This is a genomic window from Paenibacillus sp. S02, assembly GCF_019454065.1.
Classification (GTDB): domain Bacteria; phylum Bacillota; class Bacilli; order Paenibacillales; family Paenibacillaceae; genus Paenibacillus; species Paenibacillus polymyxa_B.
Window position 1 is genome coordinate 3,990,887 of the sequence record NZ_CP073682.1, and the last position, 57,671, is coordinate 4,048,557.

Consider the following 57,671-nt stretch of genomic DNA (forward strand, 5'->3'; position numbering starts at 1 on the left):
ATACCTAGCAAGAGACCGACAATTATCGACACGATTATGGCAACAAAACCTAGTTTGAGGGAAACCGTAAAAGTTTGTCCGATAATGTCAGTTACACTTTGATTCAGCTTTTTCATAGAAATACCAAAATCACCTGAAGCAATATCACCTAAGTATTTAAAATATTGGACATATACAGGCTTATCCAGCCCATATTGCTCCATTAACCGGGCTTGAATCTCAGGAGAAGTCGCTTTTTCACTCATGAAGGGGTTACCCGGAATTGCTTTCATGAGAAAAAACGTCGCAGAGATCAGAATGAACAAAGATAGCAGCATATAGAAAAATTTACTGATCAAATAACGCGTCATTGCCCGTTTACACCCCCCATAAATTTTTTTCGACACCATTCGATTTTATCGAAATAGAATTGGACTGTCCAATCTACTTATTTGCATGGTTACATGATGATGGAAAAGACCATGACACACAAAAAAAACGGGATATATATGGTTCTATCCACATATATATCCCGAAGTAACTATCAAACTTCAGAATCGAGCTTCAGTTACTGTGTAATATACGCTCTTGTGAAATCAACTGCTCCACTAAAGTCAAGCCCAATGTCTTTTACATTCGGTTTCGTTAAAGAAACATTTGAGTAGTAGTAGATCGGAAGCATTACCATATCATCTTGAACCAGAATTTTCTCCGCTTTCGCAAAATCTTCCATGCGTTTTGCTGGATCAGTTTCTTTCTTAGCTGCTTCAATCAAAGCATCATATGCTGGGTTAGCATAACCTGCATTGTTGTTGCCATTGCCTGTTGTCCACATATCCAGGAATGTCATTGGATCATTATAGTCAGCAGACCATCCACCACGAGCGATTTGGAAATTCAGCTTGTTACGTGTTTGGATAAATACGCCCCACTCTTGGTTTTGAGTTTTGATGTCAACACCAAGGTTTTTCTTCCACATATCAGCAACTGCCAAAGCAATCTTTTGGTGACTCTCGCTGGAGTTATACAGCAATGTTACCGGAGGAAGTGTAGTTACGCCTTCTTCCTTCATACCTTCTTGAAGCAATTTTTTCGCTTCAGTGAAGTCTTCTTTGAAGTAATCATCTTTATTCTCAGTACGGAATTCTTGAGATACTCCTTTGATACCTGGAGGTACAAAGCCGTATGCAGGAATTTGACCGCCCAATGTTACTCTTTCAACGATTGGTTGGCGTTCAATAGCCATCGCAAACGCTTTACGGATTTTAACATTGTTAAATGGTTTTTCAGTTACATTAAACAGATAGTAGTACGTACTTGCAATCCCTTTTGCCTTAAATTCGTTAGGCAGTTCTTTTTTCACAGCCGGAATTTGGTCGGTAGGAATTTCACCGTTTGGCATACCTGCGTAATCGAGTTGTCCACTTCTATAAGAAGCCAACTCTGTTGCACCACTATTTACAAGGGACATCGTAATTTTGTTCAGCTTGATATCATCTTTACCCCAATAGTTTTCACTTTTGGTTACTTCGATCTTTTGACCGCTGTCCCAAGTCGTTAATGTGTAAGGTCCGTTAGTGATCATGCTATCTTTCTTAACAGCCCACTTATCATTACCTTTAACGGAAGGATTTACAGGGTAAAAAGTGTAGAAAGAAGTCAATCCCAAGAAGTAAGGAGTTGGGTGCTCCAGCTCTACTTGCAATGTATGGTCGTCAACAGCTTTAACACCTACATCTTTAAAGTCTGTAACTTTAGTGCCTTTAAAAGATTTCGAAGTGCTCAGGTTGTAACCCTCAGCATTTTTGATATAGTACAATTGGTAAGCATATGGAGGTGCAGGAGCCGTGGAAGGATCCAATACCCGTTGCCAAGCAAATACGAAGTCACTTGCTTTGACAGGGTCGCCATTACTCCATTTTGCAGTATCACGAAGCTTGAACGTATAGGTTTTGCCGTCATCGGAAATTTTCCAAGATTCAGCTACGCCAGGGATTTCTTTGCCGTCAGGACCCATACGTACGAGACCTTCATACAAAGTTTTCAGAACCGTGTTAGTTTGACTATCCTGAGCTTGTGCCGGATCGAAGGTTGGCGGCTCGGAAGCAAGGTTAATGCGCAAAATTTGCTTGTCGGCCGAAGCCGGCGTAGTCGAGGTGTTTTCTTGTGCGCCCTTACCATTATCGTTCTTGCTGGAGCCACAACCTGCGAGCAGTGCACCAACTGCAAGAATGAGTGTCAAAAGGACTAAAAAGCTTTTCCTTTTCATCTAGCGTTTTCCCCCTAGTTCTAAAGTGGTATATGTTTATAGATTATACAACCAGCGGTCAAAAAAATCTACATTACATTTCTTCAAATTGAGCTTTTTTTTCAAAAAAACATGATTAATTCATATTTTTTCACCTTTTCATGTCACCTTATATCACATGATGTTGAATATATTCTTAAATATACCAACAACAGTCAACAAAATATACGCCAATGTCATCGCCATAAAAGTTAATCTCCAGACCGCTCTACATAATCTTTTACCATCAACCTTCCCTTTTATTCGATTTTGAGCTCCTCCAATTAAACCCAAGGCCAGTAATAGGAGCAGTAGAATCAAATAAAAACCGAATCGAGATGTAAAAATGACGTTAAAGAGTGCTGCGACGGAAAATATCAGAAAAAACGTGGTAATATCCATAGAAGTAAGTAACGATTTCTTTTTTTCCATTTTAAGAATGTAGCGACAAACCGCAAACACGATCAAAAACGGAAAAAAGGGAAGAATACTGAAAGTGATAATAGTACCTTGTATAAGACTCAACTGATCACCCCTCTTTTAGCCGCATGCCTTCAATTAATTGCCACAATACCTCATGAGTTGGTGCAGTAACTCCAGCCCGATCTGCCATCTGCACCAGTTGTCCGTTAATCGAAGCAACTTCCGTCATGGACTGTGCAAGTACATCAGCTAGCATGGACGAGTGATTTTCTGCCGTTGCCCGGCATACATTCATAATTTGCTCCCACCATGCGTTTTCCCAGTGGATACCATGAGCTTCATACACTTGAATGCCTTCATCGTACAGCCTGCGCATCATATGTATTCGAATAGGGTCCGAAAGCAGCTCGCCATTACGAACTCGCCATACCGCCGTCAGCGGATTGATTACAGCATTGATCAACAACTTGCGATACATACCGTTCTCGATTTCTTTCGACAAGCAGGCGTCAAATCCTGCTGCAAGCAGCCGATTTAGCACATATTGATTAAAATTATTGTTCTTCGCCTCCTCCCTTTCCTCCGAACTACCAATTTCAGTAACACCCGATCCTGCATGTACAATAGATGCTACTCCCTGCCTCTTGGCTCCTTCAGTCGTCACAGCAGGGTATACCACAGCTTTAGGCCAAGCCTGTCTAATGCGTTCTATATGGCCGATTCCATTCTGCAAGCAAACAATTCCTGTATCTCTATCCATTTGAGCTGCAGGCTGGATCTGTTCTAATACTTCCTCAATCGCCCCCTGTTTGGTCATAAGCATTATCCATCGTGCTGGAGCCTGTGAATTTAAGCGTTGCCAATCTGCCAATGGCGCTACCTTCAATTTATCCCCGGACACATGTACTGCCGTCTGTCCCTCCTTATCAAACACAGTAATCCCTTCACGAGCAATGACGCGTGCCTGCTCAAGTGTACGCGTCCACAGCCTTACCTTTGTACCCGAAGCAGACAACCTCCCGGCAAACAACAATCCCAGCGAACCCGCTCCAATAATATCAATCACCTTTGTATCGTCTCGCTTCCATCTTTTTTTCTACTATATCATATGCACTCTAAAGAAATACAAAAAACGCCAACTACGGCAAAGCGCTAGTTGACGTTTTATTTCAATATTGCAGAAGTAATCTTGTTACTCAATGCGCTCCAGATTCCCATTGGCGTCCATTTTGAATCTGGATTTAAGCTCTTCCTCATCTTCAGTGATTAAAGCCAAGCGCCGAGCCCGGTCCATAATCTGAATCAGAGCTTTATAATCATCATTCACAACACGATAGTCGGTTTGTACATCATTCACTTCTTTGGACAGCCGGTCATTAATGGAGCGAAGCTGATTCAATTCTTCTTCCTTTTCCCGTAAATCTTTCTCCAACATCTTAATCTGCCGATTCGTTTCCTGGACGGATCCCTTCCATTGGCGCAAGAAGCGAATTACTGCATCAATAGATAATGTATCCTCACTCGCACCATCCGTTCTGTATCCACCTTCGACTGTATCAAGCGAGGCAAAAGCCGCAACCTGTGATACACCCACCGGGTTCTGCTTACGGATATAACTGCGCTTCTGGCGCTGTGCTTTGGCAATACTAATCGCTTCATCGTAACGTTTGCGCACGCAGCTGTTCCAACGAAAACCGCATGCTGCAGAGGTTCTTCCTATTTTTTGCCCAACCTCCTCAAACGCAGCGAGCTGCGTTCCACCTTCACGGATATGCCGCAATGTCACCTCCGCCAATATCAAGTCATCTTCCACACTCCATGCATCTTGTCTTATTGCAGTCATGCCTCTAGCCCTCCTAACAACATCCTGAAATAACCGTCTTCATGAACCGATCTTGCCGGTATTTGAATAGGGTATAAAAGCTGTTTATTCATTCCTATGCCTCTCGTAGAGTTCATAGAATCTATTTGATACTAAATTGTATTTCCATTTCTGCAAGAACTCATACGTGAACGTAAACAGTTTCGGGTTTCAAGCATGCTCAGACTGCTGTACAATAAAATGAATGGTTAAAGAAACAGAAAGGATCATATACATTACCATTAGTTTTTTTCGGGAATACATAAAAGGGGAAACCAAATGAACAAACGAATAAAAATCACAATCAGCACCCTGCTGACCACCATTATGTTGCTAACTTTCATATATGTACGTCCTACCCTGGCCGCTCCCTCCCATGAAGAAAGTCAGATTTTACAAGATAGCCTGTCGATTGTAGAGATAGACCATGAAATTGAGCGAATCAGTCAGGAGCAGCATACCCTTTTGCAGCGTCAGCAGGAACTGCGTAGTAATCTCACCGTTCAGCAAGAGCAAATGACCATACAACGGAAGCGTGCAGGTTCTGTGCTGCGATCTTATTATATGGGGGAAAGGGACAAGCTGTTGAGTGTGGTGCTAGGGGCGAAAAGTATAAGGCAGCTTCTCTCTCTGTACGATTACTACTTATTATTGATTAGTCACGATCAGGATGTGCTTCAAGAATACGAATCCAATTATCAATCTATGCGAAAAACAGAACAACAAGTCACCCAAGCCTCAATGGAATTGGAGACAGTCAAAACAAACTTACTGGCACAACGTAAACGCATTGTCCTGCTTCAGTCGCGTGTAAATGACGGCGTTAACGCCAGTAATGACCCGGATACCCTACGCAAGCTAATTGGCGAAATGACAGCTTATTGGGAGAATGTAGGTGTCTACGAGGTAAATAAGCACTTTAAAGCATTAGCTCAAGCTATGCAGGATTTACCGCAATTCATTCAACAACAACAAGGTGCCATGGTTACAAATGGAAAAGTCATTACGATAAGCATTCGTGAAGAGGACTTTAACCGTTTTTTAAAGTCAGAAAATGAATTGTTTAATCACTTCAACTTTACATTTGCGCAGGATCGAATTGTGGTAGAAGGCCAGCAGGGAACGATGAAATTAAGGGTAGCAGGTCACTACACGGTAGAGAATGAACCGAAAAATGCAATTTTATTTCATGTGGATCGATTGGTATTTAATGGTCTGGAACTACCTGATACGACCCGCAACAAGCTGGAAAAGGATTTTGATCTGGGTTTCTACCCACAGCAGCTTATTTCCTATGTCAGAGCCAAAGAAGTACGCACTTTAGCAGGAATGCTTGAAGTTAAGCTCGAATTAAACTTTAAGTAAGATTTTGCTCACCTTTCATTGTTCTGAATTTTTACGTGTACAAAACAAGAGACCCCGGGATATTGATATGATCCCCTCATAGTAGACAGAAAAGAGCAAGCCGACTAATCTGTCTATTATGGAGGGGATTTTTCTATGGGAGTAATAAGAAAAACTTACGATGTGAGCTTCAAGAAAAAGACAGTGGATCTGTACCTCAACAAGGGAATTGGATATAAAAACGTGGCACGAGAAATGGAGATTGACGCTTCGCTGGTTCGCCGATGGGTGAGACACTTCAAAGCCGAGGGAATGAAAGGTCTAGAGGAAAAACGAGGCAAAGCAAAAGGGCCTGGCATCGGCAGACCTCGAACACGCCCCGAAGATCCGGAGGTCAAGCTGAAACGCCTTGAAGCAGAAAATGAAATGCTAAAAAAGCTCTTGCAGATGTGAAAGGAGGAATGGAGGCTGTACCCAAGAGTAAAAAGTTTGCGGTGATCCAAGAATTGCTTAGTAAGGGACATAGCATCGTACTACTATGTGAACTGGCCGGAGTATCCAAAAGCGGCTTTTATAAATGGATAAAGCGAAAGATGTTCGTTTCACAAAAACAGCGGGAAGATGAAACCATGAAGCTAAAAATCATGGCTTGTTACGAGAAATTGAAAGGAATATACGGCTACCGCAGGGTGAAGGTTTGGTTGAATCGAATCTATGGCATACATATAAATCATAAGCGTGTACGGAGACTTATGGGTGAACTAGGAATCAAGGCGATCATTCGTAGGAAGAGACCTTACTACGGCAAGAAAGAAGCCTATGTCATTTCTGGCAATCATCTAAACCGGGAATTTAAGGCCGACCAGTTGAATCAAAAGTGGGTAACAGACATCACTTACCTCATATTCAATGGACAGAGGCTCTACCTTTCCGCGATTCAGGATCTTTTTAACAACGAAATTGTTGCCTACCAGATCAGCCGCAGAAACGATTTGAGCCTGGTGTTGGATACAGTGAAAAAGGCAAGGAAGCGACAGGATGCGCGAGGTGTTCTACTGCATAGCGACCAAGGATTTCAATATACCTCTCGCCAATATACCAACCTGCTCAAGCGATACGGAATACAGGCCAGCATGTCCCGAAAAGGGAACTGCTGGGACAATGCATGTATAGAAAACTTCTTCAGTCATTTTAAAACCGAGTGTTTCTATCTCCACGCCTTCCATTCAGCTCAACAGGTGGAGCATGCTGTTCAAAAGTATATCCATTTCTACAACCATGAACGCTTTCAAGAGAAACTAAACAACCTGACTCCTTATGAATACAGGACTCAGGCTGCTTAATTATTGCTTTTTGATAGCTGTCTACTTGACAGGGTTCACTTCATATTTCCGAGGTCTTTATTATTGTAATAACGGTAGGGATTTTATAGTAGATCGGCTGCCAACTGCGCGAGCTTGGAGCGTTCTCCTTTTTCCAACATAATATGCCCGCTAATCCCTTCTTGCTTAAACCGCTCCACCACATAGGTTAGACCGTTACTGGCTGCATCCAGATAAGGGTGATCAATCTGCTCCGGATCTCCCATCAAAATGATCTTGCTCCCCTCACCCACCCGGGACACAATCGTTTTGATCTCATGTCGGGATAAGTTTTGCGCCTCATCAACTATAATAAATTGCCCAGGTATCGAACGCCCGCGAATATAAGTAAGTGCCTCCACCTGAATACTGCCCAAGCCCATTAAAATTTTGTCGATATCACCTGATTTTTTGGCATCAAACAGATACTCTAGATTGTCGTAGATTGGTTGCATCCACGGGCGAAGCTTTTCATCCTTTTCTCCCGGTAAATAACCAATATCCTTACCCATAGGAACAACAGGCCGAGCAATCAGCAGTTTCTTGTAGCGATGTTCATCCTCTACCTTAAGCAAACCTGCCGCCAGCGCCAGTAGCGTTTTGCCCGTACCCGCTTTTCCTGTAATGGTCACGAGGGGGATATCGTCATTAAGCAAAAGCTCCAATGCCATCCGCTGTTGAGCATTACGCGCGCTGATTCCCCACACCGATTCGTTACTTAAGTACAGCGGCTCTAATCGCTCTGCCTCCTGATTCACTTTCAGCAAAGCTGATTTTCCAGTTCCCATTTCATCTTTCAGAATAACAAATTCATGCGGATACAGCGTATAAGGTAGTTCCAGTGGCTTGATTGGTAAAAAACGGTTAGAGTAAAATTCATCTATGATGGACGGGTGCACCTGTATTGCCGAGTATCCGGGATATAGCTCACTTAGATCGCCTGTTCTATCGGATAGGTAGTCTTCGGTCAGCAGTCCCAATACATCTGCCTTGATCCTGACCAGCACGTCTTTACTGACCAAAACGACCGAACGTGGTTCAGGCTGCTCCTGCTCTTCCAGATGATAATTCAAGGCGACCGCCAAAATCCGGTTATCGTTCGAAACCTCCCCGAACATCTCCTGAACTTTCAAAAAGCTTCGGTGGTTTAATTCAACCTTAAGCCTCCCACCTTGGGGAAGTGGAACTCCACTGTGCAGATGACCTACTTCTCTCAACCCGTCCAACAATCGCGATACATTGCGGGCATTCCGTCCAATCTCATCCGCGTTGCGTTTTTTGGAGTCGATTTCTTCCAGAACAACAGCTGGAATGACAACTTCATGTTCTTTGAAGGTAAAAATGGCTTTCGGATCATGCAGCAGCACATTCGTATCCAGCACAAAAATTTTCTTCATTAAATCCCCTCCAAAGCGGCGTGGACAATCTCGTGTTTCATACCTATACCTATTCACCGGGTACCCAATACTTGCTGATTCCCTGAAAAAAGAACCCCAAAGCAGCATAAAGCAACGAAAAGTTGTAGTGAAGATAGCCTCTGAGCCTGTACATTTTTAAAATTAGACACAAAAGGCCCAGTGATTGCTCACTGGACCTAGAATGGGTTCACTATAACTTTAGACATACCTCAACCCCCTTATGTTATATAAGAGCTTTACTCGCTGCGAGTATAACATAATAGGAGAGAAAGATACATACTCAGGAATTGGAAGAAGCTGCAGTATTGTCGCTTGCTTTTTTAGCTAATTCCTCTTGTAGCGCTTGTTTGGCCAAATCGAGCTGTTGCTCATCAATGTACACATACGGGCTACGCCACGTTCCCGCCACCGGATTGTATTTCACATTTTGCTTGGAAATATTCCAATAGGTTTGTACGATATTTTTCATTTGCTGTGACTCGATATCTGTCATCATATTCTTATCAACCGATTTAATAATTGCGCTAAACTTGGTCAAAGCGTTAAAGGATTGCATTTGGTCAATTAGGGAATGAAGCACCTGATTTTGTCGACGATTGCGATCAAAATCGTCAGATTCAGCTGTTCTTGGACGACAATTCGATTTGCGGTAGCGAACAAAATCAAGAGCCTGATCACCGTTCAAATGCTTGGCTCCAGCTGTCAGATTAATATCGGTTCCATCTGCACGGTCACGATAACACATGTTTTTATCAACCGTCACATCTACGCCACCCAAATTATCTACTACATCTCTAAAGCCCTGGAAGTTAATAACCGTCACATAATCGATATCAATGTTTAAATATTTGCCGATCATCTTCTTCATTTGTTCTTCAGCAACTTCACCAGATTCTTTCTCTCTAGCCTTAAACACCGGATAATACTCATTCAACTTGCGTGGTTTATATCCATCCATTTCTAGACGCGTATCGCGCGGTAAGGACACGATGGTAGACGATTTGGTATTGGGGTTTAATGTAGCTACCATAATAACGTCTGACAAATAAGTCGGATGATCAGGGCGGTAATCGGTTCCTAGCAATAAGATAGTCAAAGGCTTAGCTTCAGCCAATTGTGTTTTGGGTACTTCCTTGTTGATCCCCGTATCCAAAACTTCCTCTACCTGATTGTAAAGATAGTAGGTATAACCACCTGCTGCCAAAATACCTATAATGAGCAGAAACAAGACAAACTTCATAAACGATCTGAAAAAGCTTTTTTTCTTTTTCGTTTTTTTCGGTTTGGCGGATTTTTTCCCGCTTTGTGTCCGGGGAGGCAATCCGTTCGAAAGATTACTCATGCTTCAACACCTTTTCCTGCGTTTTGAGAAATATCGCTTTCTCCAAGTTTACAATCCTAAAACACATACAGCGGCGCATCCCGTTCCCGGGCGTCGCCGCTGTGGCCAAAGACCAATCCAATTAATCAATTACGTATTTGCTTGTGCTGTTTTACGTTGTTTCTCCGCACGCTCGCGTTCACCTTTGTTCAAGATCTTTTTACGCAAACGGATGGCATTAGGTGTAATTTCGCAATACTCATCATCATTCAAATATTCGAGCGCCTGCTCCAGAGAGAAGATAACAGGTGTTTTCAGTTTAACTGTATCGTCTTTTGTTGCTGAACGAACGTTTGTCAATTGTTTTTCTTTACAAATGTTAACGACGATGTCGTTATCACGTGTGTGCTCCCCAACGATCATGCCTTCATAGATTTCAGTACCTGGCTCCAGGAACAAAATACCGCGATCTTCTACGCCCAGCATACCATAAAATGTAGAGCTGCCGTTTTCCGTTGACACGAGAACACCCTGATGACGTCCACCTACTTGACCGCCAACAAATGGTCCATAGCTGTCAAACGCATGGTTCATTACGCCGTAACCACGAGTCAAAGTCAGGAAGTTTGTAGTGTAACCGATCAGACCACGTGCAGGGATCAGGAATTCCAAGCGAACCTGTCCGGTGCCGTTATTAATCATGTTAACCATTTCGGCTTTACGGGAGCCCAAACTTTCCATAACCGCGCCCATGCTTTCTTCCGGAATATCAATGAGGAGACGTTCGATTGGCTCCATTTTCTTACCATCAATTTCCTTGACGATAACTTCCGGTTTGGACACTTGCAGTTCGTAACCTTCACGACGCATGTTTTCAATCAGGATACCCAGATGCAACTCACCACGTCCAGATACAATAAAGGCGTCAGGGCTATCTGTTTCATCAACACGTAAGCTGACATCCGTTTCGAGTTCTTTCAGAAGACGCTCACGCAATTTACGGGATGTTACCCACTTACCATCGCGACCTGCGAATGGGCTGTTGTTAACCAGGAAGGTCATTTGCAGCGTTGGCTCATCAATCTTCAGTACAGGCAATGCTTCAGGATGATTTGGATCGGCAATGGTTTCACCGATGTTGATATCTTTAATTCCCGCAATCGCCACAATGTCACCAGCGCCCGCTTGGTCAGTTTCAATACGTTTCAGACCTTGGAAGCCGAACAGCTTCTCAATACGCGCTGATTTACTGCTACCATCACGCTGCATAACTGTGACTGCTTGCCCCTGCTTGATGATACCGCGGTTTACACGACCTACTGCAATTCGGCCAAGGTATTCGTTATAGTCCATCAGTGTTACGAGGAATTGAAGAGGCTCATCTACTTTCTCAGTTGGAGCCGGAATGTGCTCTACAACTGTTTCGTACAATGCTTGCATGTTGTCGTCTTGCTTTTCAGCATCCATGCTGGATGTTCCGTTCAGCGCCGAAGCGTACACAACAGGGAATTCCAATTGCTCATCATTCGCACCCAGCTCAATGAACAGATCCAATACTTCGTCAATGACTTCTGCCGGACGAGCTGCCGGACGGTCAATTTTGTTCACTACAACGATAGGCGTCAGATTTTGTTCCAGCGCTTTACGCAGTACGAATTTCGTTTGCGGCATGCAACCTTCGTAAGCATCAACGACGAGCAAAACACCGTCAACCATTTTCATAATCCGTTCCACTTCGCCACCAAAGTCGGCGTGTCCCGGTGTATCTACAATGTTAATCAGGTAATCTTTGTAAGTGATTGCTGTATTTTTAGCCAAAATCGTAATACCGCGTTCACGCTCCAGATCGTTGGAGTCCATGGCGCGCTCCTGAACAGCCTCGTGTTCTCTAAATGTTCCGGACTGTTGAAGCAGCTTGTCGACAAGCGTCGTTTTTCCGTGGTCGACGTGGGCAATAATCGCAATATTGCGAATGTTTTCTCTTGCATGCATGGTTTGTATCCATATCCTTTCCGTATATCAAAATAGTGTCTCTATCCTGAAGCAGTGCTGATTCAAGGCTAACAATCGTTCTTTAGGCCCACTCCCTGCCAGCCTTCTATATGTTTCAGGCTTTGTACAGACAGCTTCTCTCTCCGATTCGCGTGAAAACCTTAAAATAAGCGTCAGAAATCATTCCGACGCTCTTATCATATCCATTATATTATAGTTGAAATATGTCATAAAGCAAGACATTATTGCCTGTTCCGTAATTTACCGCCATAAAATCTCACAGCTTGTCGTTTTACCTTTTGCGTTCGCCACGGTTGTTTAAGACCAACCAGATTCCAGCTCCGATCAGTAAAACTGCAATAACATATATGATGCCCGTTTTTAGCAGGGTAATGACCAATAAAAACACCGATATCAAGCCCAATATCACGCCCCCTATATAAACATTACGAGAAAGCGAAATATCATTAATGGCGTACTCCCATAATCCAATCGCCACACCTAGAAGTAGCAAAGGCCATAAATAGGCCATTAAATGCCAGCCCCAAATATTGCAGAGCAAAAATAAGAAGCCATAAACCGACAAAATCCCTGCCGGCAGCAACATAAAGGGTGAAACTTTACGCTTCATGTACATTGCATGAAGTACGATTCCAGGTATTAAAAACAGCAAAGGCCAAAAGTTTCGTCCCAAGAAGGAGAACGTCCCCAGTTTCCCCAACAAAATAATCAGTCCTACGGCAACAATGCCCACTCCGACCATACGCTCTTTTCCGGAATTCATCGTGGTCTCCTTTGTTTGCTGAATTTGTTTTTAGGTCTCTTAATGTGATTGTTTTTAAGTATATTTTAGCCGATGTTTTCCAAAAAAACCACGTTCAAATATGGCGAGCTCGTAACTGACGATATATTCCTACAATGACAACTGCTGCGGCCAAGAGTCCCGGTAACCATACATGTATAAGCTCTCCCGTACCTGCTAACCATACACCCAATCGGGGATCACGCAGTAGCATTTCTCCTGCCGTAAAAGCCAGGATTGCAGATCCGAGCAAAACAAGTACAGGGAACCGGTGAAGCCAGATCGCAATCACGTTGCTGCCCCAGACGACAATTGGAATGCTAATCGCAATACCAATGACAATAATGGCGATATCCCCATCTGCTAGGGCTGCAATAGCTAATACGTTATCTAGACTCATCACAAAGTCCGCTACCAGAATCACCTGTATAGCCTTCCATATGGTTGTTTCTGCTCTGACTCCCACATGATCCTCATTCTCATAAAGCAGCTTAAACGCAATCCATAACAGAAGTAGACCGCCTGCCGCCTGAATAAAGGGTATGCCCAGCAAAATGACGGCTACAAAAGTCAAAACACAGCGCAGGAGGACTGCACCGACTGCCCCCCACCATATAGCTTGACTCCGCTGCCTTGCAGGCAAGTTTTTGCTCGCCATGGCTATAACAACTGCATTATCACCGCTTAATACCAAATTAATCATTAATATTTTCAACAGCAAAATGATATGCTCCATGTGTACAAACACCCCCATCCTACTTGTATGCGAAATAGGACGAGGCTATGCTTATAAGCCTTGTCAAATAAGTCATCATTTATTAAAAATTGATGTCAAATTTGTTGAGTAAAGACCTTGAAATCAATAACAAACAGCAATATAATGAATCGTATTTCCGAAAAACGGGTATTAAAATAAACAACATACAATGATTTTAGGATGTTTAATCAGGGAGATGAGAACGATTGATATGTCCGGACTTCAGTTCTTTTGGCTACTGCTTAATGTGATATTTATTGACCTTCTGCTCGCAGGAGATAATGCGATTGTAATTGGACTTGCCGCCAGAAAGCTGCCTCCTGCCACGCAAAAAAAAGCGATACTGTACGGTACCGGTGGTGCCCTGCTCATTCGCATAGCAGCCACCATTGTGGTACTCTGGTTGCTTCAAGTACCGTGGTTGTTACTCATCGGGGGTGTCATGTTAGTCTGGATCGCGTATAAGTTACTCGTAGACCAGGAGGACCATACCGAAGTCAAAGCGGGAACAACGTTATGGGGTGCTATACGCACGATTGTTGTAGCCGATGCGGCTATGGGTCTGGACAACGTGATTGCTGTTGCTGGCGCGGCCCAGCAGCATTTGCTACTTGTAGTGCTGGGACTGTTAATCAGCGTACCGATCGTTGTATGGGGAAGCACTCTTTTTATCAAGTTAATCAATAAATTCCCTTGGATTATCTATTTAGGATCGGCTGTGCTTGGTTATACAGCCTCTAATATGATTACTGAAGAACGTAAGCTGGAACCCTATTTTACCAAGCATCCTGCGCTGCGTATCTTGTTTATTGCCGCAGTTATGGCTGGTATTTTGCTCACAGGATATCTTCAAAATCGCAGAGCAGTATCCAGTCGAGAAAAAGCCGTCTAAAATGATTCAAAAACTGTTTTAACTAAAATAAAAAGGCAGACCCAAATTAGCTGATGGGTCTGCCTTTTTAAATTAAAACCAATCTTCCTGTATAACTTCCTCTTTACGCCCCTCTATAGCTCCACCTGCCTCCAGGACAAGCGTCTCCGTTGCAGCCACAGCCTGTTCAATCAAGGCATTTAAATCCCGAATAGAGGCTTCAATCTTTTGAACAACCCACAAATTCGGATTGGTGGTTGGGGATTTGGGAACAAACAATGTGCAGCAATCCTCATATGGAAGGATGGATAGATCGTAGGTGCCAATTTGCTTTGCGATTTCCGTGATCTCCTGCTTATCCATCATTACGAGAGGTCGCAGCAATGGTAATTCTGTCGAACGGCCAATCACATTCATGCTGGATAACGTTTGACTAGCGACTTGCCCCAGGCTGTCGCCCGTCACGAGTGCCAGTGCTCCTTCACGCTCAGCCAGCATCGTTGCAATTCGTAACATAGACCGCCTCATTAGCGTAATAATCAGATTATCCTGTCCTGTGCGCGTAAAGGCCGTCTGCACCTCTGTAAATGGCACAAGGTGGATTTTAATCCGACCCGCATAGCCTGCTAAGACCCTTGCCAATTCAATGACCTTTTCTTTCGCACGCTCACTTGTAAACGGATAGCTATAAAAATGCACACATTCAATTTCCAATCCTCTACGCATGGAAGACCACCCTGCTACCGGGCTGTCAATTCCACCAGACAGCAGCAGCATAGCTTTACCGTTCGTTCCTAACGGAAAGCCCCCTACAGCCATAATAACATCGCTGAATATATAGGCCGCCTGCTCTCTAACCTCCACACGTAACTCAATATCTGGTTGATGCACATCGACCCTCAAAGCTTGAAACTCTCGCAAAATAGGAGAACCAATTAAATGGTTCATCTCTTGTGAAGAATGAGCAAATTCCTTCCACACTCTGCGGGCATTTACCTTGAAAGTCGTTCCCTCGGCCACATTCAGCTCACGCATCAAAGCTACAGCGGTCTCAATTATAGCACCCAGCTCGACAGGAGCCATTTTGACAGGACTTATTGTCGTGATGCCAAACACTTTTTGTAACACTTGAATGATCTGTTCATAAGGCTCTCCTCCGAGAACCACATAAATCCGTCCAAATTCCTTCCGCAATGAAGCACCGGGAAACGGTTTGAGCAGCAGCTTCACGTGATTCAGTACTGCCTTTTCAAAACGAGTCCGATTCTTCCCTTTTAATGTAAATTCACCAAAGCGAAGTAACAGCATATCATAGTGCATTTTAACGTTTCCACCTTTCAAGGGATTCCAGCTTGGCTACAGCCTGTCGCAGTGCAAGTATAAGCTCATCGATATCCTGTACCGTATGTTCATCACCGAAGCTGATACGAATGCCGCCAGACGCTTCCGCCTCATTGCATCCCATCGCCAGCAGCACCCGGCTGGGTTCAGCCAATTTCGAAGAGCACGCCGATTTGGTGGATACTACCACACCCAATTGCTCCAGCGTATGCAGCATTACCTCGGCCTTCATGCCCGGATACGAAAAGTGGACAATATGCGGCGCTTCTTCCCCGCTGTTCAGCCGCAGTTGACGGATTGTCTTCACTTCTGAGACCACCCGTTCTCTCCACTCGGTCATACGGCGTGCTGTCTCTACTTGCCGTTCGCCCGCCAACCGTACCGCCTTAGACATACCGACTAGCAGCGGTACATTTTCCGTACCTGCACGAAAACCCTGCTCCTGAGAGCCGCCACTATGCAGTGGGAAAAGCTCCACACCTGCCCGAACGAATAGTAGTCCAGCACCTTTGGGTCCACGCAGCTTATGCGCAGAGAGGCTGTACAGATCAGCCTGCCAGCCCCGGATATCAACCGGTAGCTTTCCAAACCCCTGTACACCGTCAATATGAAATAGCACACGGGGGAACTGTTTCTTGAGCGCAGCTCCGATATCATGCAACGGTTGCACCCTTCCCGTCTCATTATTGACATGCATAATACTGACTAAAATCGTATCTTTACGGACAGCGGCACAAACCTGTTCGGCGCTCACATGCCCTTCCGCATCGACAGGTAAAAATGTAACCTCAAAGCCCAGATTTGTCAGTTGTCTGCAAGCTTCGTACACAGACGGGTGCTCTGTCGATACAGTAACAATGTGCTTGCCTCTGGTCTGATACTGCAAAGCTGCTCCCTTAATAGCAAGATTGTTGCTTTCCGTTGCTCCAGATGTGAAGACAATCTCTGATGGATACACTCCCAAAGCCGCAGCACATACTTCGCGCGAACGCTTAAGCAACTTATCCGCGTCCTCTCCATACCGATGCATCGAAGATGGATTCCCATAGTGGCGTCTCATGACCTCGGCAACTGTTGTAATCACCTCTTCAAAAGGTGGAGTTGTCGCGGCATAATCAAAATATTTCATTGCACTCCCCTTTTCCGCCCTATAACTACTGCAACAAAAAAAGACCAAAACAGGGAAAGGCCGCTACATTATAGCGACACCCTTTCCCCATATTGATCCTGTCTGCGGACCTAATCTAATTGAAATTACGCACTTTTTTTCGTTATAAGCTATAGGGCTTAGATCGTATATTTTTCACGTGCATTTTGAATTTTGGTAATATATCTTTGCGTTTCCAGCGGAAGCTTGTCCAGTACAGCCATTAACTGTTCATCACTATTTACACCAAGCCGCTGCACCCGCCCGGGACCTGCATTATATGCAGCCAGCGCCATATTTTCTTGTCCGTTAAACCGTTTAATCTGGTAAGACAAATAACGAACACCTGCATCAATATTTTGAACAGGATCATATGGGTCACTGACTCCCAGACCTTGAGCCGTAGCATCCATAAGCTGCATAAGCCCTTTGGCTCCAGCCGAAGAAGTGACCGACGGATTAAATGAAGATTCCGTATCAATAACTGCTTTAATCAACGCTACTGGAATTCCGTATTTCTGACTAGCCTCGTTAATCAAATCATCATATGCTGTAGGTGTTGTGGGTCCGTCTGTTGCTGTACTGGAAGGAGCGGGATACAGTGACGAAGCCGTTCCCCTCGAAGGTCCCAATTGAAGCCATAGCAAACCGTTTTCGTCTCTGGTAACATCACTTGAATTTTCTCGAGTCACAGCACCATCTGTTTCCAACTGACCTACTTGTTCCAGTAATCCAGAAAAAGCGTCCGTTGTACCCGTCTGGGTTGTAGCACTCATATTATTTAACAGCTGCATGTCTAACATGGACTTGGACACGCGCGGATCAATTTGCATGTGGTGTTCCCAACTTTCTATAGTTGTTATATCCCAAATAGCTTGTCATTACTGCTATGATACAACTTTTTACTATGTACTTCCATACCTTTTAATGAAAAAAAGCTCCGTTTCTGTCGAAAAGACAGCGGAGCTTTATAGATCAGCTTTAATGTAATTATATCACTAAGATGATTTTTCTCGGATATACAAAAGTAAACTGAGCTTTTTCCTCCAGTAGGGTCAACGAACGAACGGGATAAAAGCAAAATAACTCAATGTCGCCAGCGCCCCAAGACCAATCGACCAAATGCCGGTCATTTTGCTGCCATTCACATAAGCAAAAAAACCTAAAACTGCAGCTATAGGCCCCAGCACAATTGACCACATAAACAATGAAGCAATTCCTGCAGCCAGACCAATATAGCCAGAAATACGACCACTATTGTTTATAACCTGCTCTTCACCCTTGACCTCATGTCGAGTCACAACTGGGCCGGGAGCAACCTCTGCTGCATATTCTTCACGATCATTACGGCGCTTGGCAGATCGTTCATGAATGTGACGGGGGTAATCTACACGTTTGCGGCTAACATGCTCTTCGTTCTGATGCTTGTCGTTTTCATGATCTTCCATAATAAACTGCACCTCCAAATGCGAAATGAATCGCGTAATAAAATTCACACGGACTTCGGCTTAAAAGTGTGGCAACAAGTTGCGGCTGATGTGGCAGCCTTATCACGTTCTTCTGAACTGAAGCTTTCCCCCGCATATTCTTCTTTAAATTTCTTTCCGGCATGACCATCAACTTCAATCATGATCAAATCTGCCTTGCACAAGTTGTTTTCTCCCCAATAATGGCAATTGGCTACGCTACACTTAACGATTGGCTTGGCCTCTTGGCTCATGATCATCACCTCGGATTCATTGTCCCCCCGCTCCCCTGCACCTATGCGTTCATGGTATATGGCAGTTGGTGACATACGAAAAAAGCCGCTTCCTTCACTTCCTCCAAAATGGCAGGAAGCAAGTAGAAAACGGCTTGCTTGTCTTGTTTTAGTTTTTGATTAGAAATGATCTTCCCCGTTGAATGCTTTAGGCATGAGTACGTCGAGTCTGCATCCGGCGCTGAGTCAAATAGTCACTTTCATAATAAGTCAGATCATCACGCAATTCTTCAAAATTTTTCGTAATGTCCATGATCACTTCGCGAGCGGCTGGCACTGGCGTTTTACGGAAGCGAATAGCATCTTGTCCCGTATACGCATAGCGTCCATCCTCTGCGTAAGATTCATTTTTGGGATAAAAAAAGCTGTTCACGCAGTCATGGTAAACGTTATACAATGCCTTTTCCGCAAAATCGACGTCAAAATTGGCACGGCGTAAAGCCACACCCAGCTTTTCATAAGATACTTCGGAAAAAACAAGGACATGACGGAGATCCGACAAAAAGCCTTTGTAAAAAAGTACGGACTCCTCATTGCCATCTGCAGCCAGTTGCGGCAGAGCATGCTCATTGAGGAAGGTTTCCACCCGTTTCACGGCAGTTTTCAGTCTCTCCTGCGCCGACTCACATAATTTTTGTACGTTGACTGCTGACATCAAGGCAGCTCCCCCTTATTTGTTGCTTGTTCATCAATTTGGTTACCCGAAAATAGTCCCTTCTAACCGAAAGAGCTGTAATTTTCAGTATTTATCCTACCACAAATGAGCATTGAAAGGTATAAAAACATGCCAACCTCCTCACGCTAAACCATAAATTTATGAATACTCAAGGAGGACGGTCCCATGTCTCGGCGAAAATGGTTAAAACCCCTGCTCGGAGCAGCTGCTGGGGTGCTTCTCATCACACTGATGCTGCCTTCCCGTGATCATCGCCCTACACCGCAACCCGAATATACGGCCAAGATGGTGCCACAGCAAGAGAAGCAGCTCAAAAAAGGAATGTTGGCTTTGGACCTGTCCGCTACGGATACCCTCACACGCATGGATGCAAGGCAGGATATTCAATACGTGATGCGGGAGCTTGATGGTAAAACTGCTGATCAGAAAAGACAGTTTACCCGCACGCTACAGCAATCGCACAGTCATCTTCATACGTTACTGTGGATTCACACACGCGACGGGAACACGAGCACCTATACGGGCAGCAAAGCACAAACTCGTCTGCTCAGTCATCCTCAAATCAAAAGCAGCTTGGCTGCGGCTCGCCATTCCGTCATGCAAAATAAATCCTACGAATCTGCTGCATTTCAGGCTGAAGGCGGTAAATTTTTTGTCATGGCAGAACCATCGGCTGACGGAACATGCGGCGTTGCTGCCCTGGTCAGTCAGCAAGTATTGCGTGACGTGGAGAAGCATCAGCGGAAGAATTTGCGTTTGATTCCCTATCCAAAAGAAGGCAGTTACAAAATCGAATCCGTACATCCCGACACATTGCACGATATAACTGTCAAGACGGGCCACGACAACGAAAATGCAAGCCATTATTTCGAAAACGAAATTGTCGTTCGCTTCCGTCACAATCCTGATTCACGACAACTGGAGGAAATTGCAGCAGATTTACACTGTGCGCCAGGCCGCAAGCTTGGTTATACCTATGTATTTCATTCGGATAAGATGAACTTCAAGGAACTAAAGCAATATTTTTCAAGAAAGTGGAACCCGCTTTATACTGAGCCTCACTATATGTATCTAACCAATGAGAAAACACCTATCAAAGCGGACAGCTCTATTCCCAATGATTTGCTCTTTTCCCGCTATCAATGGAATCTGCCGGCTACTGAAACCAACCGGGGTTGGAAATTAAGCAAAGGCAGCAAGGACGTAATTGTCGCTGTCGTAGATACGGGAGTAGATTTGGATCACCCCGACCTAAAAGGTCAAATCCTTTCAGGTCATAACGTGGTAAACCCGTCTGAAAAACCTTATGATGACGTCGGTCACGGAACGCACGTCGCTGGCATCATTTCTGCCCTCGTGAATAATGGTGAGGGGGTCGCTGGCATGACATGGTACAACAAAGTCATGCCGATTAAGGTTCTTGACCAATCCGGCTCCGGTACGACTTACTCCGTTGCAGAAGGTATTATATGGGCAGCTGACCATGGGGCCAAGGTCATCAATTTGAGTCTGGGCAATTACGCACAAGCTGAATTTTTGCATGATGCGATCAAATACGCCTATGATAAAGATGTCGTATTAGTTGCAGCTACAGGTAATGACAATACGGAACGACCTGGCTATCCAGCAGCGTATCCTGAAGTATTTGCCGTTTCCGCTACAGATTCTTCTATGCACCGTGCATCCTTTTCTAACTATGGAGATTATGTAGACGTCATGGCTCCAGGTGCAAGTATTGCCAGCACGTACCCAGGGAATCAATATGCTGCACTGTCGGGTACTTCAATGGCCAGTCCCCATGTATCAGCGCTTGCTGCCCTGATTCGATCCATTAACCCCGATCTGACCAACAAAGAGGTTATGGATTTAATGAGAAGTAGCGTAATTGACTTGGGCACACCCGGGCATGACAAATATTTCGGATATGGTCAAATTGACGTGTATAAAGCGTTGAAAGCAGCACAACGTCCATATGTTCCTTTGCAATTCTATCCACAGCATTTAAGTGACAAGTTAAAATCAATATTAAAGAAACTGGAAACGTAAGATTCCTTATTGGAAAAAAGCAGCCATGTTGCTCCATGGCTGCTTTTTTGGGCTTTATTAACGCTTGGAACTGCTGCGAACAGGACGCTTGCCATGGCTGCGAGTATGACAGCAAGGTTCTCCAGGGTCCTTTATACTCACCGGAAATACGTGATGAGGTACAGGTACAATGTGCGTCTGATTAACAATTTCAATCGGATGAACCACAGGCACGACTTGTGGGAAAAATTGATGATTTACAAATTGGATCGGCGGGCACACGATCGGGTCGTAAGGGCAATGACTCATAATGTGCAACTCCTTTCGGTGAATTAGTACAGCATATTAAGAAGGCGGGTGCTGTGCTTGGATGTTTACCCCCTAATACAAATATCCCTTATAAAATAGGCTTCCGTTCAACAATGACCGAATGATCAAGCAGTTCGCCCAACAAACGGCACAGTTTGTGAAGACCTGTTTTAAGTGTTTCCTTGTCCGCATACGAAAAAGAAATACGGATATGATTACTGTCCATACCACCTGCATAGCATACTGCACCAGGTAAAAAGGAAACTCCTTCTCGGTCAGCCAGCCGCTCCAATTCTGGAATATCAACATTAGGTGGAAGCTTAATCCACACATTTAAGCCGCCTTCGGGAGCATACCAGCTGACCTCTGGCGGAGCATAGCGCTGGAGCGTATGCAATGCGACTGTCAACCGATCCCGCATTTGTTCCCGCAACCAAACAAGATGCTGATCCAGTCGATTCTTGATAAAGGGCAGTAGCGCTTTTTGCGTTAATAGAGGGCTCCCCAAATCCGTAGTAGACTTGGCAGCCACCAAACGATCCATTACACTGCCAGTGGCCGCTACACAAGCTATACGGCAGCCGGGAGCAACGGTTTTGCTAAAGCTTTTGATATATATCACATGCCCGGACTGATCATGCGCCTTGATAGAGAGTGGCGGCTTTGTTTTATAATATAGGTCGGAAAATGGATCATCCTCAACAATGAGGCAATGATAACTTTGAGCTAGATCCAGTAATTGTGTGCGTCTGGCCATCGTTAAAGTTACTCCGGTAGGATTATGAAAGGTGGGTATCGTGTAGATCAGTTTTGGGGGATGAGTGTCACAGAGACGCGTGAGGATATCGATCCGCATGCCCTGCTCATCCATCGGAATCATAATTACTTTGGCACCACGACTGGTAAACACATCAATGGCCCCCGTATATGTAGGAGCCTCCATGTAGACAACATCACCAGAACCAACAAAGGTACGTGCCACCAAGTCAATGCCCTGTTGGGCACCACTGGTCACGAGCAGCTGTTCTGCCACTGTGCATATACCGCGTTCGTTCAGGTGATCTGCAAACACTTCCCTCAGCGCTAAATCACCTTCAAAAGTCCCGTATGCTGCCATTGCATCGGGATTTCCAGAGGATAGACGTTGAGTATCAGCGATGATTTCGCGTGTAGGAAGAAGCTCCGGTTGAATTGCTGCTATATGAAAAGAATAAGGAAACTGTCTGCTATGGTTAAAGTTTCTCCATAACTGTGCGCGCGGCAAATAATCGATCAGCGACATTTGCCATGACAAATCCTGTGCTCCCTCACGTTGAACAGCTACTGAAGGCTCCGCTACATAGCAACCTTTTCCCTGTGTACAGATAACCAAATGAATAGACTCCAACTCAGCATACGCCTTGCTTACAGTTACGGGACTCACCGCAAGCAGACTGGACAGATGACGGACAGAAGGAAGCTTTGTACCCTGAGGCAGCAATCCAGACTGGATGCGATCTGCTAATGTTTTAGCAATCTGTAAATATAATTTGACACTGCTATTGCGGCTGAGATCAATATGCATCGGAACCGTCCCCTCCAAAAATCAACTGTTACATTTAGACGTTTACTGTTATACTTCATTATCGATATAATACAACAAATTTCATAGTACAGTATAGAACACAGGAGATGATTGGATTGGAACACAAATTTTCGGGTATGGCTCGTACTCAGGGCTCGTCCATGGTAAGGGACATTTTAAAGCTGACACAGGGAACAGATGTGTTATCTCTGGCAGGTGGCCTTCCGGCCGATGCCTTTTTCCCCATCGAAGCTGTTGCTAAAGCCTATGAGCGGGTATTTCGTCTCGGCGGTACTACCGCTCTTCAATACGGCCTAACCGAGGGCTACATTCCTCTACGGGAACGTCTTGCAGCAATCATGTCATCCCAAGGCATCTCCGTCACCAGAGATAATATCATCATGACGACGGGCTCACAGCAGACCATTGATCTGGTTTCGCGTGTGTTGCTCGATCCGCAGGATACTGTATTGGTGGAGTCCCCTACTTATTTGGCAGCTCTTCAGGTATTTAATTCCTATGGTGCCAACATTGTAAGTGTAGATACAGACTCTAACGGTATGCAATTAGAAGATCTTGAAGCCAAGATCAAAAAACATCAGCCTAAATTCGTGTATGTCATCCCCACCTTCTCCAACCCAGCAGGAAGTGTTTGGAGTATGGAGCGCAGAACAGGCGTTGTTGAACTATGCCGTAAATACGGCACTTTGATTTTTGAAGATGATCCTTACGGACGTCTTAAATTTGACGAAAACCTTAACTTTCCATCCCTTTTCTCAATTGATCAACAACTAGGTGGAGACGGTCATGTGATGTACACTTCTACATTCTCAAAAACCGTTGCTCCTGGTGTTCGCTCTGGATGGCTGGTAGCTAATCAAGCAATTGTCGTTAAAGTCGCCAATGCCAAACAATCTGCCGATCTGCACTCCAGCAGTATTGATCAACGTGCTTTGAATGAGTTATTGGACTTTTTTGACTTGGACGGACATATTCGTACCGTGTCCGCTGAGTACCATTCTCGTATGCTACGTCTCACGTCGCTGATGAAAGAACGTCAATGGGAAGGAATCACCTGGAATGATGCACTTGGCGGTATGTTTATGTGGGTTACCCTACCCGAGGGCTTCCGTTCTGATCGGTTGCTGCAACTCGCAATTCAGGAAGGAGTCGCATTTGTCCCCGGACAAGTCTTCTATGCTGACCTAAGTGGCAGCAACCATATGCGAATCAACTTCACGCATACCGATCCTTCCCTGCTTCCTAAAGCGGTTGACCGATTGGATCGAGCACTGAAGATGTACACAGAGGAAAGTGTGGTAAAAAGCGTGCGATGATGGAGTTGGCAGGATATGTACGTGAGCCGCTTCACGAATCATTTGATTTTACGATCGCTGTTACCCCCTGATTCGTTTGGAATTTGAATAGTATGGTGGAATTTGGGACAAAGGTGCAGGCCTCGCTTCTACAGATTCAAATGCGTTGCTACGCTAACTACGTGCCTCATCCTCGAACGGTTTTACGGTAGAGGAAGTAAAAATTAAAATGAAAGCCCCCAGTAATTATGAAGTGAACCCTGTCAAGTAGACAGCTATCAAAAAGCAATAATTAAGCAGCCTGAGTCCTGTATTCATAAGGAGTCAGGTTGTTTAGTTTCTCTTGAAAGCGTTCATGGTTGTAGAAATGGATATACTTTTGAACAGCATGCTCCACCTGTTGAGCTGAATGGAAGGCGTGGAGATAGAAACACTCGGTTTTAAAATGACTGAAGAAGTTTTCTATACATGCATTGTCCCAGCAGTTCCCTTTTCGGGACATGCTGGCCTGTATTCCGTATCGCTTGAGCAGGTTGGTATATTGGCGAGAGGTATATTGAAATCCTTGGTCGCTATGCAGTAGAACACCTCGCGCATCCTGTCGCTTCCTTGCCTTTTTCACTGTATCCAACACCAGGCTCAAATCGTTTCTGCGGCTGATCTGGTAGGCAACAATTTCGTTGTTAAAAAGATCCTGAATCGCGGAAAGGTAGAGCCTCTGTCCATTGAATATGAGGTAAGTGATGTCTGTTACCCACTTTTGATTCAACTGGTCGGCCTTAAATTCCCGGTTTAGATGATTGCCAGAAATGACATAGGCTTCTTTCTTGCCGTAGTAAGGTCTCTTCCTACGAATGATCGCCTTGATTCCTAGTTCACCCATAAGTCTCCGTACACGCTTATGATTTATATGTATGCCATAGATTCGATTCAACCAAACCTTCACCCTGCGGTAGCCGTATATTCCTTTCAATTTCTCGTAACAAGCCATGATTTTTAGCTTCATGGTTTCATCTTCCCGCTGTTTTTGTGAAACGAACATCTTTCGCTTTATCCATTTATAAAAGCCGCTTTTGGATACTCCGGCCAGTTCACATAGTAGTACGATGCTATGTCCCTTACTAAGCAATTCTTGGATCACCGCAAACTTTTTACTCTTGGGTACAGCCTCCATTCCTCCTTTCACATCTGCAAGAGCTTTTTTAGCATTTCATTTTCTGCTTCAAGGCGTTTCAGCTTGACCTCCGGATCTTCGGGGCGTGTTCGAGGTCTGCCGATGCCAGGCCCTTTTGCTTTGCCTCGTTTTTCCTCTAGACCTTTCATTCCCTCGGCTTTGAAGTGTCTCACCCATCGGCGAACCAGCGAAGCGTCAATCTCCATTTCTCGTGCCACGTTTTTATATCCAATTCCCTTGTTGAGGTACAGATCCACTGTCTTTTTCTTGAAGCTCACATCGTAAGTTTTTCTTATTACTCCCATAGAAAAATCCCCTCCATAATAGACAGATTAGTCGGCTTGCTCTTTTCTGTCTACTATGAGGGGATCATATCAATTATGCTGGGGGCTTCATTCTAAGAAGGCACTATTTCTGCGTAAATACGGTATGTTAAAAAGGGTGTGCCATGATTCCCGTTGGAATATGACACACCCTTTTTAATTCAATAAATACATTTGGATTAAAAGCTTTCATGCAAACAGGTCATTTACAAAAGTTAAATTTATACATTTTAAGGTGTTGCAGTGGGGAAAGTTTTCCGTAAGCCGGGTTCTGTGCTATTCGTGGTACAGACGGGAACTACCCTCCCACTACAAGCGACAATCATCTATCTAGGCCGAACATTGCTATCCAGCTCCAGCGACCAACCTAGACACGCCTCGGGCTAAGGCTGCTTCGCGAAGAAGCTGTGTCCCATTAGGTCTTGCTCCAGATGGGGTTTACCAGGAACGAAGTCACCAGCGTTCCTCGGGGTCTCTTACACCTCGGTTCCATCCTTGCCTGTGCCGCAAGCGGCCATCGGCGGTCCATTTCTGTGGCACTATCCTTCAACTCGCGCTGACTGGACGTTATCCAGCATCCTGCCCTATGGAGCCCGGACTTTCCTCTCGTGGCTCACGCCACCAGCGATTGTCTGTCAAACTTTCCGAACAACATTACATAGTATACAGGGAACGCGCGCATGATACAACCCTGAAAATATTGTAAAACGTATAGATCTCTGTTTACTTGCTCAAATAAAACGGATGCACCTTTCTCTGCAATGAATCATCCGCCACATAATAAGCAGACCTTCCCACGTATAGCGGGATAGAAAGCTTACTAAAATTAGGAACGTCCTCATCTAGGAACAGTTCATCATCTCGGTAGGTCTTCTGTATTTCACCGACGATCCAATCATGATCTCCATAGGTATGAATATCCACGACTTTACACTCATAAGCAAGATAAGCCTCCAGCAATATAGGCACATTGACTGAAATTCCATCCTCATATGCAATGCCAAACTGCTGAAACTTATCTACATCTTTACCACTAAAGGTACCTACAGCCTGAATCCATTCCGATCTGTGTGCAGGCAGAAACTGAATACCAAAGCCTCCGCTTTTCTCGATCAGACCGTGAGAATATGTTTCCTTCCTCAGTGAAATGCCATACATGCCCGGTGATGATCCGATATAGGTATGCCAGCCTGAGGCCATTACATTATTTTCCCCCTCATAGCGGGAAGTAACAACAGCGACCATGCCTGGATAGGCATGAATTGCAGAATCAGCTATCAGCGTCCGCATAGAACCTCTCCCTACGAAAAAAAATAATAGAGCATCTTCATGTTCTCATAGATGTTGAGATTTTACAAAAATTGAAAAGGCTCGGTTTCTACCTGAGATACATGTACTTCCGTTGAATAACGACCTTCTGCCAAGCGTTTGCGCATCCATTCTGCGGTTTTAGGCTTCATAATCTTTTCAGCGTTATGTCCAGGGTCAATAATAGCAATCCCCGCCATAAGGGCATCCTGAGCCGTGTGATAGTCAATATCCCCCGTGACTAATACGTCAGCTCCCTTAAAGAGCGACTTGTTCACATAACGGCTGCCAGAGCCCCCAAGCACGGCTGCCTTTTTGATCGTACGATCTAAGTCGCCCACCACACGTACATGCTCGACGTTGAGACCGTTTTTTACAACATCGACAAACTCCCGTAACGTGCAGGTTTCCTTGAGCTTGCCGACCCGCCCCAAACCAAAGCTACGGCCTTGCAAATCCATATGGTACAGGTCATAAGCCACCTCTTCATAAGGATGAGCCTTCAGCATCGCTTGAACAACTTTATTGCGTACACCCTGCGGTAAAATGGTCTCAATACGAACCTCTTCACTACGTTCCATTTTACCCTGCTCACCCAAAAACGGCTGTGTGCCTTCACCCGGTACAAAAGTTCCGTAGCCATCAATGTTAAAGCTGCAATGGCTGTAGTTGCCGATATGTCCAGCTCCCGCCCCCAATACGGCATCCAGTACCCGTTGATGATGTGTTTTGGGTACGAAAACGACAAGCTTGAATAATTGCTCGGTGTGAACATCCTCCAGCGTACCTTCACTTTGAATACCCAGAGCTTCCGCCATCCAGTCATTCATGCCGTCCTCAGCCGTATCCAGATTCGTATGACTGATGTAGACAGCAATATCATTCTTGATCAGCTTTTCATACAATCTGCCAGCAGGCTGATCCGTATTCAAAGCTTTAAGTGGGCGGAATATAATCGCATGATGCGCAATAATGAGGTCAGCTTTTATGCGGATTGCCTCTTCGACAACCTCATCATTAACATCCAGGGCTACTAATATGTTTTTGATTTCCTTTTGCAGACTACCCAGCTGAAGCCCGATTCTATCGTCCGGAACTGCCAAGTATTTCGGAGCCAGCTGCTCCATATAGCTAATTACTGTCTGTCCTTTGGCAAACATGCAAGTACCTCCTCTAGCTGTTCAATTTGCTTGCGCAATTGCTCCCGCTTATGCTGTGCGGACTCCTGATCTGATCGTGCCACTTGTGCCAGCACATCCTCAAGCTTGCGAATCTCCAATTTCCATTTATAAAAAAAGATTTTATTCGGTGCTTTGACCAATAGCGGTCCGAGTTGCATTAACAAATCCTGTGTCAGTACCAGCGGACTATTGGGAAGTTTCCATGGTTGATACAGCTCATCCTGTTTCAGTGGGCTTACCGAATCAGGTACGGCCGTCAGAATCTCATATATTTTCCCGTCTTCTTCCATAATATGTTCACTTGTAAGTACCCATTGATGTTCGATGAGCCAACGGCGTAAGATATCCTCGCCTACGTTAGGCTGTAGAACAAGTTGTTTCACTGAAACAAGCTTGTCTTTCCCTTGCTCTAAAATGGAGGCGATCAAGGCACCACCCATGCCGGCTATCGTAATAACATCAACCTCATTGGCCTTAATTACAGCCAAGCCATCTCCTTTTCTAACCGCAATGCGATCAGTAAGACCTGCTTCGGCCACCTGCTTTTGAGCCGCACGCAACGGACCATCGTTGACCTCACCCGCCACGGCTTGCGGTACTCTGCCACTACGCACTGCAGCCACAGGGAGTAGTCCATGATCCGAGCCAATATCCGCAAGTCTGCTCCCGGCAGGAATTTGTTCCATAATATATTGTAATCGTTGAGAAAGTTTCATGACGTCACCCACGTAATCCATTTTTTTCGAGTCCAAAATAAAATTCCTACAACAAATGCCAACTTCAGTATGCTGTAAAACACCACATCATCCGCCGCTTGATGGCGCAGGATAATCGTGTCTGCTTCAGCCATGAATGCTAGTGTCATGCCTATAGCGAAATAAACCAAAGCGAGACGCGGAAAGCGGTGATGTACCCACCAGCTTAGCCAGATCAACAATACTGCGTGCAAAATCCAAAATGCCTCAAGCATCACTAAAGTTGCTGTAGGCCAGTAGCGGCCTATAAGGACCGCGTACACTAAAAGCAGTCCAGCAAGACCACAGTAATGAAGTAAGCTGATTCGCAAAGTTAAACCCACAAGACACCATACCACACCGCATAGGCCTACGAGCAAAAGAAACCAAACCTTAGCTTCACCTTGATGGAGCTGAATGATCCATACACCCGAACCCAGCATTATCGCACTGCCTAAAGTGCTCAACATCGCACTCATACTCTTTTCGGAAGACCGCCAAAATGCGGCCACTCCATAGCAAATCGCAGTAACTGCACTTGCCGAGAATATTTGCATTGCCAACGGAAAAGCGGTAAAATAAAAACCGATCAAACAAATGCAGGAAATAATGACAAAACCAAGAAGCCAAGCGATCCCATGCCCGTGTCTAAGATATGTAAGCAGCCCGGTGTTGTTACGGTTCTGGCTCTGCGACGGATCTTCGTCCTCCCGATACAGGTTAGACAAAAAATCGCAATATTGCTCAGGGAGCAGCCGACTTCGCCGCCAATGCTCAATTTCATGTAACAGTATTGCCCGTTTTTTCTCCTGGTCCAAGCTTCTTCCCCTCCACCAAGGCTGCCGTGAGATAAAAAAAGACCTCCTGCGCGCTTCAAGCCGCAGAAGGTCCGCAATGTTACGCTTCTATTCGAGGAAATCCTTCAGTCGCTTACTGCGGCTTGGATGGCGCAACTTACGCAGCGCTTTGGCCTCAATCTGACGAATACGTTCACGTGTAACACCGAACACTTTACCCACTTCTTCAAGGGTTCTGGTTCTTCCGTCGTCCAAACCAAAGCGGAGACGCAAAACATTCTCTTCCCGTTCGGTTAACGTATCCAGTACATCCTCGAGCTGTTCCTTCAGAAGTTCATAGGCAGCCGCATCTGCAGGCGCCAATGCTTCTTGATCCTCAATGAAATCCCCCAGATGTGAGTCATCCTCTTCACCAATTGGTGTTTCCAATGAAACCGGTTCTTGGGCAATTTTCATAATTTCCCGTACTTTTTCCACGCTCAGCTCCATCTCGGCAGCCACTTCCTCCGGCGTAGGTTCGCGCCCCAGCTCTTGCAACAGTTGACGCGATACGCGAATTAGCTTGTTGATCGTTTCCACCATGTGCACCGGAATACGGATCGTTCTCGCCTGATCGGCTATTGCGCGCGTAATGGCCTGACGAATCCACCAGGTTGCATACGTACTGAATTTAAAGCCTTTTTCGTAATCAAATTTTTCTACTGCCTTAATCAAACCCATATTACCTTCCTGAATCAGATCCAGGAAAAGCATTCCGCGACCAACATAACGTTTGGCAATACTTACAACCAGACGCAAGTTCGCTTCTGCCAACCGACGCTTGGCTTCTTCATCGCCGTTATTGATCCGTTTGGCAAGCTCCACCTCATCATCAGCAGAAAGCAACGGTACACGACCGATTTCCTTCAAGTACATCCGGACCGGGTCATTAATTTTAATACCGGGAGGCAGGCTCAGATCGTCATCGAAATTAAAATCATCCCCATCATTGTTTTCCGGGTCGTCATTTTGACGCAATCTGGTAACTTCTTCGTCGTTGTCATTCACAACCTCAATCCCCAAGTCACCCAGTTGCTCATAAAACTCATCCATTTGCTCGGGGTCCTGATCAAACGGCGACAGTTTTTCCATGATATCTTTGTAGTTCAGAGAAGAACTTTTTTTACCCAACTCAATCAGTTGATCTTTGACCTGATCCAGTGTTAGTTCCGTCTCCAGTTCAGTATGCTGATCATTCGCCATCTTTCGACTCCCTCCTCCCTAGAAACATCCGACCTCTGTGTGTTCATTGTCTCTCTAGGGCTATAATCTCACTTGCAATTTGTGCTGCGCGCAAAAAGTCACCCAAGCGCTCAGCGGCTCTCATTTCTTCCCTTTTCAAATCCAGTTGCTCCTGCAATGGAAATTTTCGCACCTGATGAATATAATCATCCAAAATGTGCGGTGCCCATACGCCTGGAGCATCCATCATCATGATCGAACTTACGTTCTTCTCCAGCCGGTCGTCTTGCAAAGATGAAATAAAACGGCTTGTATCCGGTAACTTCCCTTGCGCGTAATAGGCATATAGATAAGCAGCAATTGCTGCATGATCCTCAATATTAAAGGCGTCGCCCAGATGCTTTTCTACATACTCTGCAGCTTCTAAATCCTGCATCATCCAGTGAAGCAGCCTGCGCTCAGCCACATGGTAAGCCGGCAACAGATTAGGTGTGGAGACCTGCCCTTTTTTATGCCTACCATTATTCCACCCATTTTCGTTATTATCCCCAAAGTTCTGTTTTTTTTGCAGGGATTGACGGAGTAAATTGCATTCTTGCTTCAAGGTTTCAAAATCCACCTTGACTTCGGCTGATACTTCGCGCAGATACACTTCCCGCTCGGTCGGGGATGACAGAGGTGCAATGACATTTAATGCTTCGCGGGAATACGCGATTCTTCCTTCTTCCTCTTGCAGTATATGGTTTTTTTTCAGATATATAAGCTTAAATTTCACCGTTGAAACAGCACTTTCGATAATTTGGCGCTGGAATCGTTCGCCGCCGTATTGCCGGATAAAATCATCCGGGTCCATACCGTCACTGACCAGCGCTACTTTCACGTGAAGCCCCGCATTTTCCAACAGCGGAAAATTTTTAAGCGCAGCAGCTTGTCCTGCCCGGTCACCATCATAACAAATAATGACCTCGTCGCACAGTCCTTTTAACATCGTAGCATGGTGCTCCGTTAGAGCAGTGCCCATGGCGGCCACCCCATTTTGTACGCCAGCTTCCCATGCCGAGATGACATCACCGTAGCCTTCAAAAAGAACACTCTGGCGGAGCTTGCGAATTGAGGTTTTAGCATGATGAAGATTGTACAGCGTTCGGCTCTTGTTGAATAGCTTGGTCTCCGGTGAATTCAAATACTTCGGCTGTCCCTCACCAAGTATACGGCCTGCAAAGGCAATAACTTTTCCGTTGCGATTCCAAATGGGAAACATGATGCGATCTCTGAATCGATCCACATATCCATCACCCTCATGCCGGGGAGAAATAAGCCCTCCCTTTTCCATCTCCACGGGATCAAAAGAACGCTTCTCCAGAAACTGAACGATCGTATCCCATCGGTTGGGTGCATAGCCAATTTGAAATTGATCAATGATCTTGTCACTGAATCCCCGTGAACGCAAGTATTCCATCGCTGGTTTGCCGTGCTCCGTATTTTTAAGCAAAAAATGGTACATCTTAGAAGTTAACTCATACGCTTGCAACAGCCTGTCCAACTCAGGATGCTGATGCGATGAATCACGTCCCTGCCATTCGCCGAGCGGGATATGACTTTCTTCTGCCATTGTCCTGACAGCTTCGGGAAAGGATAGTCCTTCGATTTCCATCATAAATTTGATGGCATTGCCTCCCGCGCCGCAGCCGTAGCAGTAAAAAATCTGACGATCCGGTGTCACGGTGAATGAAGGGGTTTTTTCGGAATGAAAAGGACAGAGGCCTTTCATATACTTCCCCTGCTTGGTCAAATGCACGTACTTGCTTACCGTATCTACAATATCATGATGTTGTAAAACCGACTCAATGATATCGTCCGGTATGTTACCTTGTCCGGCACTCATATTAACCACCTACATCTCTTTAGCACGTAAATATAATTCGATACCGTTACTCATTCTCCTGCAAGCGAAGTAAAAGTTTTGTCAGTTTATGTTGAAAAACTTCACGATCCTCTAATGTAAACGGTTTAGGACCTTTTCCATAACGTCCTTTTTTCCGTTCTTTGGCAGAAGTATGGCGTCGGTCAAGCATGAAATCTATCGAATCGTTTCGATACATAGCTCCGCGAAAAGACATCACTTCACAACCTTTTGCCAAGGCAAGTGCAGCAAGACCATAATCATTGGTGGTTACAATATCGCCGCGGCGGATATGATTGGCAATATAGAGATCGGCACTTTGGTCGCTTCGGTCTACTTTAACGATGCTTACGCCTTTGCTGCCCTGAATGAGATGATCATATGAAGATACCATAATAACCTCAATATGAAAACGGGAAGCTATCTCCGCAATTTCACTTTTAACAGGACAAGCGTCACCGTCAACAACGATCCGCACATCCAGTAAAGTTCCGGTTCCCTCCATGAGCATCCCCCATCTCCATCCGCATTCGAGTAAAATACGGAACGGCTGCAAGATTACTCTTACACCGTTCCGTATATTTATACCCATTTTTTCAAGTTGTTCATACTACCACAACTGACGTTTAAACTACAAGCTTGGAAAAATCGGCAAAACGCTTCAGTTCTGAGTCAATAACAGCCAGCAATGCCAAACGATTATTACGAACAGCATCATCCTCAGCCATAACCATAACGGAATCAAAGAACGCCGTCACCGCAGGGGTAATGGATGAAGCAAGCGCTAACGCCCGTGTCGCATCACCTTCCTGTAAAGCTACGCTATAAGATTCATAAGCGCTATACCATGCTTCGTAAAGCGTTTTTTCGCCTTGCTCCGTAAACTCACTCGTATTAACTGACTTATGAACTGCTTTAGCAGCCAAATTACCTACACGATTAAAGGATTCAACTGTTGCTTTGAATACCTCACCTGTTTGTACGGCAGTCATTAACGCAGTTCCGCGGTTAACAACGGAAGCGACGTCGTCATATCCAGCTGCAAGTACAGCATCCACAACGTCATAACGAAGTGTCTCAGACAATAGCTTCTTCACGCGTAATCCGAAAAACTCATGTAATTCTTTACGTATTTCATCCGCGGAACGTTTCATATTTCCAAGGTTGCCGTGCACCTCAAGCGCGATATTGAACACATCAGACAACGTAGCCGAAAGCTTACGATCCAACAATATCTGCACAATACCTGCTGCCTGGCGACGAAGCGCGTAAGGGTCCTGTGAACCTGTTGGAATAATACCGATAGAGAAACAGCCTGTAATGGTATCTATCTTGTCTGCGATACTTACAATCGCTCCAGCATTCGTTGAAGGAACCGTTTCTCCTGCATAACGAGGCTGGTAATGCTCAAACACCGCTCTTGCCACTTCTTCCTTCTCTCCAGCCTTACGAGCATAATCCTCACCCATTACACCTTGCAGTTCCGGGAACTCATATACCATTTGTGTTACCAGGTCAAATTTACAAATATCCGCTGCTCGACTAACCGACTCCTGTGTATCTGGAGAAACGCGAAGCTTCTCTGCCAGAGCATCAGCAATACGGCGAATCCGGCGCACTTTGTCTCCAACCGTTCCCAGCTCTTCGTGGAAAACGATACTTTCCAATTTGGAGAGTGCATCCTTAATTTCCAGCTTCTGATCTTCCTCATAAAAGAATTTGGCATCAGAAAGCCGCGCACGCAATACTTTTTCATTCCCTTTAGCAATGACTTCCAGTGATTGACTTCCTCCGTTACGTACCGTAACAAAGTATGGCAATAGCTCTCCTGTGCGATCCAGCACTGGGAAATAGCGTTGATGTTCACGCATGGAAGTAATGAGTACATCCTTCGGAATGTTCAGGAACGCAGGATCAAAACCTCCGAACAGTACTGTTGGGGTTTCCACCAAATACAGCACTTCTTCCAGCAAATCATCCTTGACCGCAATCGTCCAATCTTTTTCGGCAGCCAGCGCTTCAATCTGCTTCACAATAAGCGATTGACGTTCCTCAATGTCCACAATGACATGCTGCTTGCGAAGCACTTCAACATAGTCAACTGGACTTCCTACTACGGCATCCTGTCCCAAGAAACGATGCCCTCTTGTCACATTTCCTGACTGCACGCCGGCAATCTCCAAATTAACAATATCGCTACCAAACAAGGCAATCAACCAGCGGATCGGACGAACAAATTTAAAGTCATAACTTGCCCAGCGCATGAATTTAGGGAATGTCATGGCATGTAAAATGTGCAATAAACCTTCGGACAGTACATCCGCTGTTGGTACACCTATGCTGCTCTTAGTTGCGTAAATATATTCCACGCCTCCAAGCTCCTTGAACGTGAACTGTTCAGGATCAACACCTTGGCTGCGAGCAAAGCCCAGTGCGGCCTTGCTCCAGTTACCAGCTTCGTCGAGTGCGATTTTGCGGGAAGGACCTTTAACTTCTTCGTTAATATCTTCTTGCTTCTCCGCTACTTCCTTGACAACTACCGCCAAACGGCGAGGTGTAGCATAAGCCTCTACAGCACCATAAGCAATACGCGAACTGTCAAGCCACGCCGTCATACGCTGCTTCAACTGCTGAATTGCATTCGGGATAAAACGTGCAGGGACTTCTTCCAACCCGATCTCAAACAATAAATCCTTAGACATTTGCCGCACCTCCTTTCTTCAACAGCGGGAAGCCCAGCTTCTCGCGCTCCTCCAGATAGGTCGCAGCCACCTGACGCGCCAAATTACGCACTCGTATAATAAACCCCGTCCGTTCCGTCACACTGATCGCTCCGCGAGCGTCCAGCAAGTTGAACGCATGAGAACATTTCAGCACATAATCATAGGCTGGAAATACAAGATGCTGCGCCATCGCTTTATTTGCCTCTTCTTCGTACATATTAAAAAGAGTAAAGAGCATTTTGACGTCAGATACTTCGAACGTATACTTAGAATGCTCAAATTCAGGCTGGTGGAAGACATCACCGTACGTGATTCCATTGACCCACTCCAAATCGAACACATTCTCCTTGTCCTGGATGTAGGAAGCAAGCCGCTCCATACCGTACGTGATTTCTACCGCAACCGGACTGGCATCAATACCGCCCACTTGCTGGAAATAGGTGAATTGGGTAATTTCCATACCGTCCAGCCATACTTCCCAACCTAAGCCCCACGCTCCCAGCGTTGGTGCTTCCCAGTTATCTTCAACGAAACGAATATCATGCTCCAGAGGGTTAATGCCCAAACGGCTCAAACTCTCCAAATACAATTCCTGAATGTTATCTGGTGAAGGCTTCAAAACTACTTGAAACTGATGATGCTGATACAGGCGATTCGGGTTCTCACCATAACGTCCGTCTGACGGACGACGAGAAGGCTCAACATAAGCTACGTTCCACGGCTCAGGTCCGATCGAACGTAAATACGTCATCGGGTTCATCGTGCCTGCCCCTTTTTCCGTGTCATACGGCTGTACAATAATACAGTTGTGTTCAGCCCAAAATTGTTGCAGCGTTAAAATCATCTGCTGAAAATTCATTGGTACACACTCCCTTTCCAATTCCCTCAAATGTTGGTGATTTCTTCTCATTATGCTCGTATGTACAGGGCTATTTTATCCCAAAAGCCTTGCTAGAGACAGCAAAAAGCCCCCGCCTCTACGCCTGTACAGACGTAGGGACGAGAGCTGACTCCCGCGGTTCCACCCTACTTGATTGCGATCCTACATCACCAATCAGATCGTAATCCTCTTTTCCGTGTCCATTCAGACGCTCCCGAGTGCCTTGTTCACGAAGAATTCCCACTGGGCTTACACCGTCCCCAACTCGCTAATTACAGAGAATACATCCCGCTACTTTCTCGTTCAATGCATCTGCTCCCGAAGGAGATATATAGTAGGATATTACACGTTTTCAGCAATACAGTCAAGACAATAGGGCGTTTCACATATCGTACTTGTCAAGCTGATCCAAGAAATTGCGGGATTTCAGCTTGACCTCCAACTGCATATCCATGAACTGACGCATGACATGTTTGATCTCCAGCTTTGTGGAGTCCTTTACGTCAATGTTGCCGAGCCGATTCAAATCCATTCTGGCGAACAAGCGCAGCAACTTCAATGTACGTGGAGTCACGCTCAATGCAGCTGGATCATAATGCTTGCAGCTCCGACACAAAACTCCGCCCAGCCTCGGACTGACAAACATATCTTCATCAGCACATTGTTGACCACTTGAAATACATGCATCAAGCTGAGGAGCATATCCGGCCGCCTGCAATATTTTAAATTCATAAATACTCATGACGATCAGCGGATCTTTGCCACTCTCCAGCGCCTCCAAACATGCTTTAAGCTGCTTAAACCAGAACGCGCCTGTTTCCTCATCCTGTAACACCCGATCGAGTAATTCACAAGCATAAGAAGCGTAAGCAGCTTTAGTAATATCCTCGCGTAATGTATGGTGGGATTGGATAATTTCACCGGCATTCAACGTGCCTAAGCCTGTGTTTCGAAAAAAAACGAATTCACCGTACGTAAACGGCTGCGTTAAAGCAGCGTGACGGCTTTTGGACTTTTTTGCACCTCTGACCAGCACGCCTGCTTTGCCTCCGCTTTCGGTGCAAAGCGTAATAATTTTGTTCCCCTCACCGTAATCCATGCTGCGGATGACGATTCCTTCCACCCTGTAAAGCATGCCTCTTCCCCCAAACATTCGCGAAGAAGCCAGTGGCTTGTACTATTCACGGGCTTCTTCATGCTCGTCCGACTCTCCCTCATCCGTGTCTTGCTCCCTTGTCACGGCGCTCTCCCGATATAACAGATACGCACCGACATCTCCAGTCATCGCAAAATACTTCCACGAAAAATCTCGCAATCGTATTCATCCTTTCTTCGGAAATGACGTTTGCATCTCAAAAATAGGATGATGCGAAGAGGGGAGAAGTATGCGATGAAATAAATGGATTGCTTTAAAAAAGGCTGCTATATGTAGATTGGAATGCCGCTTCGCAAATGATTTGATCTTACGATCGCTGTTACCCCCGAATTTATTTGAATGTAAAACATACATAAGGGTTAAATTCGGGGGTAAAGGCGAACGCTATCGCTTCTTCAGATTCAAATCCTTCGCTCCGCTACATCGTGCATACAAGGCCTTTTTAAAACACACCTATTTCATCGCTGGAAGAAAAGGATAAAAAGAGCAAGAAGTTAAGCGCCGCACATACGCGGCGCTTTAAATGATCAGGAGACTATTACTATCTCAGCCAAGAGATCGGGACGGCTTTTTTTATGGTGCTTACTACAACTATACATATTTATTTAATATCAATTTTTTTAGCCTCAATAAACCTTGAACTAAAGTGACCTAGAATCGAGTTCTATTTTTAAGCGTCGCGATGGAAGCCAAGGTCACGAAGGACGCGTTCCTGGTTGCGCCAGTCTTTTTTGACCTTAACCCAAAGTTCCAGGAAAATCTTGGAGCCTAGCAGGTTTTGGATATCCTGGCGTGCCTGTTTGCCCACTTCTTTGAGCATGGCTCCCTGTTTGCCGATAATGATCCCCTTCTGGGAGTCACGCTCTACAAAAATAACAGCCATAATATGCACTACCCCATTATCCTGCACTTTCATGTCTTCAATCATAACCGCAATAGAATGGGGTACTTCCTCACGTGTCATATGCAGAATTTTTTCCCGAACCAGTTCGGAAATGACAAACTGTTCTGGATGGTCGGTAATTTGATCATCCGGATAATATTGCGGACCTTCTGGCAAGTATTTTTGCACCTGCTCCAGCAGGGTGTTTACATTGTTGCCCATTTTGGCCGAGATCGGTATGATTTCTGCAAAGTCGTATAACTTGCGATACTGCTCAATCAGGGGCAACAACGCTTCCGGCTCAATGCGATCAATTTTATTCAGCACCAAGATAACTGGCGTTTTTACTTGTTTAAGCTGTTCCGCAATAAAACGGTCGCCACCGCCTAGACCCTCAGCAGCGTCAATAAGAAAAAGTACCGCTTCTACTTCACCCAACGTATTAAAAGCAGTCTGATTCATGTAATCGCCTAATTTTGACTGGCGCTTATGAATCCCGGGTGTATCCAAAAATACAATTTGTGTGTCCTCTGTAGTAAATACGCCGTGAATTTTGTTGCGTGTAGTTTGTGGCTTGTCTGACATAATGGCGATCTTCTGTCCAATGACGTGGTTCATCAGTGTTGATTTTCCGACATTGGGTCTGCCAACAATTGCGACAAAGCCTGATTTAAAGTGTTTCTTAGCCATTTCATTTCCTCCAGCGCGATTAAGCACCTATTTTATTTTGGTTTTTCCATTAAAACAGCGAACTAACTAACGTTAACATAGGCCTATAAAACACAAATATACCAATAATTACAGCAAAAACCGCTGCCAGGAGCACGGCTCCGGCGGCGGTGTCTTTAGCCGCTTTGGCCAGCGGATGAATATCAGGTGAGATGAGATCCACCGCTGCTTCAACAGCGGTGTTGAACAGTTCGGCTACAATGACTATAGCGATAGCCACGCAGACGAATAACCAGTCGAGCCGGGAGATGTGCAGAGTTAAGCCTGCTACAATGACAAGGAGCGCCACGGCCACATGTATCCGCATATTTACTTGCGTACGCAGAGCATACATCACGCCTTCTGCCGCATAGCGAAAGGTCATTCTCCAAGGCTGACGTCTCATTACCTTGTCAACCCCGCTTGAGCCAGTACAGCTTCCTGTTTGCCCATCATTTCAGCTTCACTCACATCATCCTGATGATCATAGCCTAACAGATGCAGAAAGCCGTGAACAAACAAAAAACCGATTTCACGCTCAATCGAATGTCCGTATTCTTCACTCTGAGCTTGCGCTGTCTGTACAGAGATTATAATATCCCCCAGAACATCCGGTACATCATTCAATGAATTTTCTTCATTCGGTTCGTAAATAATTTCAAGCTCTTCATCCAGTGTCTCCTTCATAGCAAAAGACAACACGTCGGTGGGACGATCAATTCCCCGATAGTCCCTGTTCAACTCATGAATTTGCTCATCATTAACGAAGGTAAGGGCTACCTCACCGTCTGTGACTCCTTCCACTTTGCCCGCCCCCTCTAATAAGGTGTTCAGCAGCGTAATCAAGGATTCGTTAATTACCATATCGTTTTGTTCATTATTCCAAGCTAATTGAAGGCCCATGCCAACCGCTCCTTTTAATTCTAGTGCTCTAACCGTGCTTCATGCACAAGTTATATTAAGCTTTTCCGTTTTCAGACTTGGGCCTTTCCTCTGGATACTCAATACGGGAATGGAAAATCCCCATTACTGTTTCCTTGAGGGTTTGAGCCACGATATCAAGCTCCCGCATGGTCAGCTCGCAGTCGTTAAATTGGTGATCATCAAGACGGCTCTTAATAATTTTCTCAATCATGGATTCTACCTGTTCCACCGTCGGCTTCCGCAAGGAACGAACTGCTGCCTCCACGCTATCAGCAATTCCCACCACAGCCGACTCTTTAGATTGAGCCTTCGGTCCCGGATAACGAAAATCATCCTCCGTGAAGTCAGGCTCCACCCCCCGCTCTTCAGCCTCACGCAACGCCTTGTGATAAAAATAGTGTAAGAATGTCGTTCCGTGGTGCTGCTCGGCAATATCGCGAATTGGCTTGGGTAGCTTGTAATCCAATTGCATTTCCACCCCGTCACGAGCATGGGCGATAATGATGGATTTGCTCAGCTTGGGCTCTATTGTATCATGTGGATTTTCCAACCCATTTTGATTTTCAATGAAGTACGAAGGCCTCTTGGTTTTACCAATATCATGATAATACGAACCAACCCGGCACAACAAGCCGTTTGCTCCTATAGCCTCCGCTGCGGCCTCTGACAAATTGCCCACCATTACACTATGATGATACGTTCCCGGCGTCTCCGTAAGCAGCTTGCGGAGCAAGGGATGGTTGGGATTCGACAGCTCAACAAGCTTCAGTGCCGACAAGATACCAAAGGTAGACTCAAAAAATGGCATTAACCCAATAACAAGTATTGCTGTTATCAGACCGCCTGCAAAAGCAAAAGCTACCCCATAGAGCGTCGTCGTTTGAGTCCAATTCCCTTGGTCAATCAGTGCCAGAGAAAAAACAGACAGGGCCCCGAACAGGCATACCATGATCGCCCCTTTGAACAGTGTTGAACGCTGGCTGGCTCGATGGGTAGAGAAAATCGCTGCCAGACAGACCACAAGAGCAAAAAACCCAAAATTAAAGTCAAAAATTTGTCCCTGACGGACATTCAAAATAACACTTGCCAATATACTGAATATAACGGCACATACGAAAGCCAACGACATATCAAGCAACAGCGTTACGAGCATAGCTCCAAGCGCGATAGGCGCCAGATAGCCGAGATAGGAACGTTCACTGTTCTGCAGTATGGAAATTAACATCATTGCTCCCACTGTAATCACAAAGATTAATACTAGCATGAGCAACTGCGCATTATTATACTTGAAGTTTCGTGTTCGTGATTGGAATTGACGAATATACATAAACAGGCCCAATGCCAGCATCATAGACAACATCAGTAGTCCAAATTGTGGCCAATAATTGATTTTATCCTTGAGCAATTCATTTTCATCAAGCAGTGTGTAGATTTCCTGGGTAATAATCTCACCCTTCTTGACGAGTACTTCACCCTGTTTAATGTAAACTGTCGGTGTATCTTCACGAGCCTGTACCTTGGCGTCCTTCGTAGCTGTATCATCATAAAACTTGTTGGCGGTAATCACAAGCCTTGCAAGTTCCTGAACAACCTCCCGTGAAGTACGCTTAGTAAGCGAGCTTGTACTAACCCGCTCCGCTACCTTCGCTCGGGCTGTCTGGGCATCCGTAATTTGATCATTCATCAACCCTGTCACAATCTCACGGGCGACAGGCCGCATTTCAGCAATATCCTCAGATGTAAGGCGCGGAATTTTAATGAATGTCTCCTCTGGAATTCGGTACGTTTGCTCTTTCGTTTTTTCCAGCACTTCATCCAGCAACTTATCTGGGTAGGCATCCGCATTACGGCTGTTATTCACAAAATTTTGCACAAATTCCCGTGCACGTTGCGGAATCTCATCCTTATAAATCGAAATCTTATCTGCTCTGGAAACCTGATCATCCTGATTGAGCCGTTCAATTCGATCCAAAATACCAGTAATCAGGTTATCGTTGCGAACTGGCACAATGGTATACATGGGCTGCACACGTTCAGCTGATTCCTCTTGAGCCTTCAAGGTCGCCTTACTGTTAGGAAGCTGCATCGGGGCGACAATTTCCTTTTCACTCGGTTGATTTACCCGAATGTCATAACGCTCGGGAAGCAGCTTGGACGCAAAGCCTACATAAAAAAGAACCACCAAAAATAAAAACAGAAGATAGCGTGTCGCCACGCTATACTTCCATCCATTCATTCTATGCTGGAACGTTTTCCCTTTAGATAATTCCTTCGAGGTCATCTAAAACAATCCCTCTCCATCATCTTTTTCAAGGCAGCTACACTGCTCATTTTATACTTTTTCTGATCGTACACACCATACTCGTGATTGAATGGCTATCCATGATTTTCGGCAATACGGTCATAAGCAACAATGATTTTTTGAACTAGGGAATGACGGACAACATCCTCTTCTGCAAACTGGACAAAGCCTATTTCTTCAATCCCTTGTAAAATCGCATTCGCTTCAATCAGACCGGATTTTTTGCCACGAGGCAAATCAATTTGCGTAACATCGCCAGTAATGACCATTTTGGAGCCGAAACCAAGTCGAGTCAAAAACATTTTCATTTGCTCGGGTGTGGTGTTTTGCGCTTCGTCCAAAATAATAAATGAATCATCCAGCGTACGTCCCCGCATATAAGCCAAAGGAGCAATTTCTATTAACCCGCGCTCCAGTGCCTTTGCAGTCTGCTCTGGGCCCATCACATCGTATAGGGCATCATACAATGGGCGTAAATACGGATCAACCTTTTCCTGCAAATCCCCTGGTAAAAAACCTAAATTCTCCCCTGCTTCGACCGCAGGACGAGTCAGTACAATGCGCTTGACTGAACCTTCCTTCAGGGCAGCTACAGCCAGCACTACAGCCAGATAGGTTTTACCCGTACCCGCCGGGCCAATTCCAAATACAATATCGCGTTTCTTAATCGTGGTTACATAGTGCTTTTGTCCAATCGTTTTGACGCGAATCGGTTTCCCCCGGAACGTCGTCGTAATTTCACCCTTGAACAAATCGAGCAGCTGATCAGCGCGCAAATCTTTTGCCAATTCAATCGCATAATGGACGTCCCTTTCGGTCAGTATATACCCATTGCGAATTAACTGGAGTAATACATCGAACAATTGTTCGAGCACTTCCACCTCGTGAGCATTACCAAAAACATTAACTTCTGCCTCACGAGATGCTATTTTTGCTGGAATAGCGGCTTCGATTAATTTTAAAAAGGAATCCTGCGGGCCAAATAACGCCTGTCCTTCTCCCGCATTGTTCAATGCAATTTGTATGCTGCGTTGTTGTTCTGCCAAATAGCCTCATTCTCCTTGGTTATGAACTAACGGAAGTTCTTCCGCAATATCCTGCTCCACTTCAAAAAGCACTTTCATATAAACTTTACCATTCTCTCTCTTCTCATGCAAAATTTTTTGGCTCATTATTTTCGTTCCTTTGCCGTATTTAGCTAAAATATCAGCTCGCGCACCTTCTATTCCCGACATTTTCGCTTCTGCTTCCGTAAGCTTCTGCTCTTGTATCTTTGTCTCCCTCACACTTTCGGTCATCCAACCCATCGGAAGTTTGTAGGAACGCCATGTTAGCGGATCATGTTCAACTGTTGTTTTATGTGTAGAATAAGGTATTTTCCCATATCCCCACAATTGTATCGCACGGTTGCCTAACACCAGATACAAGCGGTCGTGACTGGTACCTGTATACGTGCTGCTGCGTTGCACCGTGGGACTGCTAATTTCGTATTCATGCCATACAAGACCCTTAACCTCTCCTTTGGCTACGACCTGCTGCTGATTCTCCTCATCTCCAAGCGTTCCCGAGATGAGAATGGCTCCTTTTTTGACACGCGTATTTTTATGCACGACAGGACGACCCTGCTCGGCAAAAATTTCAGTGACTACCGCATCTGCCTTACTGATGATATGACGTGGGCTGTAGAGCGGCGCAGGGGCAGGCTGTGAAGCTTCAACAACCTGAATCGTTACCAAAGTACCCTGCTTTTCCACACCGATCCAGGATGCCTCTGGAAGCTTCTGCATGAGCGCTCGGGAAAGCTTGTCTTGACTGGGAAGACGAAAGCTCCATTGAAACGGATACAGCCCCTCCTGTCGGGCGGCTTTGAGAACGGATTCCGTCGAGAGCTTATCATTCCCCTTCACTTCAATGTCCCAGATAAGCGAAGACATCAGCAGGAGACCTATCCAGAACAAAGCCAATCCAGCCATAAAAAATTTACGTTTGGCAAGTCGTATAACAGTAAAGGGAAGCCCTTGCCGCTTCAGAACATGCATTTTACAGCCTGTCCTTCTCAAAAGCGGGCGTAGGAGGAAGACGTGCGGCAGCAGAAGGTTCATTTCTGCATGTCTAGTACCCATCGGCCGCACGTTCCAAACAGGTATATGGTGATCGGTGAGTAAATTAATGAAAGCTTCCACACTTTCGCCCTTGACAGCAAGGGTAACCGTGCCACGCAGCATTGCTAAAGCAGGATGTTTCACGTGCCTTCCTCCGTTCCTTCCATTTGGATATCTGTTATATGTCCCTCCACACTTACCTGCTCTGGCAGAATAGACGTAATGACTAAATCATGGCCGGACACCCTCAGCATGCCTTTCTCAAGTGCAAGTACGAGCTGATTCGGTGTGAAATCCACCACGCCCCGGTGATTCTCCACATAAAGCTGGCGGCTGCCGATGAGGGTTAACCGCGGCAGGTCAAATAGAATGTCCTGCGGAAGCTCCAGCGTCTCGCTGGCCCACTTTCGCAGTTTGCGGCTCATCCGGCTCATACGGCGAAATCTCCTTTCCTGTCATCAAAACATTTGTTATCCAACGGCTAATCGTTGTTTTGATGACAGCACGCTGCTATTTTTTCATCTTCTGTTATTGCCATTCGGTACCGATAGATGTTTCATGGCAGCTATGCTGCTGGCTTTTCATCTTATATTCTTATTATCAGTGAACGCCATTACACCAGCGCCACAGATATCTGTACTGTACATTTTATGATCCAGTCCCCGCATTTATGAGGCTAAACTTACAATTCGCAGCAGCTGCTATATTGCAGAGGAAAAAGATGTGTCCTTTTAAAATTCAAACAAAAAAGACAACCTCGTTTTCATATCGAAAACAAGGTTGTCTTTTTTTGATTTTCATTAGACGACACGGTTATTTTTCGTTATCTCGATTCAAAAGAGAGTTTTTTCTAGAGTATAAGAAGTAAACAGCCATACCAATGACAAGCCAAATAATAAAGCGAATAAATGTCTGACCATTCAAATTAAGAATGAGCACCCCACATGAAACGATAGCCAGGATCGGAATATACGGAACTCCAGGACATCGGAAGGCCCTTGGCAAGTCAGGTTGTGTTTTTCTCATAACGATGACGGCGACCGAAATCAGAATAAATGCTGACAAGGTTCCAATGTTCACCAAACTAGCTAACTCATCTAGCGGGATCAGCCCACCCATTAATGCAGATAAAGTACCAAAAAACAACGTGTTAATGTAGGGCGTTTTATATTTTGAATGAACCTTGGATAATATCTTGGGGACTAAACCGTCACGTGACATAGCAAACATAATGCGCGTTTGACCATAGAGCATTACCAGCATGACCGTTGTCATCCCTAAGATAGCTCCTATATCTACAATGCCTGCAACCCAGTTCTGGCCCGCAACCTGCAATACCAATGACACTGGATGAGAGATACCTTCAAATTGCATAAACGGTACTATACCAGTCATAATCGCGCTAACAATGACATACAAAAACGTACAAATAACGAGTGAGAAAATGATCCCTCGTGGTAAATCACGAGCGGGATTTTTGGTTTCTTCAGCCGCTGATGAAACAGCATCAAAACCAATAAAAGCAAAAAACACAAGAGCTGCGGCTCCAAATACCCCACTGAACCCAAACGGCATAAATGGTGTCCAATTATCTGGCTTCACATATTTAAAAGCAACGATGATAAATAATAAAATAACAATAATCTTTACAATTACCATGAAGTTGTTTATCCGTTTTGATTCTTTTATCCCAAAATAAAGCAAGAACGTGATACCCATCAAAATTAAAAAAGCTGGGAGATTAAAATAAGTAGTTTGGTCTTTTAAAGTCCCCGGTGCGGCAGTGAATTCAAGCGGAATGTGAAGGCCAATTCCATTCAAAAAAGATACAAAGTAACCCGACCAACCTGCGGAAACGGCGCTGGCTGCCAGCATGTATTCCAAAATTAAATCCCATCCAATAATAAAGGCCAATAGTTCCCCCATCGTAGCATATGTAAAAGTGTAAACAGAACCGGATACTGGAACGGTGGATGCAAACTCCGCATAAGCCAATGCTGCGAATAAACAGGCGAGTCCCGCAATCACAAAAGAAAGTACCAAGCCTGGACCAGCCGTAACTGCTCCCGTACCTGTCAACACAAAAATCCCCGTTCCGATAATGGCTCCAATCCCAAGCATCGTTAAATCAAACGCACCCAGTTCCCTTTTGAGTGCTTTTTCCCCCCGCGTAGCGGCAATCAACTGATCAATGCTCTTCTTTCTGAACAAGCTATTTCCCATCCATCCCATCCTCCTAAAAATTATTTTTCCATTTTAATAATCTTGTTTTATCACCTCGATATAAATCAAATTTTAGCTAAATTTGGAGTAAATTTCATAAGTATCTATCATTGAGAACATTATATATAAAAAAGAAAAAATGAAAACTGCTTTCGGAAAGCTCCATTCATATTGTTACATTTGATCATTTTTCACGAATATATTTTCATAAATGAGACTCTAAATTAGACAAAATGCCACCATTTTAGATGACAACAAATGTGAGAAACCTAGGGCGCACAAGGGATTATCACATTCGTTGTCAGGTAATTAGAGCATTTGTCGTTAATTCATTTTTTATTCTGAGCATGCTTATGTATTCCTAAAGCTCACAAAAAAAAGATCCACCACAGCCAAAGCTGTGACGGATCCACTATCATTTTAACGTCTTCCTCCACCCATATAGCGCTTGGAACGCGGAGGACCTAATATTTCTGCCCAAATCACACCTCTGCGCAGATCAGCCGTATCCACCGTATTACGATCTTGCGAAGCTATCTCTGGCGCATCTGTAATTTCCCCTGACTCCCTCGCGTTGGATATACGATCGAGACGGGCTAAAACCAACCTGCGTTCTTCTTCCATAGCACGGATCCGATCCTCTAGAGTCGAACCGTTATCTAATGAATCCCGGTCAATCCATCCTTCTGTTTCCGACCGATCGCCCACTTCTTCTATACGACGAGCTTCCATAACCGCCCGTCGTTCATTAGGAAATTGACGTTGCAACTCCCCAGCAACATCCTGCTGACGCTGCTCTTGCCCACGTTCCGTTGTGAAGGGTCTGGATGACGTCGAGGGTCCGCGGGAACCATGATCACCACCAAAGGTAGGCATACCTTTTCGCGGCGGAGATTTCCGCCCTGTACCTTGGATGCTTTTCCCCAAAAAGGACACCAAAGCAAAGCCAATCACGATCAGGATATACAAATGTTCAAAGATCCAGCTGATAAAGTTCATTACTCACCACCTAGCTGCCGTAATTCATCGGCTATGTCCCGTCATTAATCCCGGTTCTTATTGTCATTCCCCAAGTTCTCATTCGGTTTGCCTAAGGAGCCACGCATTTGCGTATCCGCCTCAATATTTTTCAAATTCATATAGTCCATGACGCCAAGTTTCCCGCCACGCAATGCTTCAGCCATTGCCAGCGGCACTTCGGATTCGGATTCCACCACGCGTGCTCTCATTTCTACGACACGTGCCTTCATTTCCTGCTCCTGCGCTACAGCCATCGCACGCCGCTCTTCTGCTTTTGCCTGCGCAATACGTTTGTCGGCTTCCGCCTGCTCTGTTTGCAGAAAAGCACCGATATTTTTACCTACATCAACGTCCGCAATATCAATGGACAGGATTTCAAATGCTGTCCCGGCATCCAAACCTTTGGACAATACAGTTCTCGAAATTGAATCCGGATTCTCCAGCACGTCCTTATGCGAATTACTGGAACCTACGGTTGTAACGATACCTTCACCGACCCGTGCAATAATCGTTTCTTCTCCGGCACCCCCGACGAGTCGATCAATGTTGGCACGCACGGTAACACGAGCTTTAACCTTCACTTCGATACCATCCTTGGCGACCGCTGCAACAGTAGGTGTCTCAATAACACGCGGATTAACGCTCATTTGGACCGCTTGCAGAACATCCCGTCCCGCAAGGTCAATCGCAGCCGCACGTTCAAATTCAAGCGGAATGTTAGCACGCTGGGCAGCAATCAACGCATTGATCACTCGGTCTACATTCCCTCCTGCGAGAAAATGGCTTTCCAGCTGGTTGATGTTCAAGCCCAGACCCGCCTTGGTTGCCTTAATGAGCGGATTGACAATTCGGCTTGGCGTGACGCGCCGTAACCGCATAGCTACCAGCGTAATGATGCCAATACGCACACCCGAAGCCAATGCTGAAATCCACAGCATCACCGGGAAGAAACTGAAAAATACGCTCAATACAATAATCACTACAACGGCAATCAGCAAAACGCTGACAATACCCGATTCGAACACTCGCATCATCCTCCATTAATCTAATTCTTTGTTGTTTACTTGTTTAGACGCTAATGTCTGCCTTGACCACAATTCGCCCACCTTCTACTTTGGATACTATAATCGGCATATCTGTAGCAATAAACTCGCCGTTCGTTACAACATCGACTCGCTCATCAGCGATCAGCACCGTTCCGGCTGGACGAAGTGGTGTCAGACTGACACCCCGTTGACCTAATAACATTTCCCGGTTCACAACTGAAGAAAAGCCTTGTTCAGCCGTTAAACTTTCTTTAAGTATAAAACGGTTCCATATCCCTCGGTCCTTGAATACAACCGCGATAATCGCCACAACAGCAACCGCAGCTGCAAAGGCAATGCCCAAAGATATAAACGCATGCTGCATGTTGTATGCTGCCCGAACAACTCCGGCGACAAGACTGACTGAACCCAAAATGCCCAAAATACCAAAGCTTGGGATGAACATTTCAAGTATAAGCAGAGCCAGACCGATAATAAATAACAACCACGTCTCCGAACCTGCAAAACCAGCGATATAATTGCCGAAAAAATACAAACCAAATCCGAGTATGCCCAAAATTCCCGGTACACCAAAACCGGGTACGAGCAGCTCAATAACGACACCCGCGATACCGATAAATAAAAGCAACGTCTGCACAATTGGGTTGGTCAATATCTCGGCTGCTTTTTCAGCCCATGTTCGCTCCACATGAATTACATCATCCGTGCTGTAACCCATCCACTGGATAACTTCTTGTTCGGAAGACGCGATGTGATCCGCATAACCCAACTTCAGCGCTTCCTCACTGGTTAAAGAAATGATCTGACCATTTTCCTTATTAAAGTTCATCTCTGGAATAGATACGGTTGTTTTGGAGTCAACCATACCTCTGGCAATATCTGGATTACGTCCGCCAGCTTCTGCGGCAGATGCCATGCTACTCTTCCACCATGCTACCGTTTTTGGATCTGTGATAGCCTGCCCCCTACCGTCTACTAACGCTGCTGCTCCGATAATACTCCCCGGTTTCATAACAATCTTGTTTGCGCTCAACGCAATATAGCTACCCGCTGAGGCCGCTTCGCCCCTTATATAGGCTACGGTCGGAATTGGACTGTCTTTAATCAGTTTGCCCAGCTTCTCCGCTGTATCTACCCGTCCACCGGGAGTGTTAATATCCAGTAAAATCAGACCTGCTTTGGAATCTGTTGCTTCTGCAAATCCACGTTCCATAAATTTGCCCAGACCTTGCTCAATTTCCTGATCAACTGGTATAACAAACACAGCTCCACCTTTAGTTTGGGCCGCCGCTGATTCAGAATGAACTAAGGGTAACAGCAAAACGGATACCATAATCCACAACGTTAAAAAGATCAATTTGCGACTGGAGTGGTGATGTTCTCTATGCATTTCTCTCCCCCTTTCGATCTTTCTATGTTACAGCATACCAAACTTTGTTAGACAAACTATACAGTTTTCAGGATTTAATGTGAAATTATTGGGTATATTGCTAATCCTGACGGCTGTCAGATACTTTACGCACCCGACGGACATCACGTTTCACACAATTAATAATAGCGCTTACATAAAAGAATCTTCTCATCATTACATTCTATGGTAGGCATCGCATATATAGAAATAACACCCTCTGTAAACAGAGGGTGTTGTGTTTTCCTGTTTGTCGCAGGTTTATTGCAGAAATTGCTGAACCGCTTGGTTCACGAGCTTACCGTCAGCGCGGCCTTTTACCTTAGGCATCAAGGCCGTCATTACTTTCCCCATCTCGGCTTTCGAAGAAGCACCGGTTTCCTGGATGGTCTGCTGTACAATAACTTTAATTTCTTCCTCAGAAAGTTGTTCGGGAAGGTACTGAGCGATGATCTCTATTTCTGCTTTAGTGCTTGTCGCAAGTTCATCACGACCGGCTTTTTCAAATTCATGGAGGGCATCTTTTCGCTGTTTGATCTCACGACTCAGAATATCAAGCACTTCGTTGTCGTCCAAATCCCGTTTCAAATCTATTTCAAGATTTTTAATCGTAGAACGAACCATTCGAATGGTGGAGAGTTTGAACTTGTCCTTACTCTTCATTGCTTGCTTCATATCTTCGTTCAATCGTTCGCTCAAATTCATGATTGCTTAGATCCTCCTAGAACTTTCTCTTACGAGCAGCCTCGGACTTTTTCTTGCGCTTTACGCTTGGCTTTTCATAATGCTTGCGTTTCTTCACCTCAGCCAATACGCCATCCTTAGCAATGGAACGTTTAAAGCGACGAAGTGCAGCATCAATTGTCTCGTTTTTGCGAACTTTAGTTTCAGACACCAGTTTTCCCTCCCTCCGACCAGACCGTCCAAGAGCAATAACACGGTTCATCAAATTTTATTATAGGTGAAACGGAAACCAGGTGTCAACCTATAAGAAAAAATGAATACATAAAGGGCCATTTTTCTCCATTCACATCCGTATTACTGAAAAGACAAGCTCTGTCATTTTTTAAGAATGTGAGTCCGAAATACCTGTCAAGGCACCCAATTTGGCGCCGCCCAGTAAGTGATAATGCAGATGCCCCACCGCTTGTCCACTATCCGGGCCACAGTTGTTAATCAACCGATAGCCAGACTCGGCAATTCCTAACTTTTTCGCAACCTCAACCGCAACGCGATGAATCTCCGCGATAAGAGGAAGATCCTCCTCCGTCACAGCGTTCATCGAAGGAATATATTTTTTTGGAATAATGAGCACGTGTACTGGCGCCGCAGGCTGGATGTCATGAAATGCGAGCACATTGTCGGTTTCCAACACCTTCTTGCTGGGGATGGTTCCATCCACAATTTTCAAAAACAGATCGTCCATTCAAAACCCTCCTTTGGCAGTGAGCCGATCATAAGCAAATAGACACAAACAGCCCTTGCTCTCGGCATTCAAAGTTATGTATTTCCCACACTGAATAGAAACATATACAGCCATGTTTGGTTATACTTAGTTTCTATATGTATCATAACGGAAAAAGGGTCTTAATACCAGTTTCCCTTACTAACTTCCTCTATAATAGCTTTCACCCCTGCATCAATTTGATCCAACTGTGCGCGCGAAATACTTATGCGCAAAAATTTCTCTTGTTCCCTATAGCCTGATAAATAAAAGCCTTTGCCAGCTACAACCTGAATGTTCCTCGCGGAAAGACACTGTACCAAGCGTTCCAAATTCACCGTCCGAGGCAGTTTAAACTGTATATAAACTCCTGAGGTTACAGCTGAAGCCTGAACGTATCCGGCCTGATTGTATCGTTCCACAGCCTTGTTAAGAGCACGAACGCGCTCCGAATACAGTTTACATATTGTGTGCTTGTGGCGTTCATACATTCCATTTTTAATATAAATATCAAGCGCCGCCTGAGACAACATAGATGTGTCGACATATCTTTTATAAGTGTTAAACGTCTTCAATAGGACTCCTGGCAATACCGCAACTCCTAATCGTAAGCCAGGGAAAATGATTTTCGAGAAGCTTTTCAAATAAATAACATGGTCCGTCTGGTCGTACGCATAAATGGGATCAAAAAGATGATCGGTTCCCAAATCTGCCATATAGTCATCTTCTACGATGTACACATCATATTTGGCGGCTAAGGCAGCTATCGCTTTTCGCTCCTCTGTGTTGTAAGAGACGCCTAATGGATTATGATATCTTGACATGCTATAAAAAAACTTGATGCTCTCGTTCTTAAATTGATTCTCCAATTCGTGAAAATCCATACCTTCCGCTGTCCGGACGATGGTACTGACGGGTATGTTCTCTTCCTCCAGAAAACGCAAATATATATCGTAACTTGGCTGCTCGACCAAAACCTTTTCTTTGCCATTGGGAAACGGCATTTTAGCGAGTATCTCTAATGCCTGCTGAACACCCGAAGTAACGATAATCCGATCCATTTTTGCAAACACCTGAGTATCAGCCAAATGGGAAACCAACGTATGACGCAGTGTTTCCAGTCCTTGCGAATCGCCATAAGTGAACAGATGATATTTGTAGGTGTCAATAGCCTGATTCAAACAATGTTGGAAATCCAGATAAGGGAATACATTCAAATCCGGGGAGGCCGAAGCAAAATCAACGGAGTCTTGAACATGGCTATGGTGTAAATCGCCCGAATTTTCCACTACATAGTATCCACTTTGCGGTATGGAATAGATGGCGTGTTTCTTTTCAAGTTCAGCATATGCCCGCAGAATCGTGCTTTTGCTGCACCTGTATAATTCAGAAGCCTCACGGACCGACGGCAGCTTGTAACCTGATTTATATTGTCCCTCGCGAATTTTAAGTTCTATATCCAATAAAATTGAAACGTATTTTTTCACAATATCCTCCCACCTGCTCTTTACATACTCATTACATGCTCATTTCATTACATACTTATTCCGTCTTATGTTTCTTTACACGCTAGATGTTACCATGGTTTATGGATAAACAGGATACCTCATTTCATTGAACTGTACTGATACAGTTTCAATTACTGGATCATATTCGGGATGTTTTACGTGAAAAAGAGGCTGTTTCTTCATAATGGAAGAAGCAGCCTTGCATGGTGATAATGTATGGATGCGCCTTAAAGTCACTTGTACTGCACAAGAACTGTAGGCGGGAGAGAGCAGAGAATTCACTATGTCTGGCGACTAAGGAAATAGGATTAGTAATAAGGCAGCAAGCTAATCGCTGTCAACGCTGCAAGTGGCAGAATCAAACGATTAAAGCGACGGCGTCCGTATGGGAACCCATATGCATAAGCGGGTACTGGATACGGGTACGGATACGGATACGGAGGATAAGACGCATAGCCACCATAAGCACGGGAGCCGCAGCCACAATTATTAGGCGGATATGGGAGATTAACATTGACATTCTCCATCTCGTCTCCACCCATAGGAACGGCTAAGTATATCTTTTCATCATCCACATGCTCTACAATGCCGTCATACATTGTCCCGTCCTTCACCCATACGCATACATAACGATGCATATGCTTTTGACATAGTGTTTTAGCATCCGTCTGTTCCGGTGCTGTAACTTTTTCGGTTGTCATGCTTTTTTCCATGGTTGTTTCCTCCTAGGCTCTTGCATGTATACCGTATGTTATTCAAAAACGGGCTATTTGCTACATCAAATTGGGCGAATTCCGGCTTGCAAAAAAAAAGAAGCACCCCGGGAGCTCTTGGCAGAGCCCCTCTGAACGGACGTATGATGGGAAGATTTCTTCCGCAGCATACGTCCGCCGGGGTGCTGTATGATTAACTTGTCGGCTTGGCTGTATTATAACAATAGTTTGAAACTGTATCTGTGACCTGTATCACATAGCTTCAAAAAGTTTCCATAACCACACGTGAGCCGCCTCCAGCCTGCTCTGCTGGCAGAACAACTAGCTTGCGCGGAAGACGGGCCCGTAGTTCAGGCACATGACTAATCACACCAACAGACAATTGATCATGGTGCAGCTTTTCCAGTGAGGTGATCACTGTGTCAAGCAGCTCAGGGTCCAACGTTCCAAAGCCTTCATCCAGAAAGAAAAATTGCAGAGGGTATTGGCCCCGCAATTGAATTTGAGCCGACAGCGCAAGCGCAAGCGACAAGGAGGTCAGGAACGTTTCGCCACCGGACAAGGTCGATACCGGACGTTTGACCCCACCGTTGGCATCGTCACTAATGACAAATCCACCGCTGGAATCTACCTCTAACGCGTAACGCTGCTTGGTCAGAAAACGCAGGCGGCGTGAAGCCGACTGACTGACCTGCATGAGCTGCTCCTCGGCAATATATTCAACAAAGGCATTGCCGCGAAAAACAGACTGGAGCTTGGACATTTTTTCCGCTTCGCTACGCAAATGTATACGATTGGACTCCAGCTTCATCCAGCGGACGTGCCGATGCTGCAAGTCCTCTAAATCACGCTCAGCCTTGGCGCGATTCTGAAGCGCCTCTTCGTCGCGTGCACGGCAATCACGTAGCTGTGCAGTGGCCGTTTCCCACTGTTCCTCTGTTACCGTTGCTCCATTCAGCTGCTCTTCGACATGTTTTAAGCGGGAAGACAGCTCTTTTTCCCGTTCTCGATGCAAACTCACTTCACGCTCATAGCGTGCGGCTTCTTCCGGTCCCAGGCAGCATTCCATGACCTCTGCTTCCGTAGCGAAGGAGGAGGCTTCCAGACGGCTGCCCCAACGGGACTCTGCCATCTGCCGTCTTTCTTCTGCCGAGTCGGAGGCCTGCCGAGCAATCAGTGAAGCATGAACGGCTTGCTGCTTGCGTTCTTCCGCTTCGGTACGGCGGCGTGCCGCGGCTTCGGCTCCGTTTTTAAGTCCCCGCAGTCGCGAGGTCGCTTCTTCCAGCAATGAAGCCGCTTGGCCATCTCCAACCCATTTTCGGAGCTGTGCTAACTTTTCACGAAGCGAATCATCTTTGCTTTGGAGCCCTGTACGGCGGGCAATAATGATTTTGTCCTCCTCGATGATACTCTGCTGTATCTGTTGAACACGCTCCGCCTTTCCTTCGAGGAAGGTCACACTCGTCTCCAGCCGGGACCGCAGCTCTTCCGCACGCCCGTCGCGCTCCTGCATGGCGCGGTAACGCTCCGCAGCTTCGCTCGGAGCGACATCCGTTAGCTGCGCCGCCCATTCGGCGCGCAGCCCCTCGCTGCGCGTGGTGCATGCCTCGCGCTTGCTGCGTGCCTGCGTCAGCGCTGCAGCTGCTGCCTCCTGCTCGGCGGCAGCACGGATACGCCGCTGCTGTCCGGCGGCGTCTGCCTCGCGCAGCGCCTGTGCCTCGGCAGGCAGCGTATGCGCACGTGCGGCTAGCTCTGCCGCAGCACGCTCCAGCGCCGTGCAGCGCTCCGCCCAAGCGGCGGCACCGCGCGGCTCTGCTGGTGCTGCCGCAGGCGTGAAAGGCTCGCCCGTGGCAGCAGCGCCGCTGTCTGCGGTGGCAGGCTGCGCCAGCAAGCTGCGCTGCTCGTGCAACTGCTGGCGCAGTGTAAGGCGCAGCTCCTGCAAACCGAGCCGCAGGCGGTGCAGCTCATCTGGCGCAGCGGCATCCGCGCTATGCGCCGCGACGACGGCAGGCGCGGGGTGATGCAGCGAGCCGCACACTGCGCACGGCTCGCCTTCGCGCAACTCGGCAGCGAGATGCTGAGCGAGACGGCCCAGCTCCTCGGCACGGAGCTCGTGGCGCAGTTGCTCTTCCTCGGAGGCCAGTGACGACATATCGGCGGTGATTTCTGCCTCGAGCGTCAGCAATGACTCAATGCCATCAGCTGCCTGTGCAGCAAGGGCAGAACGCCGTGCCTCCGTCTCCTGTGTCTCCTGGTCCGTCAGCTTCAGACGTTCGTCTGCTTGCGCAAGCCGTTTCTCCTGAGTGGCGTACTCCAGTTCAGCTTCACGCAATTGCTCGTTCGCGATTTCCAGCTGTTGCAACCGTTGCACAGCCTCTTGCAGCATACGCCGCTCATCTGCCCGCACTTCATTTTGCTTTAGCTCTTGTTGAAGCTCCTGCTGTCGCTTCAAGCCTCGCGTCTGTAGCTCTTGTTCCTTTGCGAGTCCTTCTGCATGTTCAGCAAGGGTTTGTTCGCTTTGCACAAGCTCGGCCGCCAGACGTTCCCGTTCGGTCCGCAACGCTTCCGAATCACGCTCCAGTTGAAGCGCCTGCTCTAGTTGGTCGATCCGAAGCAATAGCTTCGGTTCTTCGGCACTGAGTGCTTGCCGGGCCTGCTCATCTGCTTGTGCAGACACAAGCGCAGCCTCCTGCGCGGTAGCGGCCAGGACTTCCATTTCTTCGGCAGTCTTTTGCCGTTTTTCCGCTTCAGCAATGGCTTCCTTCCAATCCGTCAGCGCAGGCAGCAATGCCTCGGCTGCAGTTGCTTGTCGAAGCTTGCGCTCCAGCAAAGTAATGCCCGGCTCCTGTGCTGCCAACTGCTCCAGCTCGTTCGATCTTTGGCTGAGCTCGATGACCAGCTCACGGGTTTTGTTGAGCGCCTCCGATTCACGTGAGACACGCTCTAGCTCGCGACGCGAAGCTTCTGCGTTGGCAATCGCCTCTTTTAGACGCGACTCTACATGTTCAAGCGCTTCAGCACTCGCATCCCCCAGCCCTTGCTGCTCCGCCTCTAACGCTTTCAGTGCGCTATCGTTATCTTTCACACGACGGCTTAGCTTCTGTGCAAGTTGATCTCCGTACTTCTCCAGATGGAACAAACGCTGTAGCATCTGTCTACGTTCACTGCCCTTTAAGGACAAGAATTCCGCAAACTTTCCCTGCGGCAATACGACAGCTCGTGTAAAATCGTCCATTTTTAGGCCGATATACTCCTCCACACAGCGCGTCACATCCTGCACCTTATCGGCAAGCACTTCTTCGCCATCCTCTGTTAACGCAATAAAACGGCTAAGCGTATTATTAACCGATACGCCTCCAGCACGTTTGAAACGTCGTTCTACACGGTAACGACGAGGCCCTTGAGCTGACATTAATTCAAACGTAAATGCAACAGAC

55 protein-coding genes and 1 other RNA gene (2 of these 56 running past the window's edge) are annotated in these 57,671 nt (G+C 45.8%); 6 read left to right on the forward strand and 50 right to left on the reverse strand.

Features of this window, described 5'->3' with window-relative positions; genetic code table 11:
* The 5 genes from KAI36_RS17690 to KAI36_RS17710 all read right to left on the reverse strand — a co-directional run.
* On the reverse strand, window positions 1-350 hold the beginning of the coding sequence (locus KAI36_RS17690; protein ID WP_023989458.1) for an ABC transporter permease. 583 nt of this gene lie to the left of the window's left edge; 350 of the gene's 933 nt are visible here — the first part of the coding sequence; it begins with the start codon at window positions 348-350; the stop codon falls past the left edge of the window.
* A gap of 197 nt (window positions 351-547) precedes the next feature.
* Entirely contained in the window at window positions 548-2,248 is a 1,701-nt protein-coding gene (locus KAI36_RS17695) for a peptide ABC transporter substrate-binding protein (RefSeq protein ID WP_220025592.1), read from the reverse strand.
* Between the two features lie 153 nt (window positions 2,249-2,401).
* A complete protein-coding gene (locus KAI36_RS17700) occupies window positions 2,402-2,791 on the reverse strand; it encodes a DUF3397 domain-containing protein (protein WP_103049635.1) in 390 nt (129 codons plus the stop codon).
* Between the two features lie 4 nt (window positions 2,792-2,795).
* Window positions 2,796-3,755 (reverse strand): ketopantoate reductase family protein, encoded by a 960-nt coding sequence (locus KAI36_RS17705; protein ID WP_220025593.1) that lies wholly within the window; start codon window positions 3,753-3,755, stop codon window positions 2,796-2,798.
* A 126-nt stretch (window positions 3,756-3,881) separates the two neighbouring features.
* Window positions 3,882-4,532 (reverse strand): RsfA family transcriptional regulator, encoded by a 651-nt coding sequence (locus tag KAI36_RS17710; RefSeq protein WP_013311108.1) that lies wholly within the window; start codon window positions 4,530-4,532, stop codon window positions 3,882-3,884.
* Between the two features lie 297 nt (window positions 4,533-4,829).
* On the opposite strand from KAI36_RS17710, the gene KAI36_RS17715 reads away from it, so the two are divergent.
* The 3 genes from KAI36_RS17715 to KAI36_RS17725 all read left to right on the forward strand — a co-directional run bounded on the left by KAI36_RS17715 (window position 4,830) and on the right by KAI36_RS17725 (window position 7,237).
* Window positions 4,830-5,915: a hypothetical protein gene (locus KAI36_RS17715; protein ID WP_220025594.1), complete on the forward strand. Its 1,086-nt coding sequence runs from the start codon at window positions 4,830-4,832 to the stop codon at window positions 5,913-5,915.
* 135 nt (window positions 5,916-6,050) lie between these two features.
* On the forward strand, window positions 6,051-6,347 hold the full coding sequence (locus KAI36_RS17720; protein ID WP_220025382.1) for a transposase: 297 nt from the start codon (window positions 6,051-6,053) through the stop codon (window positions 6,345-6,347).
* On the forward strand, window positions 6,344-7,237 hold the full coding sequence (locus KAI36_RS17725) for an IS3 family transposase (RefSeq protein ID WP_220025381.1): 894 nt from the start codon (window positions 6,344-6,346) through the stop codon (window positions 7,235-7,237). The genes KAI36_RS17720 and KAI36_RS17725 overlap by 4 nt, the downstream gene beginning before the upstream one ends.
* Window positions 7,238-7,320: 83 nt before the next feature.
* Here KAI36_RS17725 and KAI36_RS17730 read toward each other — a convergent pair whose 3' ends face one another.
* From KAI36_RS17730 to KAI36_RS17750, 5 genes are all read right to left on the reverse strand, one after another.
* Window positions 7,321-8,652, reverse strand: a complete 1,332-nt coding sequence (locus KAI36_RS17730) for a PhoH family protein (RefSeq protein WP_025722103.1) — start codon at window positions 8,650-8,652, stop codon at window positions 7,321-7,323.
* Window positions 8,653-8,953: 301 nt separating this feature from the next.
* On the reverse strand, window positions 8,954-10,015 hold the full coding sequence (locus KAI36_RS17735) for an LCP family protein (protein ID WP_220025595.1): 1,062 nt from the start codon (window positions 10,013-10,015) through the stop codon (window positions 8,954-8,956).
* A gap of 129 nt (window positions 10,016-10,144) precedes the next feature.
* Window positions 10,145-11,986, reverse strand: coding sequence for a translational GTPase TypA (gene typA / locus KAI36_RS17740; RefSeq protein ID WP_013311112.1), 1,842 nt, complete (start codon window positions 11,984-11,986; stop codon window positions 10,145-10,147).
* A 292-nt stretch (window positions 11,987-12,278) separates the two neighbouring features.
* Window positions 12,279-12,770, reverse strand: a complete 492-nt coding sequence (locus KAI36_RS17745) for a LiaF transmembrane domain-containing protein (protein WP_220025596.1) — start codon at window positions 12,768-12,770, stop codon at window positions 12,279-12,281.
* A 94-nt stretch (window positions 12,771-12,864) separates the two neighbouring features.
* Window positions 12,865-13,524 carry a TerC family protein gene (locus tag KAI36_RS17750; RefSeq protein WP_220025597.1) on the reverse strand — a complete coding sequence of 220 codons (660 nt, stop codon included), beginning with the start codon at window positions 13,522-13,524 and terminating at the stop codon, window positions 12,865-12,867.
* A gap of 217 nt (window positions 13,525-13,741) precedes the next feature.
* On the opposite strand from KAI36_RS17750, the gene KAI36_RS17755 reads away from it, so the two are divergent.
* A complete protein-coding gene (locus KAI36_RS17755; protein WP_220025598.1) occupies window positions 13,742-14,437 on the forward strand; it encodes a TerC family protein in 696 nt (231 codons plus the stop codon).
* A 72-nt stretch (window positions 14,438-14,509) separates the two neighbouring features.
* Here the strand turns inward: KAI36_RS17755 and thiI are convergent, their stop codons facing one another.
* The 6 genes from thiI to KAI36_RS17785 form a co-directional block, all read right to left on the reverse strand.
* Complete coding sequence (gene thiI, locus KAI36_RS17760) at window positions 14,510-15,736, reverse strand: tRNA uracil 4-sulfurtransferase ThiI (RefSeq protein ID WP_220025599.1); 1,227 nt, start codon at window positions 15,734-15,736, stop codon at window positions 14,510-14,512.
* Between the two features lies 1 nt (window position 15,737).
* Window positions 15,738-16,886: a cysteine desulfurase family protein gene (locus KAI36_RS17765; protein WP_220025600.1), complete on the reverse strand. Its 1,149-nt coding sequence runs from the start codon at window positions 16,884-16,886 to the stop codon at window positions 15,738-15,740.
* A 158-nt stretch (window positions 16,887-17,044) separates the two neighbouring features.
* The gene (locus KAI36_RS17770) at window positions 17,045-17,737 is read right to left on the reverse strand and encodes a lytic transglycosylase domain-containing protein (RefSeq protein ID WP_023989469.1); all 693 of its coding nucleotides are present in this window, start codon (window positions 17,735-17,737) and stop codon (window positions 17,045-17,047) included.
* Window positions 17,738-17,959: 222 nt separating this feature from the next.
* Window positions 17,960-18,352, reverse strand: a complete 393-nt coding sequence (locus tag KAI36_RS17775; RefSeq protein ID WP_220028161.1) for a hypothetical protein — start codon at window positions 18,350-18,352, stop codon at window positions 17,960-17,962.
* Window positions 18,353-18,396: 44 nt separating this feature from the next.
* Entirely contained in the window at window positions 18,397-18,624 is a 228-nt protein-coding gene (locus KAI36_RS17780; protein ID WP_013311120.1) for a DUF1540 domain-containing protein, read from the reverse strand.
* A gap of 187 nt (window positions 18,625-18,811) precedes the next feature.
* Window positions 18,812-19,318 carry a YpuI family protein gene (locus KAI36_RS17785; protein WP_029517778.1) on the reverse strand — a complete coding sequence of 169 codons (507 nt, stop codon included), beginning with the start codon at window positions 19,316-19,318 and terminating at the stop codon, window positions 18,812-18,814.
* 186 nt (window positions 19,319-19,504) lie between these two features.
* Between KAI36_RS17785 and KAI36_RS17790 the strand changes: the two genes are divergently transcribed.
* The gene (locus tag KAI36_RS17790) at window positions 19,505-21,385 is read left to right on the forward strand and encodes a S8 family peptidase (protein WP_220025601.1); all 1,881 of its coding nucleotides are present in this window, start codon (window positions 19,505-19,507) and stop codon (window positions 21,383-21,385) included.
* Window positions 21,386-21,442: 57 nt separating this feature from the next.
* On the opposite strand, the gene KAI36_RS17795 is transcribed toward KAI36_RS17790, so the two are convergent.
* Together KAI36_RS17795 and pdxR are read right to left on the reverse strand one after the other, a co-directional pair.
* Window positions 21,443-21,673, reverse strand: coding sequence for a hypothetical protein (locus KAI36_RS17795; protein WP_071558470.1), 231 nt, complete (start codon window positions 21,671-21,673; stop codon window positions 21,443-21,445).
* A gap of 88 nt (window positions 21,674-21,761) precedes the next feature.
* Window positions 21,762-23,237, reverse strand: a complete 1,476-nt coding sequence (pdxR, locus tag KAI36_RS17800; RefSeq protein WP_220025602.1) for a MocR-like pyridoxine biosynthesis transcription factor PdxR — start codon at window positions 23,235-23,237, stop codon at window positions 21,762-21,764.
* A 116-nt stretch (window positions 23,238-23,353) separates the two neighbouring features.
* Here pdxR and KAI36_RS17805 point away from each other — a divergent pair, with 116 nt between their 5' ends.
* Window positions 23,354-24,574 (forward strand): aminotransferase-like domain-containing protein, encoded by a 1,221-nt coding sequence (locus KAI36_RS17805; protein WP_076293504.1) that lies wholly within the window; start codon window positions 23,354-23,356, stop codon window positions 24,572-24,574.
* Between the two features lie 271 nt (window positions 24,575-24,845).
* On the opposite strand, the gene KAI36_RS17810 is transcribed toward KAI36_RS17805, so the two are convergent.
* From KAI36_RS17810 to KAI36_RS17965, 32 genes are all read right to left on the reverse strand, one after another.
* Window positions 24,846-25,739 carry an IS3 family transposase gene (locus KAI36_RS17810; RefSeq protein WP_220025381.1) on the reverse strand — a complete coding sequence of 298 codons (894 nt, stop codon included), beginning with the start codon at window positions 25,737-25,739 and terminating at the stop codon, window positions 24,846-24,848.
* A complete protein-coding gene (locus KAI36_RS17815) occupies window positions 25,736-26,032 on the reverse strand; it encodes a transposase (protein WP_220025382.1) in 297 nt (98 codons plus the stop codon). Before KAI36_RS17815 ends, KAI36_RS17810 begins: the two co-directional genes overlap by 4 nt.
* A 263-nt stretch (window positions 26,033-26,295) precedes the next feature.
* Window positions 26,296-26,694, reverse strand: an RNA gene (gene rnpB, locus KAI36_RS17820) — RNase P RNA component class A.
* 79 nt (window positions 26,695-26,773) lie between these two features.
* A complete protein-coding gene (locus KAI36_RS17825) occupies window positions 26,774-27,340 on the reverse strand; it encodes a flavin reductase family protein (RefSeq protein ID WP_220025603.1) in 567 nt (188 codons plus the stop codon).
* Between the two features lie 62 nt (window positions 27,341-27,402).
* A complete protein-coding gene (locus KAI36_RS17830) occupies window positions 27,403-28,518 on the reverse strand; it encodes a Nif3-like dinuclear metal center hexameric protein (RefSeq protein WP_220025604.1) in 1,116 nt (371 codons plus the stop codon).
* Window positions 28,494-29,255 carry a tRNA (adenine(22)-N(1))-methyltransferase gene (locus KAI36_RS17835; protein ID WP_220025605.1) on the reverse strand — a complete coding sequence of 254 codons (762 nt, stop codon included), beginning with the start codon at window positions 29,253-29,255 and terminating at the stop codon, window positions 28,494-28,496. Before KAI36_RS17835 ends, KAI36_RS17830 begins: the two co-directional genes overlap by 25 nt.
* Window positions 29,252-30,091: a hypothetical protein gene (locus KAI36_RS17840; RefSeq protein ID WP_220025606.1), complete on the reverse strand. Its 840-nt coding sequence runs from the start codon at window positions 30,089-30,091 to the stop codon at window positions 29,252-29,254. Before KAI36_RS17840 ends, KAI36_RS17835 begins: the two co-directional genes overlap by 4 nt.
* 87 nt (window positions 30,092-30,178) lie before the next feature.
* On the reverse strand, window positions 30,179-31,312 hold the full coding sequence (gene rpoD / locus KAI36_RS17845; protein WP_007431230.1) for an RNA polymerase sigma factor RpoD: 1,134 nt from the start codon (window positions 31,310-31,312) through the stop codon (window positions 30,179-30,181).
* Between the two features lie 43 nt (window positions 31,313-31,355).
* Complete coding sequence (gene dnaG, locus KAI36_RS17850; RefSeq protein WP_023989478.1) at window positions 31,356-33,176, reverse strand: DNA primase; 1,821 nt, start codon at window positions 33,174-33,176, stop codon at window positions 31,356-31,358.
* 46 nt (window positions 33,177-33,222) lie between these two features.
* The gene (locus KAI36_RS17855; RefSeq protein WP_013311130.1) at window positions 33,223-33,699 is read right to left on the reverse strand and encodes a YaiI/YqxD family protein; all 477 of its coding nucleotides are present in this window, start codon (window positions 33,697-33,699) and stop codon (window positions 33,223-33,225) included.
* A 121-nt stretch (window positions 33,700-33,820) separates the two neighbouring features.
* A complete protein-coding gene (gene glyS / locus KAI36_RS17860; protein WP_220025607.1) occupies window positions 33,821-35,896 on the reverse strand; it encodes a glycine--tRNA ligase subunit beta in 2,076 nt (691 codons plus the stop codon).
* Window positions 35,889-36,776, reverse strand: a complete 888-nt coding sequence (gene glyQ, locus KAI36_RS17865; protein WP_023989480.1) for a glycine--tRNA ligase subunit alpha — start codon at window positions 36,774-36,776, stop codon at window positions 35,889-35,891. The genes glyS and glyQ overlap by 8 nt, the downstream gene beginning before the upstream one ends.
* A gap of 118 nt (window positions 36,777-36,894) precedes the next feature.
* Complete coding sequence (locus KAI36_RS17870; protein WP_155613687.1) at window positions 36,895-37,041, reverse strand: hypothetical protein; 147 nt, start codon at window positions 37,039-37,041, stop codon at window positions 36,895-36,897.
* Window positions 37,042-37,179: 138 nt separating this feature from the next.
* Entirely contained in the window at window positions 37,180-37,932 is a 753-nt protein-coding gene (gene recO / locus KAI36_RS17875; RefSeq protein ID WP_220025608.1) for a DNA repair protein RecO, read from the reverse strand.
* Window positions 37,933-37,974: 42 nt separating this feature from the next.
* Complete coding sequence (locus tag KAI36_RS17880; protein WP_013372137.1) at window positions 37,975-38,112, reverse strand: YqzL family protein; 138 nt, start codon at window positions 38,110-38,112, stop codon at window positions 37,975-37,977.
* A 511-nt stretch (window positions 38,113-38,623) separates the two neighbouring features.
* Window positions 38,624-39,526: a GTPase Era gene (era, locus tag KAI36_RS17885; protein ID WP_013311134.1), complete on the reverse strand. Its 903-nt coding sequence runs from the start codon at window positions 39,524-39,526 to the stop codon at window positions 38,624-38,626.
* Between the two features lie 49 nt (window positions 39,527-39,575).
* Window positions 39,576-39,950: a diacylglycerol kinase family protein gene (locus tag KAI36_RS17890; protein ID WP_220025609.1), complete on the reverse strand. Its 375-nt coding sequence runs from the start codon at window positions 39,948-39,950 to the stop codon at window positions 39,576-39,578.
* Window positions 39,950-40,447 (reverse strand): rRNA maturation RNase YbeY, encoded by a 498-nt coding sequence (gene ybeY / locus KAI36_RS17895; protein WP_076293510.1) that lies wholly within the window; start codon window positions 40,445-40,447, stop codon window positions 39,950-39,952. The genes KAI36_RS17890 and ybeY overlap by 1 nt, the downstream gene beginning before the upstream one ends.
* Before the next feature lie 55 nt (window positions 40,448-40,502).
* Window positions 40,503-42,749, reverse strand: coding sequence for an HD family phosphohydrolase (locus KAI36_RS17900; protein WP_028540460.1), 2,247 nt, complete (start codon window positions 42,747-42,749; stop codon window positions 40,503-40,505).
* A 95-nt stretch (window positions 42,750-42,844) separates the two neighbouring features.
* A complete protein-coding gene (locus KAI36_RS17905) occupies window positions 42,845-43,816 on the reverse strand; it encodes a PhoH family protein (protein WP_013311138.1) in 972 nt (323 codons plus the stop codon).
* A 6-nt stretch (window positions 43,817-43,822) separates the two neighbouring features.
* Window positions 43,823-45,016: a sporulation protein YqfD gene (gene yqfD, locus KAI36_RS17910; protein WP_220025610.1), complete on the reverse strand. Its 1,194-nt coding sequence runs from the start codon at window positions 45,014-45,016 to the stop codon at window positions 43,823-43,825.
* Entirely contained in the window at window positions 45,013-45,306 is a 294-nt protein-coding gene (yqfC, locus tag KAI36_RS17915; protein ID WP_220025611.1) for a sporulation protein YqfC, read from the reverse strand. Before yqfC ends, yqfD begins: the two co-directional genes overlap by 4 nt.
* 379 nt (window positions 45,307-45,685) lie before the next feature.
* The gene (bcaP, locus tag KAI36_RS17920; protein WP_220025612.1) at window positions 45,686-47,095 is read right to left on the reverse strand and encodes a branched-chain amino acid transporter BcaP; all 1,410 of its coding nucleotides are present in this window, start codon (window positions 47,093-47,095) and stop codon (window positions 45,686-45,688) included.
* A gap of 420 nt (window positions 47,096-47,515) precedes the next feature.
* Window positions 47,516-48,094 carry a hypothetical protein gene (locus KAI36_RS17925; protein ID WP_220025613.1) on the reverse strand — a complete coding sequence of 193 codons (579 nt, stop codon included), beginning with the start codon at window positions 48,092-48,094 and terminating at the stop codon, window positions 47,516-47,518.
* A 44-nt stretch (window positions 48,095-48,138) separates the two neighbouring features.
* Window positions 48,139-49,140, reverse strand: a complete 1,002-nt coding sequence (gene floA, locus KAI36_RS17930) for a flotillin-like protein FloA (RefSeq protein WP_276572470.1) — start codon at window positions 49,138-49,140, stop codon at window positions 48,139-48,141.
* 43 nt (window positions 49,141-49,183) lie between these two features.
* Complete coding sequence (locus tag KAI36_RS17935; protein ID WP_220025614.1) at window positions 49,184-50,551, reverse strand: NfeD family protein; 1,368 nt, start codon at window positions 50,549-50,551, stop codon at window positions 49,184-49,186.
* A 279-nt stretch (window positions 50,552-50,830) separates the two neighbouring features.
* Window positions 50,831-51,274 (reverse strand): GatB/YqeY domain-containing protein, encoded by a 444-nt coding sequence (locus KAI36_RS17940; RefSeq protein WP_013311146.1) that lies wholly within the window; start codon window positions 51,272-51,274, stop codon window positions 50,831-50,833.
* A 16-nt stretch (window positions 51,275-51,290) separates the two neighbouring features.
* Window positions 51,291-51,464 (reverse strand): 30S ribosomal protein S21, encoded by a 174-nt coding sequence (gene rpsU / locus KAI36_RS17945; RefSeq protein ID WP_005547957.1) that lies wholly within the window; start codon window positions 51,462-51,464, stop codon window positions 51,291-51,293.
* Between the two features lie 171 nt (window positions 51,465-51,635).
* Window positions 51,636-51,995, reverse strand: a complete 360-nt coding sequence (locus tag KAI36_RS17950) for a histidine triad nucleotide-binding protein (RefSeq protein WP_025722131.1) — start codon at window positions 51,993-51,995, stop codon at window positions 51,636-51,638.
* Window positions 51,996-52,156: 161 nt separating this feature from the next.
* The gene (locus KAI36_RS17955; RefSeq protein ID WP_220025615.1) at window positions 52,157-53,500 is read right to left on the reverse strand and encodes an aminotransferase-like domain-containing protein; all 1,344 of its coding nucleotides are present in this window, start codon (window positions 53,498-53,500) and stop codon (window positions 52,157-52,159) included.
* Between the two features lie 329 nt (window positions 53,501-53,829).
* Window positions 53,830-54,234, reverse strand: coding sequence for a hypothetical protein (locus KAI36_RS17960; protein WP_029517802.1), 405 nt, complete (start codon window positions 54,232-54,234; stop codon window positions 53,830-53,832).
* Between the two features lie 262 nt (window positions 54,235-54,496).
* On the reverse strand, window positions 54,497-57,671 hold the 3' portion of the coding sequence (locus KAI36_RS17965; protein WP_220025616.1) for an AAA family ATPase. It continues 221 nt past the right edge of the window; 3,175 of the gene's 3,396 nt are visible here — the last part of the coding sequence; its start codon lies off the right edge, out of view — the gene reads right to left on this strand; it ends in the stop codon at window positions 54,497-54,499.

Excerpts from the sequence above, each read along its gene's own strand:
- KAI36_RS17695 (WP_220025592.1), bottom strand. The coding sequence starts at position 2,248 with ATGAAAAGGAAAAGCTTTTTAGTCCTTTTGACACTCATTCTTGCAGTT.
- KAI36_RS17710 (WP_013311108.1), bottom strand. The coding sequence starts at position 4,532 with ATGACTGCAATAAGACAAGATGCATGGAGTGTGGAAGATGACTTGATA.
- KAI36_RS17715 (WP_220025594.1), top strand. The coding sequence starts at position 4,830 with ATGAACAAACGAATAAAAATCACAATCAGCACCCTGCTGACCACCATT.
- KAI36_RS17720 (WP_220025382.1), top strand. The coding sequence starts at position 6,051 with ATGGGAGTAATAAGAAAAACTTACGATGTGAGCTTCAAGAAAAAGACA.
- KAI36_RS17730 (WP_025722103.1), bottom strand. The coding sequence starts at position 8,652 with ATGAAGAAAATTTTTGTGCTGGATACGAATGTGCTGCTGCATGATCCG.
- KAI36_RS17735 (WP_220025595.1), bottom strand. The coding sequence starts at position 10,015 with ATGAGTAATCTTTCGAACGGATTGCCTCCCCGGACACAAAGCGGGAAA.
- typA (WP_013311112.1), bottom strand. The coding sequence starts at position 11,986 with ATGCATGCAAGAGAAAACATTCGCAATATTGCGATTATTGCCCACGTC.
- KAI36_RS17745 (WP_220025596.1), bottom strand. The coding sequence starts at position 12,770 with ATGAATTCCGGAAAAGAGCGTATGGTCGGAGTGGGCATTGTTGCCGTA.
- KAI36_RS17750 (WP_220025597.1), bottom strand. The coding sequence starts at position 13,524 with ATGGAGCATATCATTTTGCTGTTGAAAATATTAATGATTAATTTGGTA.
- KAI36_RS17755 (WP_220025598.1), top strand. The coding sequence starts at position 13,742 with ATGAGAACGATTGATATGTCCGGACTTCAGTTCTTTTGGCTACTGCTT.
- thiI (WP_220025599.1), bottom strand. The coding sequence starts at position 15,736 with ATGCACTATGATATGCTGTTACTTCGCTTTGGTGAATTTACATTAAAA.
- KAI36_RS17765 (WP_220025600.1), bottom strand. The coding sequence starts at position 16,886 with ATGAAATATTTTGATTATGCCGCGACAACTCCACCTTTTGAAGAGGTG.
- KAI36_RS17770 (WP_023989469.1), bottom strand. The coding sequence starts at position 17,737 with ATGCAAATTGATCCGCGCGTGTCCAAGTCCATGTTAGACATGCAGCTG.
- KAI36_RS17775 (WP_220028161.1), bottom strand. The coding sequence starts at position 18,352 with ATGGAAGATCATGAAAACGACAAGCATCAGAACGAAGAGCATGTTAGC.
- KAI36_RS17780 (WP_013311120.1), bottom strand. The coding sequence starts at position 18,624 with ATGAGCCAAGAGGCCAAGCCAATCGTTAAGTGTAGCGTAGCCAATTGC.
- KAI36_RS17785 (WP_029517778.1), bottom strand. The coding sequence starts at position 19,318 with ATGTCAGCAGTCAACGTACAAAAATTATGTGAGTCGGCGCAGGAGAGA.
- KAI36_RS17790 (WP_220025601.1), top strand. The coding sequence starts at position 19,505 with ATGTCTCGGCGAAAATGGTTAAAACCCCTGCTCGGAGCAGCTGCTGGG.
- KAI36_RS17795 (WP_071558470.1), bottom strand. The coding sequence starts at position 21,673 with ATGAGTCATTGCCCTTACGACCCGATCGTGTGCCCGCCGATCCAATTT.
- pdxR (WP_220025602.1), bottom strand. The coding sequence starts at position 23,237 with ATGCATATTGATCTCAGCCGCAATAGCAGTGTCAAATTATATTTACAG.
- KAI36_RS17815 (WP_220025382.1), bottom strand. The coding sequence starts at position 26,032 with ATGGGAGTAATAAGAAAAACTTACGATGTGAGCTTCAAGAAAAAGACA.
- KAI36_RS17825 (WP_220025603.1), bottom strand. The coding sequence starts at position 27,340 with ATGCGGACGCTGATAGCTGATTCTGCAATTCATGCCTATCCAGGCATG.
- KAI36_RS17830 (WP_220025604.1), bottom strand. The coding sequence starts at position 28,518 with ATGTTTGCCAAAGGACAGACAGTAATTAGCTATATGGAGCAGCTGGCT.
- KAI36_RS17835 (WP_220025605.1), bottom strand. The coding sequence starts at position 29,255 with ATGAAACTTTCTCAACGATTACAATATATTATGGAACAAATTCCTGCC.
- rpoD (WP_007431230.1), bottom strand. The coding sequence starts at position 31,312 with ATGGCGAATGATCAGCATACTGAACTGGAGACGGAACTAACACTGGAT.
- dnaG (WP_023989478.1), bottom strand. The coding sequence starts at position 33,176 with ATGAGTGCCGGACAAGGTAACATACCGGACGATATCATTGAGTCGGTT.
- KAI36_RS17855 (WP_013311130.1), bottom strand. The coding sequence starts at position 33,699 with ATGGAGGGAACCGGAACTTTACTGGATGTGCGGATCGTTGTTGACGGT.
- glyS (WP_220025607.1), bottom strand. The coding sequence starts at position 35,896 with ATGTCTAAGGATTTATTGTTTGAGATCGGGTTGGAAGAAGTCCCTGCA.
- glyQ (WP_023989480.1), bottom strand. The coding sequence starts at position 36,776 with ATGAATTTTCAGCAGATGATTTTAACGCTGCAACAATTTTGGGCTGAA.
- recO (WP_220025608.1), bottom strand. The coding sequence starts at position 37,932 with ATGCTTTACAGGGTGGAAGGAATCGTCATCCGCAGCATGGATTACGGT.
- era (WP_013311134.1), bottom strand. The coding sequence starts at position 39,526 with ATGGCTAAGAAACACTTTAAATCAGGCTTTGTCGCAATTGTTGGCAGA.
- KAI36_RS17890 (WP_220025609.1), bottom strand. The coding sequence starts at position 39,950 with ATGAGACGTCAGCCTTGGAGAATGACCTTTCGCTATGCGGCAGAAGGC.
- ybeY (WP_076293510.1), bottom strand. The coding sequence starts at position 40,447 with ATGGGCCTTCAATTAGCTTGGAATAATGAACAAAACGATATGGTAATT.
- KAI36_RS17900 (WP_028540460.1), bottom strand. The coding sequence starts at position 42,749 with ATGACCTCGAAGGAATTATCTAAAGGGAAAACGTTCCAGCATAGAATG.
- yqfC (WP_220025611.1), bottom strand. The coding sequence starts at position 45,306 with ATGAGCCGGATGAGCCGCAAACTGCGAAAGTGGGCCAGCGAGACGCTG.
- bcaP (WP_220025612.1), bottom strand. The coding sequence starts at position 47,095 with ATGGGAAATAGCTTGTTCAGAAAGAAGAGCATTGATCAGTTGATTGCC.
- KAI36_RS17925 (WP_220025613.1), bottom strand. The coding sequence starts at position 48,094 with ATGAACTTTATCAGCTGGATCTTTGAACATTTGTATATCCTGATCGTG.
- KAI36_RS17935 (WP_220025614.1), bottom strand. The coding sequence starts at position 50,551 with ATGCATAGAGAACATCACCACTCCAGTCGCAAATTGATCTTTTTAACG.
- KAI36_RS17940 (WP_013311146.1), bottom strand. The coding sequence starts at position 51,274 with ATGAATTTGAGCGAACGATTGAACGAAGATATGAAGCAAGCAATGAAG.
- KAI36_RS17950 (WP_025722131.1), bottom strand. The coding sequence starts at position 51,995 with ATGGACGATCTGTTTTTGAAAATTGTGGATGGAACCATCCCCAGCAAG.
- KAI36_RS17960 (WP_029517802.1), bottom strand. The coding sequence starts at position 54,234 with ATGGAAAAAAGCATGACAACCGAAAAAGTTACAGCACCGGAACAGACG.